The organism is Pseudomonas syringae group sp. 247E2, assembly GCF_032587795.1.
Lineage (GTDB): Bacteria > Pseudomonadota > Gammaproteobacteria > Pseudomonadales > Pseudomonadaceae > Aquipseudomonas > Aquipseudomonas amygdali.
Genome location: NZ_JAWHPK010000010.1, coordinates 1 through 56329, shown reverse-complemented (window position 1 = coordinate 56329; position 56329 = coordinate 1). Strand labels below are relative to the sequence as shown.

Here is a 56329-nt window from a genome sequence, read left to right as displayed (position 1 = left end):
TTGGTGTCCTTTGGGGCGAGCTTCCATCTGGCACTTGATGTCGTGCGGGCCAGGCTTGTCGCCGTTTTCGTCGCGGATGTGGACTTCCACGCGGGTCAGGTTTTCATCGTAGTGTTCGAGCGTGCTTTCAACGGTGGTACGAACCCACTCCTCCAGTCGGATACTGCTTTCGATGTGATTATCGCTATTGACCTGGATTTGCATAGTTAATCCTTATTAGGGCTTGCTCGTGCGAGGCTGGACTACGTGATTCCTTGCGGAATCGATTTCGTTTGCGCTCATTCACAGTGTTGGCGGCAATGGCCTGACAATTCAACCCCAATGTGTAAGAAATATTTCGCAGCAAAAAATGGCCGCCCTGATTCAAGGCTGAGAATCAGGAGCGGACGCAGAGCGTCCAGAACGGCATCCCCACGCGGAGCGTGAGGAACGAGAGGTGTCCGGGAGAACACTTCTCTCACGCTCTGGCGTCCGGGAACTAGAATGCGACTGACGTCTGTACGTACACCGTGCGCGGTTCGCCGACATATTTGCCACGGTTGTTGTCGTCGAACGAGCGGGTGTAGTACTGGCGGTTGAAGATGTTCTTCATCCCGACCGCCACGTTGAGGTCCGACAATTGCGGGCCGAAGTCGTAGTTGGCGCGGGTGCTGAACAGCATGTAACCAGGGATCTTGCCAGTGCTGCCGTCGGCGCTTTCGGCCGCTGTGTTGGCGTTGTCGGCGAACTGGTCGCTCTGGAAAGAGCTATCAAAATTCAGCTTCCACGGCCCTTCGGTGTAGCTGACGCCCATCGTTCCCTTGTGCTTTGACGAGAACGGCACGCGGTTGCCTTTGTTCGGGCCGTCTTCACGGATTGTCGCGTCAACGAAAGCGTAGCTCGCGTAGACATCGTAACCGGCCAATACCGGGCTCAGGCCTTCCAGCGCATAGTTGACGCTGGTCTCGATCCCCTGATGACGCGTCTCGCCACGTGCGATCACGGTGTCGTTGGTCTGATTGCTGTCGTACTGGTTATCGAAGTTGATCAGGAATGCACCGATCTCGGCTCGCAGGTTGCCGTTGTCATAGCGCGTGCCGAGCTCCCAGGTGCGGGCTTTTTCCGGTTTGACTTCATCGCCGGTAACGCGGTTAGGCATCTGGCTGTACTGCACGCTGCCGAACGAGCCTTCGGTGTTGGCGTACAGGTTCCAGGTGTCGGTGAGGTGGTAAAGCACATTCAGCGCTGGCAGTGCGGTGCTGTAGTCGCCTTGATAGCGGGCGTTGGTCAGATTGTTGTTCTGCGCGGTGTCGATCATCTCGTAGCGAACGCCGGGCGTGATGGTCCATTTGCCGATGTCGATACGGTCATCGATGTAGAACGCATGCGCTTCAGTCGCGCCGCGGGTGTCACGGTCGTTGCGGCTGGCGGTAGTCGGCAGGTTACCGGTCACCGGTTCGCGATAGCGCAGTTCGTGACCCGCTTCGTTGACGTAGCGGTAACCGACGCCCACTTCATGCCAGGTCTCGCCCAGTGCAAAGCCTTGCGAGAAGCGCGTTTCCAGACCGCGTACCCAATATTCGCGGGGCGACAGGGAAACGAAGCTGCCCTGATCCAGATAGCCGCTGCGCAGGGTTTTGGTGAAGAACGTGTTGGCGGTGAAGACGCGCGCATCCTCTTCATAGCGGTAGCCGAAGTTGAACATGGTGCGACGGCCCCAGAACTTGTCCTTCAGACGCGTCGACTGGTACGGATCGGCATCGTAATCCCTGACGTTCAGGCCGCCGGGCATCTGCGCTTCGCCATCGTAATACTGCGCCATGGCATTGAGGCTGTTGGCTTCGTCGATCTGGTATTTGCCCTTGAGGATCAAGTCGTCGATCTGGGTATCGCTGTGCTCGCGCCAGTCACCGCCGCGTACGCCGGAATACAGAATCGCGCCGCCCAGACCATTGTCCGCCGTGCCGCCTGCCAGCAGGTTGCCGGTGGTCTTGAAGCCATCGTGGCTGGACGACGGGCTGGTTTCGGTCTGTATGCCGCCTTTGAGGGTCGGTGCGTCAGGGATGGCACGGGTCACGAAATTGACGATACCGCCCACGTTCTGCGGGCCGTAACGCACAGCACCGCCGCCACGCACCACGTCGACCGCGTCCATGTTGCCCATGCTGATCGGCGCGAAGGACAGCTGCGGTTGACCATAAGGTGCGAACGGCACCGGGATGCCGTCCATCAATACGGTGGAGCGTGACGCCAGACGCGGGTTGAGGCCACGAATGCCGAAGTTAAGCGCCATGTCGTGGCTGCCGGTGCCGTTGTTGTCCGGGGCATTGACGCCCGGGATGCGATTGAGCACTTCACGCGCCGAGGTTGCGCCGACACGCTCGAATTCTTCACGACGGATCACATCACGTGCGCCGGGGTGTTCGAAAACGTTGGTCTGCTGCGCGGCACCCAGCCAGTCGCCGACCACGGTGGACACACCCAGCTCGATCGGCGCGCCAGCGGCGTTGGCCTGCTGCAGGGTGAAGCCGTTATTGCCGTCAGCCAGGGCCTGCAGCCCGGTGCCTTCGAGCAACGCATTGAGGCCCTGTTCGGGCGTGTACTGACCTTCCAGGCCTCGGCTCTTCAGGCCGCTGGTGATTTGCGAACCATAGGAAATCAACACACCGGACTCTCGACCGAACTGGCTCAGCGCAGCTTCAAGCTCGCTTGGCGCAATGTGATACGCCTTGGGTGCCACCTCGGCAGCCTGCGCCATCGACAGACTGCCGACCGAAAGGCTGGCACCGAAAATGACATGGCGCAACGTACGCACCAGCGGTGAAAGTTGAGTAGGGCGGGCTGACATGCAGGAGTCCTTTGACCGGAAGGTTGAGAGATGCTTTCCCTGTCTGTCACGCGAGCAACAGAAAACGGCTCACGGGTTTTGAAATTATTTTTTCCGGGTTTGATTATCGTACCCGCGCCTCGCGTGGTGATGCGTTTGGCGACCCCCCGGATCAGTGACAGGGCGAAGGAACCCGACGAAGTCGGGCCGGAAACAGGAGCGAGGGGCTTTGGTTACTTTGGCCCCTTCAAAGTAACTCGCCGAAGGGCGAAAAGGTGACTTGAGTCGAGCCGAAATCTCACTGAATCGCAGAGTTGTGTGACGCGGAGCGTCACGAACTGCGTTACCACGCGGAGCGTGGGAACGATAGCCAGCGTGGTTTCAGCCTCGTATTTCGGTATCTCCATAAACACTGGAACGCAGGAGCGAGCGGTCAGCATTTGAGGAGACATCAAACCCGCGCCTGCACGTTCACCCAATACCGGGTGAAGCGTTGTACATGCACCGGGAGGGCGAGTTCCAGCATGTCGAGGATGCGCTCGCTGTCGGCCAGCGGATAGCTGCCGGAGATCAACAGGTTGGCCACTTTCGCGTCGCAGTTCAAACGACCGCGTCGATAGCGACCCAGCTCGGCAAGGAAGTCGGAGAGCTTCATGCGCGACGCCACCAGCATCCCGTCCGCCCACGCGCCACTGCCCGCATCTATCGGTTTCACGCTGTCCCAGGCGTCACGACTGAAGGTCGCTTGCTGGCTGGCCCGCAGCATCAAACCCGGACCGCTCCTGCCGAGCGGGGCTATTTCAAGGGCTCCGGCAAACACCGCCAATTGCGTGCGCCCGTCCAGCTGGCGCAGGTTGAAACGGCTGGCCCCCGTCGACGCCCTGACCGCGCCTTCGGTGCTCAGCAGGCTCAGCGGGCGGCTGTCCGCCGAGGCGCTGATAAGGATTTCGCCCTGTAATAGCTTGATCAGGCGCTGCTGTGCATCGAAACGCACATCGACCGCGCTGGCCGTATTCAACTGCACCTGACTGCCATCGCTCAATGCAACCTTGCGCTGCTCGCCAACGCCACTGTTGTAGTCAGCCAGCAAGGGTTGCAGGGCGATCTGCTCGCGCAGGCTCCAACCCGCTGCCGAGCCTGCGCCCAGCAACAACAGCAGTTTCAGAGCGTGCCGACGGCTGGCGGATTTCGGCGCATTGAGTGCCGCATGCGCCAGCGGCGAAGACAGCCCGCTAAGGCGCTGATTGACCCGCTGCATATGCGCCCAGGCCCGTTGATGTTCAGCGTTGCCATTGAGCCAGAGTTGCCAGGCCTGCTGACGACGCGCATCCAGCGTGCCTTCCTGCATTTCCAGCAGCCAGCCGACCGCTTGCTGCGCCACGCCAGGCGAGATGTCGGATTTGTTCAAGGACTCATTGTTCGGGTTCATAAGGCGAAATAGCAGCGCAGTGCGGCCTTGTTCAGATGGCGTTTGACCGTTGCGATGGAGATGCCCAGTTCGGCGGCAATTTGGCCGTGGCTCAACCCGTCGACCTGCGACATCAGGAATGCTCGCTTGACCAGCACCGGCAGGCCGTCCAGCAGTTGATCGAGTTCCACCAGGGTTTCGAGAATGATCGCCCGCTCTTCTTCCGAAGGTGCCACGCATTCCGGCAGCTCAGCCAGCGCCTGATAGTAGGCGTGCTCCAGGTCCTGACGCCGGTAGTGATTGCACAATACACGTTTGGCAATCGTCGTCAGAAAAGCGCGAGGCTCGATGATCTGCGGCGTATCGCGCGCGCCCAATACCTTGATGAAGGTGTCTTGGGCCAGATCCGCTGCGCTGTGCGGACAGCCGAGCCTGCGTCGCAACCAGGTCGTCAGCCAGGTGTTGTGTGCCCTGTACAGGCTTTCGACAGTGTGATTGAGAGCGGAGTGGGCGATGGGCATCACAGGGAACAATCCACGGGGACTCGTTGATGGCGTGGATTCTGGCAGACTCTTTTGCGTATGAGAATATTTATCATTAATATTGCGGTTCATTTGTCTTGCTCAGGGACGAATGGCGCAAACAGCTGGCATTCATCGCGGCCTCTTCCCGAGGGCTCGTGATCCGGCTTCCCAGGTTTCATGAATCAATGAAGACCCTTTGATGGATGTCACCACCGCAAGCGGTTCGCTGCCGGAAAAACGCATGGCGAAAGCCAGAAGCAAGGGCCTGACGGTTGCTTATCGGCTTGCCGTTACCTCGCGGGCGCTGGCGGCCGTGTTTGCCGGTTATCTGCTCGCGTCAGTGGTCAGTATTTGCGTTTCGCAGTGGCTGCCCATCCCCCGCGCCGAAGCAGTGGTGACAGGCATGATGCTGTCCTTTCTGGTTTATCTGGTCGCGGTGCTCTGGTGTTTTGCCTGCCGCACAGCATTGCAGGCCTGGGTCGGAGTGCTGGCGCCGTGCGCATTGCTGGCGGCTGCCTGCGCCTGCGGTCGGTGGCTATTGTGAAAGAGGGTTTTCGTCAGTCGATGGCCTGGTTGCACACCTGGGTCGGTTTACTGTTCGGCTGGCTGTTGTTCGCTATTTTTCTGACCGGCACGCTTTCCTACTTCAAAGATGAAATTACCCAGTGGATGCAGCCGGAAATTCCGGTGCGCGCTCTGGATGCCGGTGCCAGCGTGCAGCGGGCTCAGGATTATCTGCAAAGCCACGCCGCCGGGGCTACGCGCTGGTTCATCAGTCTGCCGGACGAGCGCACGCCGGGCCTGACGGTTGGCTGGCTGCCCGAAGGCAAGGAGGGCCAACGCAACAACTTCGTGCGCAAGCTGCTCGACCCGCAAACCGGCAGCGAGGTGCAGGCACGAGACACGCGCGGCGGTGATTTCTTCTACCGTTTTCACTATCAACTGCAGATGCCTTATCCCTGGGGGCGCTGGCTGGCGACGAGCGCCGCGATGGTGATGTTCGTTGCGTTGATCACCGGCATCATCATTCACAAAAAAGTCTTCAAGGAATTCTTCACGTTTCGTCCACGCAAGGGCCAGCGTTCCTGGCTGGATGGGCATAACGCGCTTGGCGTGCTGGTGTTGCCGTTCCATCTGATGATCACTTACAGCAGTCTGGTGATCTTCATGTCGATGGTGATGCCCGCGAGCATCCTCAGCCAGTACGACACGGTTCAGGCATTCTACCGCGAAGCCTATCCGACCCCGGAAATGCTCAAGCGAGAAGGCAAACCTGCGCCGCTGGTGGCACTTGCGCCGTTGGTCAATGCGGCGAACGCGAAGTGGGACAGCGGGCAGGTGGGTCGGGTGATCGTCAATAATCCGGGCGACAGCACCGCCACGGTTCTGCTGACGCGTGATGACAAGGGCAGCATCGTGCCGGATCGGGGCGGCGCGCTGACGTTCAGCGGGGCGAGCGGCGCGTTGCTGAACGAAGTACCCGAGCGGCCCGTCGCGCTGCTGATTTCCAGCGGGATGTACGGTTTGCATGTAGGCCATTTCGCCGAGCCGCTGCTGCGCTGGCTGTACTTCATTTTCGGGATGGCCGGAACCGCAATGATCGGCACCGGGCTGGTGATGTGGCTGGGCAAGCGTCAGCTCAAGCACGCCAAAAACGGCGTGCTGCCACTGGAGTTGCGTCTGGTGGAAGTGCTGAACATCGCCAGCATGTCCGGGTTGATGATTGCCGTGGCCAGCTTCTTCTGGGCCAATCGTCTGCTGCCTTCGGGTTTCATCGGGCGTGCCGATTGGGAAGTCAGCGTGTTCTTCACATGCTGGGCGTTGTCAGTGCTGCACGCCCTGGTGCGCAAAGGGCGCAGCGCATGGCGCGAACAACTGGGGCTGGGCGCGGTGCTGTTTGCCGGGCTGCCGCTGCTCGATCTGCTGACCAGCGGCTGCTATCTGCTGGGTTCGCTGATGTCGGGAAGCTGGGTAATGACGGCCTTTGACCTGACGGCGCTGGTCACGGGGCTGTTCCTTGGCTGGGCAGCGCTGAAATTCAAAGCGCTACCCGCCGCAGAAACAGCCCGCGTTGCCTTGCAAGCCATACCTCGGGAGAGCCACTGATGCTGTTGGCTGCCTTGTTGTGCTACGTAGGTTTTACCTGCCTGTGCCTGTCCATGGCGCGCCATTACAGTGAACTGCTCAAAGGCCCGTTGACCGAACGGCGGCGTCGGGCGCTCAAGCTGGTCGGCTGGGGCGCGCTGCTGTTGTCGTCATGGGCGGCGGTTCAGGCCGATGGCTGGATGATGGGCACCGTGCACTGGTTCGCCGCATTGATGAGCAGCGCGGTGTTGCTGGTTGCGCTGCTGCCGTTCCGGCCGCGTTGGGTGCTGGCGCTGGCAGGCTGTGGCGTGCTGCTCAGCCCGTTGGCAGCCGTGAGTCAATTATTGGCTTAACGCCAGCCGGTATTCGCCCGGCGTGGCCCCTACGGCCTGACGAAACCTGTTGCTGAAATGGCTGGCGCTGGCAAAGCCGCAGGCCAGCGCTATCTCGCCTAATGGCTTGCCGGTGCTGCGCAACAACTGGCGAGCCTGTTCGATACGTCGCGCCAATAAGTACTGGTGTGGCGGCAAGCCGAAGCTTTCGCGAAACATTCGCGCGAAGTGATATTCCGACAGCGCGCACAGGCCTGCCAGTTGGCCGAGGCTCAACGGGTCGGCGAGGTGCATTTCGATGAAGTCCACCAGATGCCGCCGCAGGTGCGGCGCCAGGCCGCCTTTCAGACGTAAACCTTCGCGCAGCCCTACCTGACTGAGCAACGCATGGCTGACCATCTCGTGCGCCAGGCTGCTGGTCAGCAGACGCTCGCCGGGCTCTGCCCAGTTCAGGCGAATCAACTGCCGGAAGCGTGCGGCTTGTGCGGGGTCTTCCAGAAAGGTGTTTTCCCGCAGTTGCATCTCGCGCGGCTCGCGATCCAGTAGTGTCACGCAGCCCAGCGCAAACTGTTCCGGGCTGAAATACAGATGCGCCAGACGGATCTCGCCGTTCACCACCCAGGCGGACTCATGACCGGCAGGCAAGATGCACAGCTTGCCCGGCGCACCTTTCTGGTCGGGTCTGCCGCGCCGAAAAGTCCCGGTACCGTCCTCGATATAGCACGACAGCGTATGGTGGGTCGGTGCGTGATATTCCTGCGAGTCATGCCGATTGTTCCACAACGCCGCCACCAACCCGTCGCCCAGCGGCGCGCTCTGCTCCAGATTGGCATTGGGTGAGCTGTTCAGGGCCTGAAAGACCTGGATGGATTCAATGGCTGGCATGACGATTCCTCTAGGATTTGTATCCTACTCGCTGGCGACGCCGCTGCCAGTAGCGCCTGACGCAAATGCGCAAGATTGTGCAAGCGCTGGCAGACCGGCACGCAGCAGACTGATGGCTCATCAAGGAGCCTGCACCATGAACATTTCGCTTTATCTGCTGACTGTGCTGATCTGGGGGACGACCTGGATCGCCCTGAAACTTCAACTCGGCGATGTCGCGATTCCGGTGTCGATCGTTTATCGTTTCGCGCTGGCAGCCTTGGTGCTGTTCGCATTCCTGCTGCTGACAAAGCGCTTGCAACCGGTCAACCGTCGTGGTCAGTTGATTTGTCTTGCGCAAGGCGTGTGCCTGTTCTGCGTCAACTTCATGTGTTTCTACACGGCCAGCCAATGGATACCCAGCGGCTTGATCGCGGTGGTGTTCTCGACTTCGACGCTGTGGAATGCGCTGAATGCGCGGGTATTCTTTCGCCAGAAAATCGCCGGTAATGTTATGGCCGGTGGCGCGATGGGCCTGTTCGGGCTGGCGTGTCTGTTCTGGCCCGAGCTGTCCGGGCACAGCGCCAGCCGCGAGACCCTGATCGGTCTGGGCCTGGCCCTGCTGGGCACACTGTGCTTCTCGGCGGGCAACATGCTGTCGAGCCTGCAACAGAAAGCCGGCCTGCGTCCGCTGACCACCAATGCGTGGGGAATGTTCTACGGGGCGACCATACTTGGCCTCTACTGCCTGCTCAGCGGCACGCCGTTCACCTTCGAATGGAACACGCGTTACGTAGGCTCACTGCTGTTTCTGGTTATTCCCGGCTCGGTGATTGCGTTTACCGCCTACCTGACCCTGGTCGGGCGCATGGGGCCGGAACGCGCAGCTTATTGCACTGTGCTGTTTCCGATTGTGGCGCTGAACATCTCGACGTGGGTCGAAGGCTACCAGTGGACCGCGGCTGCCTTGCTGGGGCTTGTGCTGGTGATGGCGGGGAACGTGCTGGTATTCAGGAAGACCAGACCGGTTGCCGTCCTGGTCGGCGGCAAACTGGCCTGAGTCGATGTTCATACTCGGTTATAGAGCAGAAACGCCTTAGCCCTTCCACACCTGCGGATTGACCAGGTCCTGCGGCCGCTCGCCCAGCAACGCGTTGCGCAAGTTGTGGTAGGCGCGGTCGGCCATCGCCTGACGGGTTTCAGTAGTGGCTGAGCCGATGTGCGGCAGGGTGACGGCGTTCTTGAGCTGGAACAGCGGCGATTCTTTCAGCGGCTCTTTTTCATAGACGTCCAGACCGGCACCGCGAATGGTGCCGTTCTGCAGGGCTTCGATCAGCGCAGGCTCGTCGACAATCGGGCCACGGGCGATGTTGATCAGGATGGCGCCGGGCTTCATCAGGCTCAACTCGCGACGGCCGATCAAATGTTTGGTCTTTTCGCTCAGCGGCACTACCAGGCAGACGAAATCCGCTTCGGCCAGCAGTTGGTCCAGGCTGCGAAACTGTGCGCCCAGTTCCTGTTCAAGTTCGGTCTTGCGGCTATTGCCGCTGTACAGGATCGGCATGTTGAAGCCCAGACGGCCACGGCGTGCGATGGCTGCGCCGATATTGCCCATGCCGACGATGCCCAGCGTCTTGCCGTGCACGTCGGTGCCGAAGTGCGGAGGCTCGATACTGCGTGTCCACTGTCCGGCCTTGGTGTAGGCGTCCAGTTCGGCGACGCGCCGGGCGCTGCTCATGATCAGCGAGAAGCCCAGGTCGGCGGTGCTCTCGGTCAGTACATCCGGCGTATTGGTGAGCAGAATGCCGCGCTCGCTCAGGTAGTCGACATCGTAGTTGTCGTAGCCCACCGAGATGCTGGAAACCACTTCCAGTTTCGCGGCGTTTTGCAGCTGTTCGCGCCCCAGCTTGCGGCCGGAGCCGATCAGCCCGTGGGATTCAGGCAAGGCCTCATCAAACTGGGCGTTGATGTCGCCCAGCTTGGGGTTGGGCACGATCACGTTGAAGTCTTGCGCCAGGCGCTCGGCCATTTCTGGAGTAACACGGCTGAAGGCGAGTACGGTTTTTTTCATTGGGCAGTCACTCTTGAGCGGTTGAATGAGTAGCACGCTAACATTCCTCTCCGCTCTTTGGCAGCCGCTTTTTACAGTTGTACGATGTCAGAACGAGGACTTGAGTGCCTGCACATGCAGATCCGCTTCATCGGCCGCGAGAATTTCCGGCAGGGAACCTCGCAGGTATTCGACCCAGGTTCTGATCTTGGCATCCAGATACTGGCGTGACGGATAGATGGCGTACAGGTTCAGCTCCTGCGAGCGGTAATCGGACAATACGCGCACCAGTGTGCCGTTGCGCAGCCCCTCGATCGCCGAGTAGATCGGCAGAATGCCAATCCCCATGCCGCTGGAAATCGCGGTTTTCATGGCATCCGCAGAATTGACCAGCAGCGGCGAGCTGTTGATGGTGACCATCTCCTGACCTTCCGGGCCATCGAACAGCCATTTGTCCAGCGGGAACACCGGGCTGACCAGGCGCAGGCACGCATGATTCAGCAGGTCGGCAGGCTTGTGGGCCATGCCGAAGGTTTTGACGTACTCGGGCGATGCACACACGATGCTATAGGTAATGCCCAGCCGCTGAGACACAAAGCCCGAGTCTGCCAGTTCGCTGGCCAGCACGATCGACACGTCATAGCCTTCTTCCAGCAAGTCCGGCACGCGGTGGGTCATGGTCAGGTCGAACGCAACGTCAGGGTGGTTGCGGCGATAACGGGCGATGGCGTCGATCACGTAATGCTGGCCGACGCCGGGCATTGAATGCACCTTTAGTTGCCCGGCCGGGCGGGCATGCGCGTCGCTGGCTTCGGCTTCAGCCTCTTCAACCGAGGCCAGAATCTGCTCGCAGCGCAACAAGTAGCGCTTGCCTGCTTCGGTGAGGGCAATGCGTCGAGTGGTGCGATTGAGCAGGCGCGTCTGTAAATGTGCTTCAAGGTTGGAGACCGCGCGCGAGACGTTGGCGGTGGTGGTATCCAGCACGGCGGCGGCAGCAGTGAAGCTGCCCGCTTGCGCCACGCAACTGAAGGCACGCATGTTTTGCAGGGTGTCCATGGGTACTTCTCTGAGTAGATGGCAAATTGTGACATGAAGTAACGGATGCATGTATCCAGACCAAAGGATTATCGCCGTTTCAGTAACAAAGATTCACAAATCTCCCCGCTTATCGCCGCGTCAAGCGCCGCCTAGAATCGCCGCCATTCAAGGTGTATTACCTCCGTTCGGGAACTCGCAGCTGTGCCGCGTCGCATCATCAGAGGGCTCTGGCCCGTCGGTATCCTGGCTTTTACGCTGGTCCTCAACGGCTGTATCGGAACACATGGAATCAAACCGCAGGGCAGTCTTCTGCACGCGGACAGCCTGGCCACCGATCAGGCGATTCAGAGCGCTGCCCTCGACGCCCATTGGCCCGCAGCGCAATGGTGGCGTGCCTATGGCGATGCGCAACTCAATCACTGGGTCGATATTGCTACGCTTGGCAGCCCGGGTCTGGCGCTGGCCGCTGCCCGTGTGCGCCAGGCAAGAGCGATGGCGCAGATCGCCGAGTCATCCGAGTCGGTGCAGGTGCAAGGCAGTGCCAGCCTGATGCGCCACGACTGGCCCGAGGATCAGTTTTATGGTCCCGGAGCGCTGGCCGATACTCGCACCTGGGACAACAATGCGTCGCTGGGTCTGAGCTACGCGCTGGACCTCTGGGGACGTGAACGCAATGCCAGCGAGCAGGCCCTTGATCTGGCGCACATGAGCGCTGCCGAGCAGCGTCAGGCGCAGCTCGAATTGCAGGAAAACGTGGTTCGCGCCTACATCCAGCTGGCCCTTGAATACGCCCGACTGGATATCGCCGAGGCAGCGCTGGCCCAGCAGCAACAGATACTCGATCTGGCGCAGCGTCGCCTCAAGGGCGGGATCGGCACGCATTTCGAGATCAGTCAGGCCGAAACGCCATTGCCCGAGGCCCACCGGCAGATTGATGCGCTGCAAGAGGCCATCGCCCTGAGCCGCAATCAGCTGGCTGCTCTGGCAGGTAAAGGGCCGGGTGAGGGCGCGGCGTTGCAACGGCCGACGCTTTCGTTGCACACCGAGCTGAAATTGCCGTCGGCATTGCCCGCCGAACTGTTGGGACGGCGGCCTGATGTGGTGGCCGCGCGCTGGCAGGTTGCGGCGCAGGCGCGCGGTATCGATGTCGCGCAGGCGGGCTTTTATCCCAATGTCGATCTGGTCGGCAGCCTGAGCTACATGGCCACGGGCGGCGGCATGCTGGAGTTTCTGACCGGCAGCAAGTTGGGTTACAAGGTCGGACCGGCCATCAGCCTGCCGATCTTCGACGGTGGACGCTTGCGGGCGGAACTGGGGCAGGTGTCGGCCGCTTATGACCAGGCCGTGGCGCATTACAACCAGACGCTGGTGATGGCGTTGAAAAGTATTTCCGACCAGCTTATTCGTCGCGCCTCGATGGACAAGCAACAGGCATTTGCCGCCGAGTCGGTAGCGTCGGCACAAAAGACCTATGACATCGCATTGATTGCCTGGCAGCGCGGGCTGACCGATTACCTGAACGTGCTCAACGCCCGGACCCAGTTGTTTCGCCAGCAGCAGATTCAGCAACAGGTCGAGGCTGCGCGCCTGAATGCCTATGCCGGATTGGTGGTGGCGCTAGGTGGGGAGAGCGGCAGTTGCCATTCCTTACGCACCACGGCCGATCTTGAGTGTGCGAAATGATTGCTGCTTTTGAGCACATGGCGGCGTTGCCGTGGCGTCGTGAATTTCGCAGTTGGGCGCGCAGTGACGGGGTGACCTGGGTTTACCTTTTCAAAGTATTGATCGCTGCTTTTCTGACCTACTGGCTGGCTTTGCGCTTGGAGTTGCCGCAGCCGCATACGGCGATTATCACCGTGTTCATCGTCATGCAGCCGCAGAGCGGGCAGGTGTTCGCCAAAAGTTTTTACCGCCTGCTGGGCACGCTGGCCGGGTCGGCCATGATGGTGCTGTTGATGGCCCTGTTTGCGCAGAACCCGCTGCCGTTTCTCGGCAGCCTGGCGCTCTGGGTCGGGATTTGCTCCGCAGGTGCGGCGCGTTATCGAAACTTTCGCGCTTACGGCTTTGTGCTGGCGGGGTATACGGCTGCGATGGTAGGGCTGCCCGCCCTGGCGCACCCCGAAGGTTCATTCATGTCGGCGGTGTGGCGGGTACTGGAAATCACTCTGGGTATCCTCTGTTCCACTGCGGTGAGTGCGGCGATCCTGCCGCAGAGCTCCAGTGCCGCCATGCGCAATGCGCTGTACCAGCGCTTCGGCATATTCGCTCGCTTCATGGCCGAGGGTTTGCGCGGGGACATTTCACGCACGGCATTTGAAACCGGAAACGTGCGCTTCGTCGCCGAGGCCATCGGACTGGAAGGACTGCGCAGCGTCACGGTATTCGAAGACCCGCACATGCGCCGACGCAATGGGCGGCTCAATCGCCTGAACAGCGAGTTCATGGCCGTTACGACGCGCTTCAATGCACTGCATCAGTTGCTTGAACGACTGCGTCTGGAATGCGCCGATACCGTGTTAGAGCACATTGGCCCCGGCCTTGAAACCCTCGCAGAATTACTTGATGGCTTCGCCGACCGCGCATTGACCAACGATGATGCCGCGGTTCTGGTCACGCGCCTTGAGGCCTGCAGGGCGCAGTTGCCTGAGCGGGTCAGAAGCCTGCGCGCCGAGCTGGAGAAAACCCTGCCGAGCGACGCCGAACGACTCGATTTTCATACGGCGTTCGAGCTGCTGTACCGGCTGGTCAGCGAGCTGCATGATTACGCGTTGACCCACGCATCGCTGGCCGATCACACCCATGCGCGTGAACAGTGGAAAGCGTCATTCGTGCCGCGTACCCACTGGATGACAGCCCTTGCGTCTGGAGCCCGCGCGACCTGCGTGGTCGGCCTGATGAGTGCCTATTGGGTGCTGACGGCCTGGCCCAGCGGCGCGAGCATGGTTCTGGCTTCAGCGGCGACTGTTGCGCTTTCATCGACCACCCACAACCCCAGGCGCATGTCTCTGCAGATGGCCGGCGGTACGTTGCTCGGCGCGCTGCTGGGGTTTGTCGAAACCTTTTTTCTGTTCCCGCACATCGACGGCTTCCCGCTGCTGTGCCTGCTATTGGCCCCTGTGTTTGTGCTCGGCGCCTTTCTGGGCTCACGTCCGCAGTGGACGGGATACGGCCTGGGGCTGCTGATTTTTTTCAGCCTGGGCTCGGTGCCGGACAACCTGACGGTCTACAACCCTTACACCTTCATCAACGATTACCTCGCGATGGTCATTGGCATGCTCATCTGTGCCGCAGCGGGGGCGATCATCCTGCCACCCAACAGCCGCTGGATGTGGCAGCGTCTGGAGCAGGCCTTGCGCAATCAGGTGGTGTTTGCGATTGGCGCACCGCTCAAGCGTCTGGGTTCAAGCTTCGAAAGCCAGACCCGCGACCTGATGCATCAGGCGTACGGTCTGGCGATCAGCAAACCTCAGGTGCAGCGCGAGCTGTTGCGCTGGATGTTCGTGGTGCTGGAAATCGGCCACGCTATTATCGAGCTGCGCCGCGAACAGGCAATTCTGCCGATTCATCCTGCCTACGCCGAATACCAACCCTGGCGCATCGCGTTGCGCGTCATGGGGCGCGCCTTGGTACGCCTGTTCATCCAGCCCGATGCGGTCAATCTGCAGCGCTGCCTGTCGGCGGTCGATCAGGCGATCAAGCGGGTACAGGACGCTGATGAGCCGTTCGCCTCGCATTTCGACACGTCGGTGCTGCGCCGGGTGAAAAGTTACCTGCACTTTATCCGCACCTCTCTGCTGGACCCGCAATCGCCGCTTGCTGTCTATGGCGTCGAGCGAACCGCTTCAGGAGTCGCCCATGCCGCGTGAAATAGCCTTCCACGGTCTGTATATGCCGACCCTCACGCTGATCTTTCTGCTGGCCGTGGTTCTGGCATGGGCGCTGGATCGTCTGCTGGCCGGTTTTGACCTGTATCGGCATTTCTGGCACCCGGCGTTACTGCGTCTGGGCCTGTTTATCTGCATCTTCGGCGCTCTGGCGCTGCCCCTTTATCGTTGACGCCTGAGTCGAGAAATATCCGCATGAAAAAGTTCTATAGCCTGCTTGCCACGTTGTTGGTGTTGGCAATCGCGCTCTGGGTTGGTCGTACGCTGTGGGTCGACTACATGGATACGCCGTGGACCCGTGATGGTCGGGTACGCGCCGATATCATCAATGTGGCCGCCGATGTGTCCGGCACCGTGGTCGATGTGCCGGTGCACGACAATCAACGGGTAAAACGCGGCGATTTGTTGATGCAGATCGACCCGGAGCACTACCGGATCGCAGTCAAACAGGCGCAGGCGTTGCTGGCCTCACGCAAGGCGACGTTGGAGATGCGCAAGCTCAACGCGAAGCGCCGTGCCGACATGGATGAACTGGTCATCTCGGCAGAGAACCGTGACGACGCGAGCAATGTTGCCACCTCGGCGCTGGCCGATTACCAATTGGCGCAAGCGCAGCTGGAGGCGGCCGAACTGAACCTGTCCCGCACACGCGTGCTGGCAGCGGTGGACGGTTATGTCACCAACCTGAACGTGCATCGCGGCGACTATGCGCGTATCGGCGAAGCGAAGATGGCGGTGGTCGATATGAACTCATTCTGGGTTTACGGTTTTTTCGAGGAAACCAAGTTGCCGCACCTTAACGTGGGCGATCCTGCCGATATGCAGTTGATGAGTGGCGAAGTGCTAAAAGGCCATGTCGAAAGCATCGCACGCGGTATCTACGACCGCGACAACCCGCAAAGTCGCGAATTGATCGCTGACGTGAACCCGACCTTCAACTGGGTGCGTCTGGCCCAGCGCGTGCCGGTGCGTATTCATCTGGATTCCGTACCGGAAAGCGTATTGCTGGCGGCGGGGATGACCTGCACGGTGATTGTCAGGCCGCTAGACGGCTGATGATCGAGGACGCAGAGCGTCCAGAACGGCATGCGACGCGGAGCGTCGCACGATAATTGCGATGATCGCTCCCTACGCTCCAGCGTGGGAATGCAGTTCGTGACGCTCTGCGTCACAAGTCGGTATTCAATCCAAAGCGTTTTCTCAGGCCCATATCCAGTAGCCCTTTGGGCAGCAACCACGCCATCAGCGGCAGCAGGCGTGAGCCGTTGCCCAGGCGCAGCAGGCGTGGCGGATGGGTTTGTTGCACGGCTTTGAGCAAGTCGCGGGCGAATTCTGTTGCGGGTGTAGGGTTGTCCAGTGAAGCCTTTGCACGCGCGCGAATGCCTTCGCGGATAGGCCACCAGGGTGATTGTTCACTGATCAACTGTTCGGCTTCATGACTGGCATTTTTTGCGAAGCTTGACGCAATGGCACCGGGCTGGACTTCCATTACCTGTACGCCAAATGGTGCCAGCTCCAGACGTAGCGCATCGCTGAGGGCATGTACCGCGGCTTTGGAAGCACAGTAAGCACCTGCAAACGGGGTGACCAATACACCTGAAACGCTACCGATATTGACTACCAGGCCTTTGTTGCGACGCAGCGCCGCAAACAGCGCGCGGGTAACGCCGATGACGGAAAACACATTGGTTTCAAACTGCCGCTGCAAGGCCTCCACGCCGCCATCGAGCAGCGGCCCCATCGCGCCATAGCCAGCGTTATTGATCAACACATCCAGACCGCTGTGCTCCAGCCCGGCGGCCAGTTGCTCCAGCGCCAGTCCGTCGTTGACATCCAGCTGCACGGCAATAAAGCCCGCGGCACTGAGTGCAGCGACATCCTCGGCCTTGCGCGCCGTCGCCCAGACTTCATAGCCAGTGGCCTTGAATGCATCGGCCAGTGCACGACCGATTCCGCTGGAGCAGCCTGTAATCAGAGCGATAGGCATGGGTGAAGTCCTTGTGGTCAATCCGAGAAGCTGCCTTGCAGATGTTCTGCGCGAAATTCCAGGGTTTGCGGGCGATAGCCATTGCGCAATGCGGGCAGTGGCACGCAATCCTGCCACGTACCTTTGGCCTGAAGTTCGCCGGGGCCGCGGTAGCGTGCAGAGGTGTAGGTGTTATCCGCCAGATTCACCGAGTCGCCGGGCGCATAGGCCGCGATCCGCCAGCGCAGCTCCTGCAATGCAACCTGGTTGGTATTGGTGATGCTGACCTGCAACGGACGATCTGCCGGGCAGTTTTGCGGATCGTAACTCAGGCGGATATCCAGACGCTCAAGCTGACGCGTTTCCTGGCTGTCCTGCCAGATCACCACAGCCGCCACGACCCCAAGCCCGACCGCCGCAGCCAACGAGACGGGCAAGGCCTTCGCCGGGTAGCGGAGCAGAAGGATGAGCCAGGTCAGGATCAACAGGATGCCGATAAACATGCAGGTCTCCAGCAAAGGTAATGCTGGACATCCTACAGAACCTGGGAGGGGGACGTCGCGCAAATGAAAAGCCCCCGACAACTCTCTGCGTATAAATCTGCGCAAAGAGTTGTCGAGGGCTGTGTTACCTGTAGCGTGCAGCTAAAACCCTATCAACGAGCGATAGTTTGCGTCTTCACACCCGCTTCCAGCGCGTTCGAACGACCATAGATATCTTCGAAACGCTCGATATCGTCTTCGCCCAGGTAGCTGCCAGATTGCACTTCGATGATTTCCAACGGGATCTTGCCTGGGTTGCGCAGGCGATGCACCGAGGCGATCGGGATGTAGGTGGACTGGTTCTCGGTGAGCAGGAACACGTTCTCGTCACAGGTCACCTGCGCAGTACCGGATACCACGATCCAGTGTTCGGCGCGGTGGTGGTGCATCTGCAGCGACAGGCAGGCACCCGGCTTGACGGAGATGCGCTTGACCTGGAAGCGACCGCCCATGTCCACCGAATCGTAGGAGCCCCACGGACGGTACACTTCGAGGTGGTTCTGGGTCTCGGTGCGGCCCTGTTCGTTGAGGGTGGCGACCATCTGCTTGACGCCCTGGACCTTGTCCTTGTGGGCAATCATCATCGCGTCCTTGGTTTCGACGACCACGATGTTGTCCAGACCGATCACGGATACCAGTTTGCCGTTGCCGTGGATCATGCAGTTGCGGCTGTCCTGAATAACCACGTCGCCCTTGGTGACGTTGCCATTGGCGTCCTTGGCGTTGACTTCCCACAGCGATGACCAGCAGCCGACATCGCTCCAGCCAGCCGACAGCGGCACAACGCAGGCGCGCTGGGTTTTTTCCATGACCGCGTAGTCGATGGAGTTGTCCGGGCAGCAAGCGAAGGTGGAAGCGTCGATTTCCAGCGCATCGCCGTCCTGCACGCTGCGCTCAAGGGTCAGCAGGCAGGTGTCGTAGATGTCCGGATCGTGCTTTTTCAGCTCTTCCAGGAAGCGGCTGGCGCGGAACAGGAACATGCCGCTGTTCCAGTAGTAACCACCGGCTTCGACGAATTCCCTGGCGCGTTTTTCGTCAGGTTTTTCGACGAATTGCGATACGCGGCTGACGCCTTCGGGCAGCAGGGCATCGGCGGTGGACTTGATGTAGCCATAGCCGGTTTCAGGCTTGTTGGCCGGTACGCCGAACAGCACCATTTCGCCGCGTTCTGCGGCTACGGTTGCCAGTGCCAGTGCGCGTTGCAGGGCTTTCTGGTCTTCGATGACGTGGTCGGCTGGCAGCACCAGCATCAGGCCGTCGTTGCCTTCGTTGACCAGCTTCATGGCGGTCAGGGCAACGGCTGGCGCCGTGTTGCGGCCGAACGGTTCCATGAGGATCGCCTGGGTTTCCAGGTTAAGTGCAGCCAGCTGCTCGTTGACGATGAAACGGTGGTCCTTGTTGCAGACCACGATAGGCTCCTGCATGCCTTCGAACACCAGACGCTCCAGGGTTTGCTGGAACAGGGTGTGCTCGCCGGTCAGTGCCAGGAACTGTTTAGGGAATTGTTTACGCGAAAGCGGCCAGAGTCGTGAACCACTACCGCCTGACAAGATAACTGGAATCATTTTGTTTCTCCAAAAGCATTCAATTAGGGCCGTACGAGGTGTCTGTCGTTTCTGTCTTGTTCTTGTTCCGCGCGGGTCGGTTCAGCGCTGATGCCCTGAACCGACCGGCATAATCCGTTTAGCGGGTTGCGACCGGTGGCTTGACCCACACTGGTGAGAGGCTGCTGCCACTGCCGGTGATGTAGAGCACAGCGGCTTCGCCACGCTCCAGTGCCACAGGTTTCAAATCGGTGACTTTCTTGTCGCCGTCGTACAGCGCCAGGCTGACTTTGACCGGGTTTATCTCACGCTCGCCGGTGCCTTTGGCCGCTACGGCGTTGACCACTTCGGTCTTGCCGTCAGCAGTTTTCAGAGTCAGGGACTTGTCGCTGAGGTTCTGAACGCGAACCAGGGATTTCTGCTTGTTCTTGAACGGCGGCTCTTCAACCAGCTGCGGTTTGCCGCTGGCGTTGTTGACGATGGTGTAGTAGTGATCACCCGCCAGTTTCACCGGCAGGCTCTGGCTGCCCAGCTTGGCGGTGTAGTCGCCCTGTGGCATGAAGCTGAACGCAGTGCTGCCCAGTGGCGCTACTTCGTTGAGGTTGGTGTTGCCAACGGTGGCGCTGATTTCGGCGTTGCTGGCGTTGTAGACACGCACGAAGGTCGAGCCTTTTGGTGCGGTCGGGCCGTACAGGGCGGAGTCACCGGCGAAAGCTTGCAGGGACATCAGGCCCAGACCTGCAGCCATTGCGCAGGTTTTGAAAATGCGTTTTGCGGCCGAACGGTTGGCAGTAGTGTTAAAAGTCATGAGTCAGTCCTCTCAGTTTTGCGCCCGGTTGGGCGACTCGGATTGTTTGGCGTTGAGCGCCACGTTTTCTTGGGTGTCACGCGATTTCTTCAGCTCGGCGATCCACTTCGGATCGAACTCGCCAAGATCGTTGTGTGCCGGCAGGTAGCGCTCCGGGAATTCCCAGATCACCACTTGCGGCGGGGTGTTCTTGAAAGCATCGGTCTGCAGGTACTTGAGCATCGGCAGGATCGGGCCATGGCCGTCTTCGGCGTAGTTGACGACATCGCTGCGCAGCGCTTCTTTCAAGGCACCGACGAAGTTCCAGTTAGGGTTGGCGCTGTAGCTGGTGCCCACCAGACCCACCGGGATGTCGCTGTCTGCGAACAGTGCGTCACCGCCTGCCGCTTCGCCTGCTACCGGATCGGTACTGCGTTTCTGCAACTCGTCCGGCTTGGGCAGCATGTTGCTGAACAGCGGATCGAGCGGCAGGAATGTAGTCAGGTCACCTTTGTAGGCTTCGGTTCCCTTGGCTTGTGTGACGAACTGCTCAGGTTCACCTTCCAGTGGCGTTTTCTGGGCAATCGCGGCGCTCAGTTGCTGCGCGGCGACTTCGGCACCCATTGGCGTCCAGTGGGTGTCGGTGCGCAGGAAAACCTGGCCCTGTTGCTTGGCAGCTTGCAGCGGTGCCAGCAGGTCCGGGGCAAAGATCCCGGCCTTGGCGACCTGAGCGTGGAACTGCTGATACAGGTCGGTGTGCAGGCTGGCAGGCTTGCTGTCACCGATGTGTTCCGGGTACAGACGGGTCTTCGCCGGAACGATCGCTAGGACCAGTTTGGTGCCCTGTTTTTCCAGCGCGTCACGCACACCCTGAATGATCGCCAGGTTGTCGGCTTCGTTCTGCTCGCCGTTGGCAACCGCGTCGAACTCTTCGTCGGTGTACAACCACTGGTCCTTGCCGAGCACAACACCCGGACGACCTTCGTTGAACAGTTTGAAGTCCAGCGCTGCCCAGAGGTTGGTGCCCAGGCGCTTGATCGGGAACTCATCGTCGTAATGAGTTTCCGCCGCCTTGGTCCACTTGCCGTTGAGCACGGTGGTCTCGGCCGAGGTCGAGAACGTGCTGAAACTGCGCAGCGACCAGATGCCCAGGACCAGCAGAATGGCCAGGAAGATGGCGATATAGAGGATTCGTAATGAACGGGTCATGTCAGGCTCCTCAGAACTGGAAGTAAAGGAACGGCGAGAAGCTTTGCGCCGAGAGTTTGAGAATCGAAGCCACGAACAGCAGCAGGATCAGTGCACGCATGGCATAACGTGGCCAGTCGGCAACCCAGTACGCGGGCTGCACCTGGGCTTCGCTGCCCACGGTGTAGCCTGGCAGGTGCAGACTGCCGGGAGCATCGCCGGGAACGGCCTTGATGGTGCCCGGTTGTGCGGTCGCAGGACCGTCAGCCTTGGCGCTCTTGCCGGTGTCTTTTTCGCGGTTCTGGTAGAAGTCGCGCAGACCGAAGAACGCCAGCGTCAGATAAGCCACCACCAGTGTTGCAACTTGCAGACCGGTCAGGCTGGCACGGTTGAGTTCCGACAGCTGCCACTCGCCGAAGCTGAACATGGCGCTGTACATACGACCGGCGACATGCAGGTTTTCGGCGCGGAAGATGACCCAGCCTATGACCACCAGCAAGAAGGTCAGTGCCCAGCGAATCGGGTTGAAGCTGTAAGGCTTGGTGTTGATGCCGACCGCTTTCTCGATGGCCAGCCACATGCCGTGCCAGGCACCCCAGATGATGTAGGTGACGTTGGCACCGTGCCACAGACCGCCCAGCAACATGGTCAGGAACAGGTTGCGATAAGTCGCGAACTTGCCGCCACGGTTGCCGCCCAGGGTGATGTACAGGTAGTCACGCAGCCAGGTGGACAGGCTGATGTGCCAGCGACGCCAGAACTCGGTGATCGACTGGCTGATGTAGGGCTGTTTGAAGTTTTCCATGAAGCGGAAACCCATCATCAGACCCAGACCGATGGCCATGTCGCTGTAACCGGAGAAGTCGAAGTACAGCTGCGCGGTGTAGGCCAGGGCGCCCAGCCAGGCATCGCCGGTGGTCGGGTTTTGCAGGGCGAAGCAGTGGTCGGCGACCACCGCCAGGGTGTCGGCGATGAACACTTTCTTGATGAAGCCCTGCATGAATCGCGTGGCACCTTCAGAGAACTTGTCCAGCGTGTGAGTGCGGTTGTTGAACTGGTCGGCCAGGTCGCGGAAACGCAGCACGGGGCCGGCGATCAAGTGCGGGAAGATCGCGACGAATGCAGCGAAGTCGATCAGGTTGCGCGTGGCCGGGGTGTCGCCGCGGTAAACGTCGATGATGTAGCTGATGGACTCGAAGACATAGAACGAGATACCGATCGGCAACAGCACGTGGGTCAGGATGAACGGTTCAAGACCCATCGAGGTCATGGCTGCGTTGATGCTGTCCACACCGAAGTTGGCGTATTTGAAGTAGCCCAGAATACACAGGTCCACGATTACGCCGAGCAGCAGCCAGCGCTGTGCCGGTTTGGTCCGCACACCTGCTGCGCCTACCTTGAGACCGATCCAGTAGTTCCAGACGGTCACGCCGATGAACAACGCCAGAAAGTCCACACGCCACCAGGCGTAGAAGATATAGCTGGCAATCAGCAACAGCAGATTGCGATAGCGTTGCCCGCTCAGGTAGTACAAGCCGAGGAAGATCGGCATGAACAGGAACAGGAACACGTTGGATGAGAAAACCATCCTTATCTCTCCGTTTGTCCAACATTCAAGGGCTCAAAGCCCCCCCAAACCCCCCGTTGAAATTGGGGGGTAAAACACGTCGCGTTACGGCTTGTCGGTGAAGCAGCTCAGGCGAGGTCCGGTCTCATGGATGCATCGCCTGGGCGTGGGGCTTCGCGGACAAGTCCGCTCTTACAAATAACAACAGTGAATCAGGAGCCGTCGTTGTCGCCCTTGTCGCCTTTCTCGTGCGTCGGGTCGTAAACCTTGGTCAGGTCACCGCCCAGGCGGAAAGTCTTGAACGGCTGCTTTTCGTGTTTCTCTTCCAGCACATCCGGGCTGCAGGTGTAGAGCGAGCAGTACGGTTCGAGCCAGGCGAATTTCGGATCTTTCTTCAAGTCCGTCATGTCCTGTTTCTCGCCGTTGTGTTCAGCGAAAATCGAAGGGTCTTTGACGCCGGCCAGCACACGGTCACCCAGACGCTTCAAGGCACCATTGTTTTCCGGACGCAGATCGACACCGTTGGCCTGGGCGAAACTGGCGATCATCGCGAGCGGCGGCAGGGCGTAGTTGTGATACGACAGCGCGCGTTGACGACGCTTCATCTCGTTAGGCAGGAAACCGTCCTTGTCCACCTGATTGGCGGCGACCTTGTATTCCTTCACAGCCCAGTCGAACAGGTCCTGTCGATTGGTGGCGACGGCGGTTGCCATCACTGACCAGGCGGCCCAGTACGAGTGGTTGTTGATTTTTTCCAGCGGCAGGTTGCTCCAGTCGCTGACCACCTGGTCGGCCAGCTTGCTGAACCATGCTTCGATGATCTTCGCGTCCTGCTGACGATTGGCCAGCGGATGCGACTCGGAGAACTTCAGACGCAGGTAGGCAGAGGACATGCTGCCCAGTGCCCATTTGCGCATGGACTTGCCGGTGTGGTTGAACTCGCGAGATTCCAGCGCATCGGCCTTGGCCCAGGTAGTCATCATGTTCAGCGCGCAATCGAGCTGTTCCGGACGACCGTCGCGCATGTACTGCATCACGACTTTGCTGACGCCGCGCTCAAGGTCGGTGATGTCCTTGGTCGCATCGCGAAAGGCTTCTTCCGACACGGCGTTGAGGGTCGCACGTGCCTTGTCCGAACCTTCGTACTTGCTGCGGAAAACCAGCTTGTCGGTGTACGGCTTTGGAATGGCTTCACAGCTGAAATTGTGATCGCCCGTCTTCATTTTTTCGATCGGGGCGTCATAGCCCTTGGGTGGAACCAGTGCGGCGGACGCACCCGTAGCCCAGGCTATCGATGACAGAATTGCCATCGACAGCAGGGTAGGGCGTATCAGTTTAGGAGTCTGCATAAGTCACCTCATAGTCCGGCTTGAGCGGTGTGTGTCGCAGCGCTCGGGAACACGTTGCGTTTGCATACTTTGGCTTCGACTTTCTGTGGTGCCGTGCCTGCTTCCGGTCCCTGGATCTCCAGCGCCAGCAATTGCTGGTTAGCCCAGTCCTCGTCTTCGCGCAGTTCGAACGCGAAGCGTCCGTCAGTATCGGACGTTTCCGGTTTTTCGATTTTCAGATCTTCGTGACGCCCGTTCATGTACCAGAGCCTGGCTTGAAGGACTTTCACCGAAGTATCGTCAAACTTGATATCGATCTGATTGCTGCCGTTGCGGATATCCTTGATGCCATTCTTGCCATTGACCAACACTTCGTTGGTGCCCGGCTTGAGGGTGGTGCTGGCGCTCATTACCGCAGGCTTGCCTTCGCAGCCGTTGTCCAGCAGCGCCATCATCTGGCGATAGATGGTTTCCTGATCCAGGCGATACAGCGGCGAGAATTCCCAGATGAGAATTTTCGGCGGACGCTTCTGGAAGTCTTCACTGCCCAAGTACTGCAGCATCGAACCTTCCAGACCACCACCAGGGAACGCTACGTTCAACACGTCGGCACCCATGTATTCCTGCAGGAAGCCAGCGAAGTTGTAGTTCTTGCCGCTGTGACTGGTGCCGACCAGCGTGATCTCCGGGTTGCCGGAATCGCCGAACAGGTCACCGTCGCCCGCCTCACCCTTGGGTTCGGTGGTGAACTGATCCATGTACTGGATCGCATAGCTGGTGCCGCACAATTGACCCGCCATATTGTGCAAAGTGCCCGTTTTGCCCATGCGTCCGGAAATATGGCTTTCGAACTCACGCTTGGGGATGTCGCTGTAACCCGGAACCTTCTTCACGGTTTCAGCGACAATCTTCGCCGTGCGTTGTGCGCCGTAAGGCGTCCAGTGCTGGTCACCGCGGAAGTAGAAGTCATGCGCCTGCTGCTCGTTGGTCAACGGCGACAGGTCCGGGACCCAGTAACCCATCTTGCTGAAGCGGCCGAGCATGGCCTGATAGTTTTTCAGCGCCTTGTCGTAGTCGAACTTGTCGCGCTCGGCTGGAAACAGCTTGTTGCGATCTACCAGGCCACGGGTCGGTTGATAGACCACGACCAGTTCGACACCCTTGCTCTTGAACGCATCGTGCAGTTCTTTCATGCGGCGGTAGCCGGCAGGCGTGGTGTCGAATTCGGTGCGCAGGTCTTCCTGAGTCCGGAACAGCCAGTCGCCCTGAGCCTGGACCAGTGTGGTGAAGTTCTGCTGATAACGCGTGGTGTAGTTTTTCGCGTCATGCGCGGCCGGGCACAGAGAGCAGCAAGGCTCGGCCTTGAACGTCGGCGCTTGCGAGTCGTCTGCCCGAGCGACACCAGCGGCGGCCATCAAGGCGGCGGTGAGGCTGGACAGGCTCAACAGCTTGATCAGATGTGCATGCATAACAATACCCTTCCTCATTCCCGCAGCTCGGTCTGGCTTTCGACGGGGTCGATCAATACGGCTTTCTTCTGGCGTACCAGCAGGTCGAGGATTTCGTCCTGGCGCTCACCGAGGACGCCGTTGAGGCTGATGCCGACTTCTTTGGTAGGCATCAGCATCGAGACGCGATACAGCTCGACACTCAGTGGCGAGTCAATGGACAGCGGGCCGGAACCATTGCTGGACAGTTCGCCGCCAACCATGATCAGCGAGACCTGAGCGTCGAACGGGTCGAGCTCGATGTCGCGGTCGGTATCACTCAAGTCCTTGATGTGGCCGTAGACGCCCATCAGGCCGTTGCCTATGGCGACGTTTTCGTACAGCTTGATGTTCACGCTGTTACGCACGCGGATACCGTGGCGACGGTTGGCGATCACGCGATTGCCCCACAGCAGGTTATTGCCGCTTTCGTACAGGGTGATGCCGTCAGTGTGGTTCTGATAGATCTCGTTGTAGGCGACGATATTGCCCACACTGTTACGGTCCAGAACCACGCCAGACAGTTTGTTGTCGTGGCTCTTGTTGCGGAAGATGAAGCTGTTGTCCACTTCCCGGGAAATAATGATCCCGTGCTTCTTCTTGGTCCCGTAAACGTCGTTTTCGGCGATGATCAGCCCGTGCGAACGGTCGTGCGGGTCAATGCCGTAAATGATGTTGTCGCGGTAAGTATTGCCCTTGACCACGAAGTCGCGGGTTTCATAGCAGTAGAAGCCGTACCACATGTCCGAGAACTCTGAATCGATGATCCAGCCGGTTGGCTCGGCACGCTTGAGAATCTTCGCGGTGTTGGGCGTGTACTGGGAAATACTGATGCCGTAGGACTTGCTCTGGTCGTAACCCATGCTCGCCATTTTGGTATTGGCGATCCAGGTTTCCGAGCCACCCCAGGTCAACAGAAACGGACGAAACTCGTCAGGCTTGCGATAGGTCGCCAGGCTGTTGCGGGTTTCACTCCAGGCGTTGACCTGAGTGTGGGTGATCAGCATCTTGCCTTCGCTGACGATGAACGAACCTTTTTCCTGAGACAGACGCAATTCCTTGGTCTTGCTGTCGATCTCGAAGATCCCGGTCTCCTTGATCAGAATCGGCAGGCGCGCCACATAGACACCCGGCGACACTTCATTGAGGAACTGCTTGGGGACCTTTTTGGCCAGGTCCTGCAGGTTCACGTAGCCGTCGGAAATCATGATGGCCTGCGGGATGCCGCGCTGACGGTTGACCCATTCGGCCATCTTGTTGTCACCGCCGATGAATTCCTTCAGGCCGGTTTCTTCCATCATCCGCGAGACAGTGACCTTGCCCGGCTTGTTGCGCACGATCTTTTTCAAGGCGGCTTCTGCGGTATAGCCCTTGAGGTCGGGCAACACCGGCTTGGACATTTCCAAGGGCTCGGTCGGCGGGCTGGTGATGGTGTAGGTCTTGGCCTGGTGCAACTCCTTGACCACCGCCTTCTGTGCATCTGTTACGACAGGGGCGTTAGCCAGCGCCACACCGCTGGCCATCAGCAGAGCGCTGGTCAGCAGTGCGCTTTCGAGCAGGGCATGCGGCCAGCTTCGGCTACGCCCATTGCTTGTATGACTGTTCATCTCTGGCACTCCTTTGGCGGTTCGCATCAAAAGCGCCAGATGACGTCGACAACAGCGCGGTGCATGTATTCATCCACGCCGTTGTGATACGCATCGCCGGGCTTGAAGACACCTGCGCGCAAGCGCACCAGTGCCGAAGGTTCGTCGAACGACTGGCTGAGCGAGGCGGGCAGCAGGCCTTGTTTGAAGTACTTGGTCACGACCAGGTCCATTTCCTGACCCAGGTCCTTGCGCCCGTCTTCCAGCGGCAGCGAACTGAACGTGTTGCTGTTGCCGTTTTCACGCACTGCATTGATACCCGAGCCGCCAATACCGGTGTTACCGTCCACTCGACGGAACTTGTGGTAGATCAGCGACGCATCGTATTCCTCGTTCATCTGCCAGGAGGCGAACAGCGAGCCGCTTTCCACGTTGGCCATTTCGCCCTGGAACGCTTCGCCGAAACGATGGATGCGCGAACGCGTGCCGGTCCAGTTCGATCGGTTGCTCTCCAGACCGTTCTGGACGTAATCCTTGCTGGCGCGCGAGTAAGCCGCACCGACTTGCCATTGCGGGTCAAGACGCAGACGCAGACCCAGGTCAGTGGCCCAGCCATTCATGTCGCGGTCGTTTTTCTCGCCGGCGATGAACTGGTCGTTGCCTGCGGAAGTCACGCCGATTTCGTCGCGTGTACCGTTCAGCCAGGTCAGGCTGCCCCAGTAATTGAGCGGGGTGGTGTTGCGATAGTTGTAGGCATCGCTGTCGGCTTGCAGACCCAGCCAGGTCAGGTTGCCGTTGGACGTCTTGTCCAGATCATCCAGTTGCTCGCCCTGAGACTTGAGCTTGCCGTCGTCATGACTGTAATGAGCGCGCACGCCTGCCCAATGGCCGGGGGTCCATTGGTAGCTGGCGGAACCGAACAGGTGCTTGCGGTCTTCGTCGTCGGGTGCCAGTTCGGTCAGGTCGGTGCGGTATTCGCTGAAGCGCTGGGCGGCACCCAGTTCGGCACGCAGCAAGGTGGTATCGAAGTTCCAGTTGATGGCCTCGATATTGGTGTCATGCCACTGACCATCGTCGTTGCGCAGACGCTGACGACCCACTTTGAGGATTTCGCCGGGGTAGGGCGTGAAGCCACTGTAGCCGATCCAGAATTCACGCAGCGCAGCATAGGACTTGTCGACTTCGCGTTCGCTGGCAGTGCCACGGGAGGTTTGCGTGCCGCTGCCGTCGCTGTTGCTCTGCTCCAGCGGGTCGGTCTGAATGGTGTCGGTGGCGGTGACCACCTGGCCCATGGCATAACCGCTCCAGTTGCCGCGCTCACCATAGACCCAAGGGCGCAGGTCCAGGCCCACACCGTTGACGTCGCCGCCCGAACGGGTGCCCAGATCGCGATCATCCTCGGCCTGTGCCGTGGCTTTCACTTCGATACCGAAATTCTGTTCTTCGGTCAGCGCTGCCAGCGTCGGGCAGGCCCACAACAGGGTGAAGCCAAGGCCCATGCCAGCAGCCATCAGGGGATTCAACTTCATAATGCTTCCTCACCGTCTTTTTCTTCTTGCAGGGCCTGCATCGCCATCGCGTTCTGAGTAGCGGTAGCGCCCCGGACTTTTTGCTCGCGTGCCAACAGGTCTTTGGCGGTGGCGAGCTTTTCAGGCGGCAGTTGTGTATTGAGGGCCTCGGCAAGCTCGGTCGCTTGCGGGGTCTGACTGGCCAGCGCCAGTTGCGCGAACACCCAGGCGTTGACCGGGTCGGGCATCGTGCCCTTGCCCTGCGAGAACAGTTGCGCGAGGGCGAAATCTGCGCTGTTCTGGCCACCACGGGCTGCGGTCAGCAACTCGTCCACGGCTTTTTGCGAGTACACCTGACCGAGGTAGCCACGGCGGTAGATCTGACCCAGGTAGTAATGGGCGGAAATCTCTGTTGCTGTGGCTTTCTTCAGGTGCTCCTCGGCCTTGAAGGCATCGGGCGTGACCCATTTGCCTTCGTAGTACAGGCGTCCAAGCAGCAGCTCGGCGCGAGGCTGATCGGCCGCGCGGCCGTTGTTCAGGTATTCCATCATCTTGTTGACGTCGCCCAGTTCGGGGAAGTCGTAAAGCAGTTTGGCCAGCGTTACCCACGAGACCGGGTAGCCAGGCGCAACGCTTTCCAGCAATTGCTGAGCGGTCTTTTCGTCTGGCGTACCGATGGTGGAGTCACCCAGTACGCGCGCGACGCTGTCCACTCGTTGAGCATTGACGCGGCCAGCGGCGTAGTCGCTCTTGAGCTTTTCGATCAAGGCCGTGCGCTGCTCGGCCTGGCCGCGTGTCTGGTAGACAGTAGCCAGCTCGACGTAGCAGATATCCGTGGCTGACAGTGCCTGTTTGCAGATGCTCTCGACCTCATCGAGGTGTTGAGCATAAGTACCTTGCGTGCGATACAGCAGTACCTGAGCCAGACCTGCCTCCGGATAACCGGCAGCGCGCCACTCACTGATCTTTTGCTGAGCATTCACTTCAGGGAAGGTGTGCGGGTATTGCAGATACAGCATCGCCAGCGGGATCAGGGTGCCGGATTCGCCATTGGCGAACGCCTTTTTCAGCAGGCCTTCGGCTTCGCGATGTTCGGCTTCGGTAGCGTCGGGCTTGGCAGCCAGCAGACGGCCCAGGCGCGACTGCGCCCGAGGGGAGGTCTGCGCGGCAGCGCGGTAGGTAGCCTCGGCCTGCTTGAGCTGAGCCGGGTCGCGAGTCGCGACCTGAATATCAGCAAGGCCGACTTGCGCGTCGCTGTAGCCCAGGTCCGCCAGCTGCCGATAGTTCTGCTCCGCCAATGCAGTGTCGCCGTTTTTCAGGGCTTCATTGGCAAGGCGTTGATCAGGCAGGCCGGCACAGCCGCTCAGGCCGAGCGCGACGGCGAGGCTCAGTAGCGTGGGGGTCGACAGGCGTCGTAGTGGGCTGTTCATGGTTACAGACCCGCAGCCATTGCTTTATCGATCAGCCAGTTCACGGACGGGCCGCGATCGCTGACCACTTCGACAGGGCGACCGGCAAGCGAGCTGCTCAGGCTTTCGTCAGGCTTGATCTGCACGCGGATGTCAGTGGACAGGTCGGCGTCGCTGAGGTTGGTGCTGCTGACGATCTGACCGGTGCGCAGTTTGTCTTCGCCAGCGATCTGGAAGCTGACACGTGTGCCTGGCTTGACGTCGTTGAACTGGCGATAGGTGAAGCGAGCTTCAACAGTGGCCGGCGCGTTGCGTGGCACCAGTTGGAAGATCACCTGACCCTTGGACGCGAACTGACCGTCGGCAACCAGTTGGCGAGCCACGACGCAATCGCACGGGCTAGTCATTGTGCCGCTCATCTGCTTGCCATACAGCTCTTCGATCTTGGCGGGCTGCAGGTCTTCACCGGTCAGGCTGCCTTTGAGCATTTCCAGCATGCTGGTGTTGAAGGTTGCCAGTGGCGCGCCTTTGGCGGCTTCGCCATTCTGGGCGACCAGGCTTTGTACGGTACCTTCACGTGGCATGGTCACGTCCATGCTTGGAATGGTGACCAGACCGGCCGATGCATGGCTGACGAAGTACAGGCCGTAGATTGTCTTGAAGATGAAGCCGAAAGCGGCCAGACCGACAATGAACACGCCCAGGCTGAAGGTCACGGCGCGCAGGCGACCCATGGCGCTCATGCCGCTGTCCTTGCCCTTGACCTTGCGTGCCTTGGTGAAGTTGTCGCGCTGCAGCGTGGCCAGCACTTCGCCCAGGGTGACGACTTCGCCGGACAGGTGCGAGGTGATCAGGTGGCGCAGGGTAGCGATGTCCTGAGGTTCCAGATTCTGGAACTGGCAACCGATGCGGTTGCTGGCGTTGTCGATCGAGCGCACCTGCAGATCGACGTCCATGGCCAGACCAAGGTTGTCGATGATGAATTGCAGGCGTCCCTTGACGATCTGCCCTTCGCTGAATTTCTGCCCGGACGGAGCAACGAAGCTCAGGCCACCGGCCGACAGGTCTTCGATACGTACCAGTGGCGCGTTGGGCTGATCATTCAACAGGCGCAGCTTGGCAGGGATCTTGATCCGCGCGTGTTGGCGCTGGGCTTCGGATTCATGTACGACGTTCGCATTCACGGCTGTATTCATGGCTAATTTTCCTACTTAAGCGATTAATCCGTTGGCCCGGTCAAACCATCGTCAACAGCACAGCGACGAAGATGGTGCCAGCCGAGAAAGTCATGGTTCGGGACGACCACGTGTTGAACCAGCCTTGAAAGCTGGCCATGTCGCGGCTCAGTTTGGTGTCCTGGCGTGTCCAGGACTGGCGGTCCAGCCGGAAGAAGACATAGATCTTCATCAGCGCGCCGACGATCTGGTTGTAATAGAGAATGATCGGGTAGGCAGGCCCGATTCTGTGTCCCGAGAGGGACAGCAGCAGGGTGAGGATCAGACGGGTCATGCCGATCCACAGCAGATACATCAACAGGAACGCGCCGCCATACTTGAAGCTGGCGATCAGGGCGACGGTCAGACCGAGGATGGAGGTCCACATCGACACCCGCTGGTCGAACAGTACGATGCTGGTGAAAATCCCCAGGCGACGTACGCCCAGACCCAGTGCACGCGAGTTCTGACGAAGGTTGTTGCCGTACCAGCGATACATCAGCTTGCGGCTGGCCTTCAAGAAGCTCTTTTCGGGCGGGTGTTCCACGGTGTTGATCGCTGCGTCCGGCACGTAGAACGTGTCGTACCCCAGGCGCATCAAGCTGAACCAGCTGGACTTGTCGTCGCCGGTCAGGAAGCGGAAGGTGCCCAGACGCCAGTGATTGAGCGAGTCGCTTTCCACGTCGGCAATGAACTCGGGGTCGGTTACCACGGTTGCGCGGAACACCGACATGCGACCGGTCATGGTCAATACGCGTTTGGACAGGGCCATCGAGCACATGTTGATGTGACGCTGAGCGAAACGCAGCTTGTGCCACTCGCTCATGATGTAGCCGCCACGTACTTCGCAGAACTCGTTGGTGGTCAGGCCGCCGACATTGTCGAACAGCTGGAACCACGGCACGGTCTTGGCGACCACACCTTCGTTGAGCACGGTGTCGCCGTCGATCACTGCAACCACGGCACGGCTGTCAGGCAAGTGACGCGAGATGGCGCGGAAGCCATAGGCCAGACCATCGCGCTTGCCGGTGCCCGGAATGCGTACGAAGTCCAGCTTGACGCGCTCCGGCGGGTTGAACTTCGCCCACATGCTCTTGACCAGCAGCTCATCGGACATTTCCACCAGCGAGCAGACGATAGTCGTCGGCAGGCCGCAGTCGATGGCTTCGCGGATAACCGAGTTGTAGACCTGTGCGGTGGTCAGCGCGTCGATGCGGAAACTGGTGACCATCAGAAACACATGGGACGGGTCTGCTGCACTGCCCAGCTTGCGAACCTTGCGGCGCAAGTGCGGGTAGACGATGTACAGGAAAATCATCCCGCGTACGAAGTGCGTGATTCCCATCGAGTAGCGCCAGATACCAACGGCGCCAATCAGGAATATAAAGTTCTTCGACTGTGAGTCGAAGATACTGGTAGGCAATGCCGCGGCAAGGCCCATGAGTAAACTTAAATAGAACAGCCAACCTGCGGCCTGTAACAGGCCGTGCTTGAGCCTCTGCATAATCGTATCCCTAAGTCAGTTGCGAGCCTCAAGCCCCAGGCTGCAAGCACATTGCTTGAGCCTGTGGCCTGGAGCCTGGCGCTTGTGGCTTGCGGCTGATTTACCAGCAGATACCTTCGGCGCGACCGTCTTCGCTGGTGGCGTTGGTCATGAAACCCACCAGATCGATGACGCGCTTGCCTTCGGGAGTCTTGTTGGCGAGGGCGCGGAAACGCTCATCGCGGTTGCCAAGGATGATCACGTCAGAGTCGTTGATGACCTGATCGAAGTCCGAATTCAGCAGCGACGATACGTGCGGAATCTTGGATTCGATGTAGTCCTTGTTGGCACCGTGAACGCGTGCATATTCGACGTTGCTGTCGAAGATGCTCAGGTCGAAGCCCTTACCGATCAGCATTTCAGCCAGTTCTACCAGCGGGCTTTCGCGCAGGTCGTCAGTACCTGCCTTGAAGCTCAGGCCCAACAGTGCAACCTTGCGGGTGTCATAGCTGGCAACCATGTCGAAAGCGTTCTGCACTTGCGAGGTGTTGCTGCGCATCAGCGAGTTGAGCAACGGCGCTTCGACATCCAGGCTGCTGGCGCGGTAGGTCAGGGCGCGAACGTCTTTTGGCAGGCAGGAGCCGCCGAATGCGAAGCCTGGGCGCATGTAGTACTGGGACAGGTTCAGCGCCTTGTCCTGGCAGACCACGTCCATCACTTCACGACCATCGACGCCGACGGCCTTGGCAATGTTGCCGATTTCGTTGGCGAAAGTAACCTTGGTGGCGTGCCACACGTTGCAGGTGTACTTGATCATTTCGGCAACGGCGATGTCCTTGCGGATGATCGGTGCGTCGAGTTCTTCGTACAGCGATTGCAGTACGTCGCCCGAGGCTTTATCGAACTCGCCGATCACGGTCATTGGCGGCAGATCGTAGTCCTTGATTGCGGTACTTTCACGCAGGAACTCAGGGTTTACGGCGACACCGAAATCAACACCGGCTTTTTTGCCGGAGCAGTCTTCCAGAATCGGGATGACCACGTTGGCAACCGTGCCTGGCAACACAGTACTGCGAACAACGATGGTGTGGCGGGTGGCTTTGTCACGCAGGACATAGCCGATTTCGCGGCACACCGACTCGATGTAATCGAGTTCCAGATCGCCGTTCTTCTTGCTCGGCGTACCGACACAGATCATCGACAGGTCAGTGGCGCGAATGGCTTCGGCGAAGTCGGTAGTGCCGCGCAGTTTTCCGGTACTGATACCTTTCTGCAGCAGTTCTTCCAGACCCGGTTCAACGATAGGTGATTTGCCGTTGTTGATCAGATCGATCTTGGTGCTGGAAATATCCACACCAACTACATCGTGACCGCGGGCAGACAGGCAACCGGCACAGACTGCACCGACATAACCCAAACCAAATATGCTGATACGCATCGTATTCTCCTCGATTTTTCACGCCATAAATTGGCTGGATATTAATTTTGGCCAGCAGATGTCACGCGCCATCCTTTACGGCTAACAACGCCGTGGAACTAACGCAGGCATATTTAATGAGTGAGTGCCCAAATAGGTGAGGCGAACTCAAATGACACTAAGTACAAGCGGCAAGTGACCTGTCCGGTGGGCAGGGCCCTGCTCTCCTTGGATGCAGTAAACCACTCCTGTTTGACGATCGACGGCGGACCTCGTTCGGAAAGCCTCTGACTAGAGCCTTGGCTGACCTTGTCGAATCCTGCGCATCACACCTGTTGGGCGCTTCGCCTGTCTACAACATCAACTAGTGATGTGAGTTTAGTTCTGGTACCTGACGCCAGCGTTACATGAACCTGGCTTCCCTGTCGGTAACTTCCCATTTTTCCAGTCGACCTGTAAGTGATCTCTTACACGTCAGCCCAGAATTGTTACGGGATGTAGGAGCGTAGGAATTCGCATTTAGTTCCGGGCCACTCGTCCTGATTTGCGGATTTTGCTGTATCCAGTTTGTGACAGGGGCAGTATCGCGGTGATGGCGTTTTTCTTAAAAGCCTTATTGCGCGGGGATTTCAGCGGGGTAGATATGAAAGTGCTACTACTGCAAAAAGCCAAAAAGCCACTACGTAAAAAAGTGGATTTTTTTTAATGAAAAAATCAGGCGAGATTGCGTCGTCGAAAAGTTGACGTTTATCTGGCGTCACGATGTTGGCATTTGCTGTTGGATCGTAGGACAGGTCGTGTAACAGCGATGCGTTACACGACGGTTACAGTGTCTAGTCTTCTACGACGTTGCGCAAAAACACCAACTTGTCGGGCGTCGATTGCTCACGGTTATAACGATAGCCCTGAACATCGAACGCCTGTAACGCTTCGGGGCTGTTGATACGTTCCTCAATGACGAAACGGCTCATCATGCCGCGCGCTTTCTTGGCATAGAAGCTGATGATCTTGTACTGACCGTTCTTGAAGTCCTTGAACTCGGTGTCAATGATCCGGGCGTTGAGCGCTGAACGTTTGACCGCAGAGAAGTACTCGGTAGACGCAAGATTGAGCAGCAGGTCGTCGCCCTGGGCTGCCAGCGCTTCATTCAACCATTCGCTGATCTGCGTGCCCCAGAACGCGTAGAGATCCTTGCCGCGAGCGTTTGCCAGTCGCGTACCCATTTCCAGGCGATAGGGCTGCATCAGGTCCAGCGGGCGCAGCAGCCCATAAAGGCCGGACAGCATGCGCAGGTGATCCTGTGCATAGTCGAGCTGCGCGTCGCTTAGTGTTTCGGCTTGCAGGCCGGTATACACATCGCCCTTGAAGGCCAGCAGCGCCTGCTTGGCATTGTCGAGCGTGAAGGCCGGGTTCCAGCTTCCGAAGCGTGCCGCGTTCAGCCCGGCAAGCTTGTCGGACAGGTGCATCAGTTCGCTGATCTGCGCTGGCGTCAGTTCACGCAGTTGGGTGATCAACTCCTGAGAGTGATCCAGATACTGCGGCTGAGTGAAGCGTCCGGTAGTGGGCGGGGTCTCGAAATCGAGGGTTTTTGCCGGGGAAATCACCATCAGCATGAAGTCGTCTCCTTTGATCGTCCGGGGATTCTATGGGCTGATGGCCCACGACTCCAGCTATGGTGGCGATAGAGTCAGGCCGTGTGTGCCACGTCAGCATGCCATGCGGCTTTGTATGCGCTCCGACATAAGAAGCCAGGCTCATATCAGCTATAGTGGCGCGCTGGTCATGATGTTAATGGTTGATCGAGAGGGCATCGGGTTTGCGTATTGTTTTAGCAGTGTGTGCAGGTCTGTTCTGGCTCCAGGCGCAGGCGGCAGTGCCGGTCACTGCCACCATAGACCGCAGTGTGTGGCCCGAGCGCCTTGAAACGCCGGGGTTGTTCGACGTCGCGTCGCGCGCGGAAATCCTCGCCTTTGCCCACGAACTGTACCTCAGCGAGAAGCTGGACGAGGAGGGGCTCAAGCAGCGCCTCGGCCTGCGCTTCGTCAACGTGCCTTCGTTGAACGTGGTCCGCCATCGTCTGTGGCTGCGCTTGCTGGAAAACTATCAGAATGCTCAAAAGAGCTGCGAGCAGGATGCCAACTTCTGCGTGCTGGTCGAGGACATGGACCAGTTACGTCAGCGCGCTGAAGAGTTTCAGGTGTCGAACGACTCGTTCTACGCCAACTGGGCCAGACCCGGCGCCGTGTTCCATCAGCGTTATTTGAACGAGCTGCTATTCATGGCTGCCTTGTTCCCGCAGACCAGCAGCGAGATCGAGCGCTACAACTCTGATGAGATGAGTGGCGACGAGATGCCGGACCGCACCTTCATGCTCAATTTCGAAAGCGGCCCGAGCCCGGTCGATGGCGGAACCGACTGGTTGGCCGACTTCATGCGTCAGCAGAAGATGACCGCCACCTTCTTTGTGCTGGGCAAAAGTCTTCAGGAACGCCTCGACAGCACATCGACCACAAGCTTGCAGGCGCTGTATCGCCAGCAGTGCGTGGGCATTCAAGGGTGGGAGTATCGTTCGCATAGCCAGTGGCTGGACTGGCAGGATTCAGTGCAACGCAGTGCGGCACTGGTTCAGCGTGTGCTGCCGGATAATTTCGTGCCGCTGTTTCGCCCGCCTTACGGCCATCGGCGGGCCGACAGCGGCGACTTCTTCCGCGCCGAGCATTTACGCGTGTCATTGTGGAACATCGATGCCGAGGACAATACCGGGCGGCTTTCGGCAGAGCAGGTGGGCGACCGCGTATTAACCCTCATGCTGCTCTGGCGCAAGGGCACGGTGGTCTTCCACGACGTGGCCAACAAGGCGCAGTCTGCACTGCCATTGCTGCTGGCCAATACCGCGCAAAGCGAATTGATCTGGGACGATTGCCGGAATATCTCTGAAAGCCCCATAGAACAAGGGTCGCAGAGCAGTGAAGAGACTGCGCCCGAGGGGGAATGAAGGCAGATTCGGCGTGGGCGGACTTCCGACTTTAAACGTGCTGTGTACGTCCGCCAAGCTCTATTCGTCAGGCTGTGAAATAAACTTCAAAAAACTGTCAAAGAGCTTTTTTCTGTCATCCCTTTTGCTGTATTACGAATACAGACCGCCGAAACCTGCAACACAGGTGGCGTCTTCCAAGACCCACCTTGAGCGACATTTCTCCCCTGCCTGAAGGGAAGAATCCGGCGGCCTTTTCGTGGCGCAGTACTGTCGTGGTTCTGCGTCGCCCGGCTTCTACAAAGGTGAGCGAGTATGGATGACCACGGACGCACCCCTTCCACTAACCAGCCAATCCTTTACGTGCTCGATACCAACGTATTGATCCATGATCCAAACGCACTGCTGAATTTCGAAGAACACCACGTCGCCATCCCCATGACGGTTCTGGAGGAACTGGACAAACTCAAGGCCGGTAAACATTCGGTTGCTGCCGAGTGCCGCCAGGCCATCCGCCTGATCGACAAGACCCTCGGCGAGGCTAACCCTGAAGAAGTTGAAAAGGGCGTGCCTATTGACCGCGGGACCGGTGTTTTCAAAGGTTTTCTGTCGATTTTGATGAGCAAGCGCGAGGAACCCAACAGCCTGCTGCCCGAGCACCTCAACGACAACATCATCATCAACCAATTGATCGACCTGCATGCGCGCAACAAGGACTTGAGCGTTGTGCTGGTGACCAAAGACATTAACATGCGCCTCAAGGCGCGCGCCTGCGGCATTGCGGCCGAAGATTACAGCACCGACCAACTGGTCGACGACGTTTCGCTGTTGTCGCGTGGCTACCACGACATGACCGGTTCGTTCTGGGACCGTGTCAACAAGGTCGACACCCGTCAGGAGCGTGGCCGTACCTGGCACCGCGTGCAGCTCAATGAAATGCTGCCTGCGGTTCATATCAACGAGTTTATTGTCGATGAACAGGGCTTCGTAGGCTGGATCAAGGGCGTCAAGAACGACGAACTGCTGATTCTGGATATGCATCAGGAGCCACTGCTGCATCAGGAGGCCTGGGGCCTGAAACCGCGTGATATCTATCAGGGGCTGGCGTTGTTCGCACTGCTCGACCCGGATATTCACCTGGTCAACCTGTCCGGTGCCGCTGGTTCGGGTAAAACCATTCTGGCGTTGGCGGCTGCCATCGAGCAGACCATGGTCACCAAGCGTTATCGGCGCATCATCGCTACCCGTAGCGTTCAGGGCCTGGATCAGGAGATTGGCTTCCTGCCCGGCACCGAGGCGGAAAAGATGGAGCCTTGGCTTGGCGCGATCACCGACAACCTTGAAGCCCTGCACATGGATGATGAAAACACTCATGGCAGTGTCGACTACATCCTCAGCAAGGTGCCGTTGCAGTTCAAGTCCCTCAACTACATTCGAGGTCGCAGCTTCCAGCAAAGCCTGATTCTGATCGATGAATGCCAGAACCTGACCCCACACCAGATGAAAACCATCATCACCCGTGCCGGCGCCGGTTCCAAAGTGGTCTGCCTGGGCAACCTGGCGCAGATCGACACCCCTTACCTATCAGCCACCAGTTCCGGGCTGACCTACCTGACGGAGCGCTTCAAGGACTTCCCTAACGGCGTGCATATCACCTTGCAAGGCGTGCCACGCTCGATACTGGCCGAATACGCGGAGAGTCATTTGTAAACAGATGCAAGCGGGGAGCCCATGTGTGAGTGGGTTCCTTGCTTGCAGCTCACGGCTTGTAGCGTGTAACTGCCACTCCCTCTACACTTCTTGCTTCTGCCAAGGAGTAACGTTGTGCTCACTCATCTCGATTCCCAGGGTCGCGCCAATATGGTCGATGTTACGGATAAAGCCGTGACGTCCCGTGAGGCGGTGGCCGAAGCAGTGGTGCGTATGCTGCCCGCCACGCTGCAAATGATTGTCAGCGGCGGTCATCCCAAAGGGGATGTATTTGCTGTCGCGCGTATCGCCGGTATTCAGGCGGCAAAGAAAACCAGTGATCTGATCCCGCTCTGCCATCCATTGATGCTCACCAGCATCAAGGTTCACCTCGCCGCTGACGGCGATGATGCGGTGCGTATTACCGCGAGCTGCAAGCTGGCCGGGCAGACCGGTGTGGAAATGGAAGCCCTGACTGCCGCCAGCGTTGCGGCGCTGACTATTTACGATATGTGCAAGGCGGTTGATCGCGGCATGGTCATCGAGTCGGTTCGGCTGCTGGAAAAGCTCGGCGGCAAGAGCGGTCACTTCATTGCCGATCAGGCACAGGTCTCGTCATGAAGGTACAGGTTCAGTATTTTGCCCGTTACCGTGAAGTCCTTGGCCTGGACAGCGAGTCTGTCGAAGGCACGTTCGACACGCTGGACGCACTGCGCCAAACGCTGTTGCAGCGTGGCGAGGCCTGGCAGGTCCTTGCCGAGCAGAACCTGATGTGTGCCCGCAACCAGGAGCTTTGCAAGCCGACCGAGCCGCTGTCTGATGGCGATGAAGTCGCGTTCTTTCCGCCCGTGACCGGAGGCTGAACATGACCATTCGTGTTCAGGCTGCGGCGTTCGACCCCGGCACTGAAGTCAACGCGCTGCATGCTGCCAACCTCGGCATCGGCGCGGTGGTCAGTTTTGTCGGCTATGTGCGGGATTTCAACGAAGGGCGTGAAGTGTCCGGCATGTTTCTGGAGCACTATCCGGGCATGACCGAAAAGGCACTGGCAAAAATCGTTACCGAGGCCGAACAGCGCTGGCCGTTGCTGCGCGTTGATGTGCTGCATCGGGTGGGAGCGCTGGAGCCCGGCGAGCCGATAGTCTTCGTGGGCGTTGCCAGCGCTCACCGGCAGGCAGCGTTCGAAGCCTGCGATTTCGTCATGGACTACCTCAAGACCCGCGCGCCGTTCTGGAAGAAGGAAAAGACTTCCGAGGGACCGCAGTGGGTTGAAGGCCGCGATAGCGATCAGGCAGCAGCCCGGCGCTGGTAGTCGTTGGTCGTTGCGCTCATCTTTTTCCCTGAAAGTCTGACCTTCCGCTTTTTATATCGTCTATTTGCATCTTTCTTGGTACAGAAAGATGGCTTCGGGCTATCATGCGCGGCCGCGAAAAGGCGGCCTGTTGGCTTTGCCCAATCCTATTCAATAACTGTCCGAACGTGATCGCGTTTTGCGAGCCACGTTGCGGGCAGTTTTTCGTAAACGCTCGGAGCAGAATGTGAAGAAACTTCAGCAGGTTTTGGTTTCAGGGATGACGACAGCGGCTTTAGTGCTGGTTGCTGGTTGTGCAACGGAAAGCTCGCGGGCGCTGCCTGTGACAAAGGTTGAAAGTGCTGGAGTTGCCTATGCCGGTGTGCGCTATCCGGTTGCGGTCGGCAAGTTCGATAACCGCTCCAGCTATATGCGCGGGATCTTTTCCGATGGCGTCGATCGTCTTGGTGGTCAAGCCAAGACCATCCTGATCACCCACATGCAGCAAACCAACCGGTTCAATGTGCTGGATCGCGACAACATGGAGGAGATCAAGCAGGAAGCCGCTATTAAATCTACCGCCCAGCGTCTGAAGGGTGCTGACTACGTGGTGACCGGCGACGTGACCGAGTTCGGTCGCAAGGAAGTCGGCGATCAGCAACTGTTCGGCCTGCTGGGCCGCGGCAAATCCCAGATTGCCTACGCGAAAGTCGCGTTGAACATCGTCAATATCAGCACTTCGGAAGTGGTGTACTCGACTCAGGGCGCGGGCGAGTTCGAGCTTTCCAACCGTGAAGTCGTCGGCTTTGGCGGCACCGCCAGTTATGACTCGACACTCAACGGCAAGGTTCTCGACCTGGCCATGCGCGAAGCCGTCAACAACATGGTGCGTGCGCTCGACAGCGGTGCCTGGAAACCGACTGCCAACTGATATTTCAAAAGGGAATTTGTTGTGTTCATGAATCGTTTTAATGTTTCGTTGCGCAATGTCGCAATGCTTTTAGTCGCCGGCGCGTGCCTGACGGGCTGCGTCCAACAGCCGAAAACCTTGTACCAGTGGGGCAGTTACCAGCCTGAGGTGTACGAGTATTTCAAAGGCGAGTCCAAGGAAGCCCAGGTCGCCAAGCTCGAAGAAGACCTGCAGAAAATCCGCTCTACCAACGCAACGCCGCCACCGGGCTACCATGCTCAGTTGGGCATGCTATACGGCAGTATTGGCAAGGATGACCAGATGGTTCAGGAGTTGCGCACGGAAAAGGCACTGTTTCCCGAGTCGGCCACTTATATGGACTTCCTGCTCAAGAACGCCCACGCAGGAGTCGTCAAATGAACCTCGCTCATCTGAAAGTTGCTGTAAGCCTGTTTGCCGTTGCCCTGCTGTCGGGTTGCGTTACCCCGCCGACGGTGGATTACTCGGCCTTCAAGGAAAGCAAACCGCGTTCGATTCTGGTACTGCCGCCGGTCAACGAATCGCCTGACGTCAAGGCGACGTACAGCACCTTCTCGCAGGTGACCTACCCGCTGGCCGAGTCGGGCTACTACGTGTTGCCTGTGGCGCTGGTTGACGAGACGTTTCGCAATAACGGCCTGACCAATGCCAACGATATTCAGGCAACATCGCCTGCCAAGCTGCGTGAGATCTTCGGAGCCGACGCCGCGATGTACATCACGGTCAAGCAATACGGCACCAGTTACGTGGTCATCAGTAGCCAGACCGTCGTGACGGTCACGGCAAAGCTGGTTGATCTGCGCACCGGTACTGCGCTGTGGACGGGTACCGCGTCGGCGTCCAGTGAAGAGGGCGGCAACAACAGCGGTGGCGGTCTGGTGGGTATGCTGATTACAGCGGCGGTCAAGCAGATAATCAACAGTTCGACCGATGCCGGTCATCCCATCGCCGGGATAGCCAGCAACCGACTGCTCACTGCTGGTCGGCCGGCGGGCCTGCTTTATGGTCCACGTTCGCCGAAGTACGGTACTGACTGACCCTCACGCTGCTGATTTCCGGCAGGCACAAAAAAAGCGCAGCCCCCTAAAGGCTGCGCTTTTTTGTTGGTCACATGTATCAGGTCGTTTGCCGAACTACTGCTCTGAGCAGGTGAGTCGGCGGTGTTTCACAACTGATCTTGCGACCCAGCTTCTCTTCGATGGCGGGCAACTGGTAGGAGTCGTCTTCGCCGGCGAAGCTGATGGATACGCCATCGGCACCTGCGCGACCGGTACGGCCGATGCGGTGCACGTAGTCGTCCGGCACCTCTGGCAGGGTGAAGTTGATCACGTGGCTGATGCCGTCAATGTGGATACCACGACCGGCCACATCGGTGGCGACCAGTACGCGGATCTTGCCTTCGCGGAAGCCTTCAAGGGTCTTGATGCGCTTGTGCTGCGGCACATCGCCCGACAGTTGCGCGGCATTGACGCCATCGCGTACCAAGCGCTCTTCGATGCGTCGCACCTCGTCCTTGCGGTTGGCAAAGACCATCACTCGTTCCCAGCCGTTGTCGGTGACCAGGTTATAGAGCAGCTTGTACTTGTCGGCACCGGCAACGGCATAGATATGCTGCTCGACGTTGTCACTGGCGACGTTCAACGATTCGATTTCGACGATGGAAGGGTCTGTCGTCCATTGTTTGGCGAGGTTCATCACGTCTTCGGTGAAGGTCGCGGAGAACAGCAGCGTCTGGCGTTCACCCTTGTGCGGTGTTTGGCGAATGATCTGACGCACCTGCGGGATGAAACCCATGTCGAGCATGCGGTCGGCTTCGTCCAGGACCATCACTTCGACCATGTCCAGATGCACTTCGCCGCGCTGGTTGAAGTCCAGCAGGCGGCCAGGCGTGGCCACCAGAATATCGCAGTGCCGTGCTTCAAGTTGTTTGAGCTGCTTGTCGAAATCCATGCCACCGACGAACGTCATGACGTTCAGGTTGGTGTATTTGGTCAGGTCGGCAGCGTCCTTGGCGATCTGCACCACCAGTTCGCGAGTGGGCGCAATGATCAGCGCACGGGGCTCACCCATGTAACGTTCGGCTGGCGGTGGCGTCTGGGTCAGTTGCTCGATGATCGAGATCAGGAACGCAGCGGTCTTGCCGGTACCGGTCTGGGCGCGACCGATTGCGTCCTTGCCTTTGAGCGTGAAGCCCAGTACGCCCGCCTGAATCGGTGTGCAGTACGGGAAACCAAGGTCCTGAATCGCGTGCATCAGTTCAGGCGCAAGGTTGAAATCGTGGAAGCGGGTCTTGCCTTCCTGCGGTTCGACGACGAAATCTTCGAGTTTCCATGCTGGCGCAGGCGGTTTTACCACGCGCTCACGACGCGGGCGCTCGGCCCTTGGCTTGTCGGTGCGCGGTGCTCTGGCTTTGGAGGGCTCGTTGACGGTGTCCGAAAGCTGAGTCTGGGCATGATCCGGTGTGTCGCCTGCGGCAGCGGGGGAGGCGGGAATAAAGGCTGTCGGACCAGGCGCGCGCTGCTCAGCCTCACTTTTACCGAACATCTTTTTAAGTGCTTTGAGCACGGTCATCTCATCAATTGGTTAAGGAATGTACGCCGAGCAGTGTAAAGCAAGAACCGTGCTCGGCGTAGTGCCATCCGTGGCGGGCTACAAAAGCGGTCAGTTGCAGGCGGGCCCAGGGCGCTTTAGCGCAGCTTGTCAGCCAGCCAGACGCCGATGTCATGGATTTCCTGCGGTAACACTTGGTGCCCCATTGGGTACTCTTGCCATTGAGCGGTTACACCCTGAGCCTTGAGGTGCTCGTACACCGTCCGGCCCATGGGGTTGTGCACCACTTCGTCGTGCTGGCCATGCAGGCAGTAGGCAGGGATGCGCTGTTGGCTGGCAGACAGCGTCATCTCATTGCTGAATGTCGGGGCATAAGTGGAAAGCGCGAGGACGCCGCCCAGCGGACCCTGCCAGCGTCTATAGCCCGCGTGTAACACCACCGCGCCGCCTTGGGAAAAGCCTGCCAGAAATATCCGTGACGGGTCGATGCCGCTGTCGCGTTGTTGCTCGATAAGGTCCAGCACCTTTTGTGCCGAGGCTTCCATCTGATCGTGATCAATGGCGCGGGCCTCGGAACTCATGGCCTTGATGTCGTACCAGCTTGGCATTTCATAGCCGCCGTTGACCGTTACGGCGCGTGTCGGTGCCTGAGGCAGGACGAAACGTGTAGTCGTCAGCGACTCCTGCAGCATCTCGGCGACCGGAAGAAAATCATAGCGGTCGGCGCCCAACCCGTGCAGCCAGATAACGCAGGCATCCGCGGTGCCTGAAGGTTGGATGATCAAAGGTTCGCTCATGTCTGCTCCATTTGTGTGCGCTGGCTCATTTAGAGCGCATTAATAGGGTGCGCTGTTAGATTAAAAATGAAAGAAGATGTCGCAAGGTTACAAGTTTTTGTCTTGACCTGTCGCTAATTCGACATAGCCAGCATGCTGGTACGGGCTTTGCTACAGCAGGACTGGAGTCGAGGCGCTCACATCGTTCGGTAACACTATAAGGCTATTACTTATAGCGATCGAAAAGCAGCTCGGGAGTCCATGCGTCAGGATTCGCGGCACGATTCAACCTGTACCGCTCCGGTCCAGGAAAATCATGGGGTTTCAGTCCACGGGGCCGATTCTGAATGATGAAGACGAATGACGGGATGATCCTGCAGACGATTCGTGATTCAGGCCCAGCGTTGCATGACCCAAAAATAAGCCAGCACGGGTCATTAGCGCCTCACAAAGGTGCGACGCGACTGAGACACCTACACAACAAAGAGCAAACTGGAGGTTTTTGAATGAAGATGTTGAAATCCACCCTGGCTGTCGTCACCGCCCTGGCCGCATTTGGTGTAACCGGGGCTGCCAACGCCGGTGCCACCCTTGACGCTATTCAGAAGAAAGGTTTTGTTCAGTGCGGCGTCAGCGATGGCCTGCCAGGGTTCTCCGTTCCGGACTCCACCGGCAAGATCACCGGTATTGACGCTGATGTCTGCCGCGCAGTAGCCGCCGCAGTATTCGGCGACGCCACCAAGGTCAAGTTCAGCCAGTTGAACGCCAAGGAGCGTTTCACTGCACTGCAATCCGGCGAGATCGACATCCTTTCGCGTAACACCACCTGGACCAGCTCCCGTGATGCGGGCATGGGCCTGGTGTTCACCGGCGTGACTTACTACGACGGTATCGGCTTCCTGGTAAACAACAAGCTGGGCGTCAAAAGCGCCAAGGAACTGGACGGTGCAACCATCTGCATCCAGGCCGGTACCACTACCGAGCTGAACGTCTCCGACTACTTCCGTTCGAACGGCCTGAAATACACCCCGATCACCTTCGACACCTCCGACGAAAGCGCCAAGTCGCTGGAAGGCGGTCGTTGCGACGTACTGACTTCCGACCAGTCGCAACTCTACGCACAGCGCAGCAAGCTGGCCAAGCCGGACGATTACATCGTTCTGCCTGAAGTGATTTCCAAGGAGCCGCTGGGCCCTGTCGTGCGTAAAGGCGACGAAGACTGGTTCTCGATCGTTCGCTGGACCCTGTTCGCCATGCTCAACGCCGAGGAAGCCAAAATCACTTCCAAGAACGTTGAAGCTGAAGCCAAGTCGACCAAGAACCCTGACGTAGCCCGTATGCTGGGTGCCGACGGCACTTACGGCAAGGACCTCAAGCTGCCGAAAGACTGGGTCGTGCAGATCGTCAAGCAGGTCGGTAACTACGGCGAAGTGTTCGAACGCAACCTGGGCGAAGGCACCCCGCTGAAAATCAAGCGCGGCCAGAACGCTCTGTGGAATGCTGGCGGCATTCAGTACGCTCCACCTATTCGTTGATTGACCCGGCGCCCGGCAGGCTTCCCAGCCTGTCGGGCGTTGTTCTGTTGGATTTTTCCTGGGGCATTTCATGGAAAAGCAAATCGTCGCACCCAAGCAAAAGCTCTCTCTGAGCGATCCGAAAGTGCGCGCGTGGTTATTTCAGATCATCACTGTCGTGGCGGTGATCGCGTTGGGCTGGTTCATCTTCGACAATACCCAGACCAACCTGCAACACCGTGGTATTACCTCGGGTTTCGGTTTTCTTGAGAACAGTGCCGGTTTCGGTATTGCTCAACACCTGATCGACTACAGCGAAGCGGACAGTTATGCCCGCGTATTCGTCATCGGCCTGCTGAATACCTTGCTGGTGTCGGTTATCGGTATTGTCCTGGCGACCTTGCTGGGCTTTGTCATTGGCGTCGCTCGCCTGTCTCCGAACTGGATGATCAGCAAGCTGGCAACCGTTTATGTCGAAGTCTTCCGCAACATTCCGCCACTGCTGCAGATCCTCTTCTGGTACACCGCCGTATTCCTTACGCTGCCTGGTCCGCGTCAGGCGCATGGTTATCTGGACATGTTCTTCGTCAGCAGCCGCGGGCTGAATATGCCCAGAGCGTTGCCAGCCGAAGGTGCATGGGCGTTTCTGATCAGCATCGTGGTTGCCGTTATAGCGATCGTGATGATGGTGCGCTGGGCCAACAAGCGCTTCGAAGCCACTGGCCAGCCGTTTCACAAGTTCTGGGTCGGTCTGGCGTTGTTGCTGGTGATCCCGGGCCTGAGCATGCTGGTCTTCGGCAGCCCGGTGCATTGGGAACTGCCGCAACTGAAGGGTTTCAACTTCACCGGTGGCTGGGTGCTGATCCCGGAACTGATCTCCCTGACCCTGGCACTGACCATCTACACGGCGGCGTTCATCGCTGAAATCGTGCGTTCCGGCATCAAGTCGGTCAGTCACGGTCAGACCGAAGCTGCCCGCTCGCTGGGGCTGCGCCCCGGGCCAACGCTGCGCAAGGTCATCATTCCGCAGGCGCTGCGAGTGATCATTCCACCGTTGACCAGCCAGTTCCTGAACCTGGCGAAGAACTCGTCGCTGGCAGCAGCCATCGGTTATCCGGAAATGGTTTCCCTGTTCGCCGGTACGGTGCTCAACCAGACCGGGCAGGCTATTGAAGTCATTGCCATCACCATGAGTGTGTACCTGGCGATCAGTATCAGCATTTCTCTGCTGATGAACTGGTACAACAAGCGCATTGCGCTGATCGAGCGGTGAGGAAACGCGCATGACGACTCATACTTTCAAACCTGATATGCCACCACCGGGCAAAGTGTTCGGCCCGATGGCGTGGATGCGGCAGAACCTGTTCTCCAGCTGGATCAACACCCTGCTGACCCTGTTCTCGCTCTACCTGATCTATCTGGTCGTTCCGCCGATCATCAGTTGGGCGCTGCTGGACGCCAACTGGGTCGGCACGACCAAGGAAGACTGCACCAAGGCGGGCGCCTGCTGGGTGTTCATCGAGCAGCGCTTCGGCCAGTTCATGTACGGCTACTTCCCCAATGAACTGCGCTGGCGGGTCGACCTGACCGCCATCCTGGCGATTGTCGGTGCTGCGCCGCTGTTCATCTCGAAGTTTCAGCGCAAGGCTGTCTACGGTATCGCCTTTCTGGTGATTTACCCGATTGTTGCCTTCTACCTGCTGCACGGCGGTGCTTTTGGTCTGACCAACGTACCGACCAGCCAGTGGGGCGGCCTGATGCTGACCCTGGTGATTGCCACCGTGGGTATCGTCGGTGCCTTGCCGCTGGGTATTTTGCTGGCGCTCGGCCGTCGCTCCAACATGCCGGCTGTGCGTGTGGTGTGCGTAACGTTTATCGAGTTCTGGCGCGGCGTGCCGCTGATCACCGTGCTGTTCATGTCGTCGGTGATGCTGCCGCTGTTCATGCCCGAAGGGATGAACTTCGACAAACTGCTGCGGGCGTTGATCGGCGTGATTCTGTTCCAGTCGGCGTACATCGCCGAAGTGGTACGCGGCGGCATGCAGGCCATCCCCAAGGGCCAGTATGAAGCCGCCTCGGCCATGGGCCTGGGTTACTGGCGCAGCATGGGTCTGGTGATTTTGCCGCAGGCGTTGAAGATGGTCATTCCCGGCATCGTCAACACCTTCATTGCCTTGTTCAAAGACACCAGTCTGGTGATCATTATCGGCCTGTTCGACCTGCTCAACAGCGTCAAGCAAGCTACCGCCGACCCGGCATGGCTGGGTATGGCCACTGAAGGCTATGTCTTCGCGGCCTTGGTGTTCTGGATCTTCTGTTTCGGTATGTCCCGCTATTCCATGCATTTGGAACGTAAGCTGGACACAGGCCACAAGCGTTAGGAGTTTTGTGATGAGTGAAGTTATCAATAAGCCTCTGGGCGCTGAAGGCATGATCCGCATGGAGGGCGTCCACAAGTGGTACGGCCAGTTCCATGTACTCAAGGACATCAACCTGAACGTGCGTCAGGGCGAACGTATCGTGCTGTGCGGCCCATCGGGTTCGGGCAAATCGACCACCATTCGTTGCCTCAACCGTCTGGAAGAGCACCAGCAGGGCCGTATCATCGTCGACGGCACCGAACTGACTTCCGACTTGAAGCAGATCGAGACCATCCGCCGTGAAGTCGGCATGGTGTTTCAGCATTTCAACCTGTTCCCGCACCTGACCATCCTGCAGAACTGCACGCTGGCACCGATGTGGGTACGCAACATGCCGAAAAAGAAAGCCGAAGAAATCGCCATGCATTATCTGGAGCGTGTGCGTATTCCGGAGCAGGCCCACAAGTTCCCGGGTCAGCTTTCCGGTGGTCAGCAGCAGCGTGTGGCGATTGCCCGTGCCTTGTGCATGAAGCCGAAAATCATGCTGTTCGATGAACCGACTTCGGCACTCGACCCGGAAATGGTCAAGGAAGTGCTCGACACCATGGTTGGCCTGGCTGAAGAAGGCATGACCATGTTGTGCGTGACTCACGAGATGGGCTTTGCCCGTACCGTGGCGAACCGGGTTATCTTCATGGACAAAGGCGAAATCGTCGAACAGGCCGCGCCGAACGACTTCTTCGACAACCCGCAAAGCGATCGTACCAAGCTGTTCCTCAGTCAGATCATTCACTGAGTCAGTAGCTGCCAAACGGAAAACCGGGCCATGTGCCCGGTTTTTTTTGCCTGCATTTGCCATGCATCTTGTATGCAATTCTGGCTGAACCTTGTATTCGCGATGATTCTCCAACAGGATACCGCCCCCCTGAAAAGGGTCGACATACCTGATTACCGAGAAACCGATGACTGCCAAGGCTCAATCCAGCCCCCAACCGATTACCGATCAAGCCGATTCTGTTCTAAAGCGCCCCTGGCTGTTGCTGCTGGGTCTGGTGCTGGTCGCCCTCAACCTGCACCCCGCGTTATCCAGCGTTGCGCCGTTGCTTAACGAGGTGTCCGCAAGCCTTGGGATGTCGGCTGCCGAAGCTGGTCTGCTGACCACCTTGCCGGTGTTGTGTCTGGGCCTGTTCGCGCCATTGGCACCGATTCTTGCCCGGCGTTTTGGCAGTGAACGGGTGGTTTTGGTGGTGCTCCTGACACTGGCGTCGGGTCTGGCAGTACGCAGCCTGTTCGGCGAAGTCGGCCTGTTTACCGGCAGCCTGCTGGCGGGCGCGAGCATCGGGATCATCGGCGTATTGTTGCCCGGTATCGTCAAGCGCGATTTCCCGCACAAGGCCGGGGCCATGACCGGTGTCTACACCATGGCGCTGTGCCTGGGCGCCGCGATTGCAGCCGGTTCGACGGTGCCGCTGAGCCAGTACGTCGGCGACAGCTGGCAAATAGGTCTGGGTTTCTGGCTGGTCCCGGCGTTGATTGCGGCGCTGTTCTGGTTTCCACAAGCACGTGAAATGCATGGCTCACATCGCGATGTCTATCGAGTTCGCGGTCTGTTGCGTGACCCGCTGGCGTGGCAGGTCACGCTGTATATGGGCCTGCAATCGTCGCTGTCGTACATTGTCTTCGGCTGGCTGCCCTCGATTCTCATCGGTCGCGGCTTGACGCCGACCCAGGCCGGTCTGCTGCTGTCCGGCTCGATCATCGCACAAGTCATCAGCGCCCTGGCGGTGCCCTATCTGGCCACACGCGGCAAGGATCAGCGTCTGGCGATCATGCTGGTCATGTCGCTCACACTGACCGGGCTGTTCGGCTGCCTGTACGCTCCGCTCGGCGGGCTGTGGGGCTGGGCCGTCCTGCTGGGGATCGGGCAGGGCGGCACGTTCAGCCTGGCGCTGGCCTTGATCGTCCTGCGCTCGCGCGACTCACATGTCGCCGCCAATCTGTCGAGTATGGCGCAAGGCTTTGGCTACACCATCGCCTCGACCGGCCCGTTTGCCGTGGGCGTGGTGCATGACATGACCGGCAGCTGGAGCGCGATTGGCTGGATCTTCGCGGTACTCGGGCTGGGCGCCATCATCGCGGGCATGGGTGCCGGTCGGGCGCTGCAGGTGCAGGTCAGTAGCGAGAAGGTTTGATTTTCGATGATTGTTGATCGTTCGGAACGGGCTTGAGCTGCTTCAGGTCTGAGCCAGATTGGCCAGGGCCCATTGTTCGGCACTGGTGACGCTCAGCCCTGATTTCGCGTTGTAGGTACGGGCGACGTCCCATGCCACGCCTCGGCCCATGGCAAAGACTGCCCGGTATTTGCGCAGATTGTCATCCGGCATTTCCGTCAGATCGGCCTGCAACTGCGCAACACTCCATACGTGCCGCTCGATGTCGCGCCCCGTGACACGCTCCACAAGATCGGCCAGCCCGGCGTACGTCAATGTGTCGCCAGCGGTGTACACCACCTGATTCACTATGCGCGGCTTGTGCATCACGATGGCAGCAGTCAGCCTGCCAATGTCCTCTGCGGTGGTGACTGTCACGGCCGTATCGAGGCTGCCCAGCGCATTGATCCGACCGCCTTGCAGATCGACGACACCGAACGCGGGTTCGAACAGGAAGCTTGTAAACATACCGGTCGAAACGATTACCCACTCGGTTTGCTGCTGGGCGCGCAGCTTTTCTCGTACATCGAGTTGCTCATCGAACAGATCCTGAGGGCTGCCCCGGCCGATAAGGTCGTAGTCAACGCCGAACTGCCAGGGCAGGTAGCGTTTTATGCCGGCCTTGAGCGCCGCATCGGTCAGTTTGCGTTGAGTGCCACGGCCAGCGGCAAAACCCGCACAACTGATTACCGTGTCGTAGCGCTTCATGACAGTGGCTAGTTCGTCCACGGTGGCGTCGGCCAGATCGGCGGTTTCGATGGCAATGTTCAGCGCGCGGATTTCTTCGATTTCCAAACGCTTGGCGGGCGCTTGAGTGCTCAAGCTGCTCTGGCGTAGCAGCACGGCAATGCTCAAATCATATGCTCCGGCTTTCTCGACCAGCCCTCGCAGCACGGCGAGCCCAAGCTCTCCTGCGCCTATTACCAGAATGCGTTGTTTGACGTTTGCGTTATCGGCTTGCATGGTGACCCCTTTGGACAGTCTTTCAATTCAGGCGGGAGAGATGCTGGCATGCCTGTCGACATACAAAAAGTAGGCACATCGGTGATACCGGGCGGGCTGGACGCGCAGGAAGTGGTCAGACGCTCCGAAGCGGCCTGTGCTGCGCTCAGCGATGATGAGGATGGTCTCAAGCGCGATATTCTCGGCCATGCCGGAAACCGCTGGTCATTGGGCGTGGTACATGCCCTCGGCGTCAGCAGCCCTTTGCGCCATGCCCAATTGCGCCGAAAGCTGCACGGCGTCACTCAGCGCATGCTCACTCATACCTTGCGCCAGCTTGAACAGGACGGGTTGATCACCCGCCATGACTACTGCGAGAAGCCGCTCAGGGTGGAATATTCGTTGACCGACCTGGGCATGGGGCTGCTGGTACAAATGATTCCGCTGTGGACTTGGGTGATTGAAAATTCAGAGGCGTTCAGTGCAGCGCGAAATCGTTATCCGGACAGGTAAAAGTGATGGCTGATGCGCCATCAACCCTCGCCATTTTCAGCGGCGCCGCTTATCGTGCACGGATAATTCGCCAAGGGATGTGCACGCATGAACTACGAGGAACAAAGTCAGGCCAACAGCGCACTGATCACCCGCTTTTATGAGGCGTTTGCGCAGCTGGATGCCGAGGCGATGAGTGCCTGTTATACCGATGACGTGCTGTTCAGTGACCCGGCATTTGGTGAATTGCGCGGGCCTCAGGTAGGCGACATGTGGCGCATGCTGACTTCCCGGGCGAAAAATTTCTCGGTGGTCTTCGATCAGGTGCGTGCCGATGATCGGGCGGGCACTGCGCATTGGGTGGCGACCTATCTGTTCAGTCAGACCGGGCGCACGGTGGTCAACGATATTGAGGCCCGATTCGTGTTCCGCGATGGCAAGATTTGCGAGCATCACGATCATTTCGACATCTGGCGCTGGTCGCGTCAGGCCTTGGGTTTGAAGGGCCTGTTGCTTGGCTGGACGCCTTTGGTAGGCAATGCCGTCAGGGCTCAGGCGCTCAAGGGTCTGAAGACCTTTTCAGAGAATCGCCGTGCCTGAGGTTGCCAGCACCGCGAGTGCGCCGACTTCCGAACAGGCAGTCGGCAAACCCTGGTTTGTCTATCTGGTGCGCGCTGCCAACGGCTCGCTGTACTGTGGCATCAGTGATGATCCGCAGCGCAGATTCGCTATGCACCAGAGCGGCAAGGGCGCGCGCTTTTTCTCTTCCAGCCCGGCAATGGCACTGGTCTACGTCGAACAGTGGCCCAGCAAGGGTGAGGCGTTGCGTCAGGAGCGGCTTATCAAGAAACTCAGAAAAAGCGCCAAAGAGGCACTGGCAGCCAGTTACGCCTGATCCCCGATCCATGAGCGTGATGTCGTGCCATCAGCTTGAGTCTGTGGGCGGGCAGGGTGCTGCGGGTTAAGCTGTGTGCTTCCCGAGTGCGCAGAGGCTGACCATGTCCGAGTTGATTCTTCACCATTACCCCACGTCCCTGTTTGCCGAAAAAGCCCGCCTGATGCTGGGTTTCAAAGGCCTCACATGGCGCTCGGTGACGATCCCGTCGATCATGCCCAAGCCCGACCTGACCGCGCTGACAGGCGGTTATCGCAGGACGCCGGTGTTGCAGGCTGGCGCAGATATCTACTGTGACACGGCACTGATGGCGCGCCGCCTTGAGCAGGAAAAGGCTTCGCCAGCGTTTTATCCGCAAGGTCAGGAGTTTTCGGTTGCCGGTCTGGCCGCCTGGGCTGATTCGGTGCTGTTCCTGCATGCCGTGAGCCTGGTGTTTCAGCCTGAATCGATGGCTGTAAGGTTTGCCAAGGTGCCGCCAGACGCTGCCAAGGCTTTCATTGCCGACCGATCCACGCTGTTCAACGGTGGCACGGCTTCACGCCCGCCTGTCGAGCAGGTCAAGCATCAATGGCCCACGCTGATGTCACGCCTGGAGTTGCAGCTGTCGCGCGGTGGTGATTTTCTGTTTGGCGTACCTTCGATTGCCGATTTTTCGGTTGCTCATACGCTGTGGTTTCTCAAGCAAACGCCAGTGACTGCGCACTTTGTCGATGATTATCCGGGTGTCAGTGCCTGGCTTGATCGCGTTCTGGGGTTTGGGCACGGCACGTTCAGCGACCTGAGTTCGACTGATGCCATTGAAATCGCCAGAAATGCAACGCCTGCGCCACTGCCCGACGAAGTCTTTGTTGATCCGAATGGCTTCAAGGCGGGCGACAAGGTCGCTGTCTCGGCAGTCGACTATGGCGTCGAGGCGGTTGAGGGTGAATTGATCTTTACCGGGCGCGAAGAGTTGATCCTGCGCCGCGAAGATGAACGCGCTGGCGTCGTGCATGTGCACTTCCCGAGAATAGGATTTCGGGTCGAGAAGCGCTGAAGTTTACGAAGCTCTGCGTCGCATGCCGTTCTGGACGCTCTGCGTCCTCTCTTGAGTGTGCAGTGCGGCAAAGATTTGTGACGCGGAGCGTCACGCAAGGCATTCCCACGCTGGAGCGTGAGGAACGATAATCTCGACTATCGTGCGGCGCCACGCCGACATGCCGTAATCTCGACTATCGTGCGACGCCGCGTCGGCAGGCCGTAATCTCGATTATCGTGCGACGCTCTGCGTCGCACGCCGTTCTGGACGCTCTGCGTCCTCTCTTGAGTGTGCAGTGTGGCAAAGGTCTGTGACGCGGAGCTTTGGCACGGTATTCCAGGCTATTTCAATGCTGCCAATATCTGATCCGGGTCGAATCCCCGGATCAAGGTGCCGTTGACGTCGATCAGCGGTATGCCTCTGCCACCCAGTGCTTCGTAGGCCTTGCGGCCTTCTTCGGACTTCTCGATGTCGAACTCCTTATACGCAATCCCTTTGCTGTCGAGAAAGCGCCGCGTCTGTTTGCAGTAGCCACACCAGTCAGTGGCGTACATCACCACTTTCGCCTGGCTGTAGCTCTGCACAACGCTCGCTGGCGGCGGGTTGACGAAGTTCTCGATCTTGCCCCAGTTCTGATAAGCCACCACAACCAGCATGATCAGCGCGAACTTCTTGAGGGTGCGTATCAGCATGTCGGTTACCGTCGCTTTAACTGATCGGTCAGTTGGGTCGGCAGCCCCTTGATGATCAGGGTGCCTGCAGTTTCGTCGTACTCGATCTTGTCACCCAGCAGGTGAGCCTCGAAGCTGATCGACAGTCCTTCGGCGCGTCCCGTGAAACGTCGGAACTGGTTGAGGGTGCGCTTATCGGCCGGGATCTCGGGCGACAAGCCATAGTCCTTGTTGCGGATGTGATCGTAAAACGCCCGTGGCCGCTCTTCGTCGATCAGTTCGGACAGTTCTTCCAGGCCCATCGGCTCGCCCATCTTGCTCTGGCTGCTGGCGTAATCGACCAGGGTCTTGGTCTTCTCGCGGGCTGACTCCTCCGGCAGGTCTTCACTTTCAACAAAGTCACTGAAGGCCTTGAGCAGGGTGCGGGTTTCGCCGGGGCCATCAACGCCTTCCTGGCAACCGATGAAGTCGCGGAAGTACTCGGAAACCTTCTTGCCGTTCTTGCCCTTGATGAACGAAATGTATTGCTTGGACTGTTTGTTGTTCTGCCATTCCGACAGGTTGATCCGCGCAGCAAGGTGCAACTGGCCCAGGTCCAGGTGGCGCGAAGGGGTGACGTCCAGCTCGGCATTCACGGCCACGCCTTCGCTGTGGTGCAGCAGGGCGATGGCCAGGTAGTCGGTCATGCCTTGCTGATAATGGGCAAACAGCACGTGGCCACCCACTGACAGATTGGATTCTTCCATGAGCTTTTGCAGGTGCTCGACCGCTGTGCGCGAGAACGCGGTGAAGTCGTTGCCACCGTCCAGATACTCTTTCAGCCAGCCGCTGAACGGGTGTGCGCCGGATTCTGGATGGAACAGGCCCCATGCCTTGCCTTGTTTGGCGTTGTAGCTCTCGTTGAGGTCGGCCAGCATGTTCTCGATGGCCTGGGACTCAGCGAGTTCGGAGTCGCGTGCATGGAGAACAGCGGGCGTACCGTCGGGTTTTTTATCGATCAGGTGGACGATGCAATGACGGATCGGCATGGGCTTCTCGGCTGAAAAAGGTGAAGAGCGTGCAGCTCGTTGCAAGACGGCAAGTGTAACGCACGCGTGCGCCACTTGGCCCCGGGCAGGCTGGTTTTCGCCAGCAGGGCGTGTTTGCTGGATGTTTTTTGTGCAATTGGCATTAAAACCTGACCAAAAGGATAGGTAGAGGCGGATATTTGTCCGGCTCTGTGCTAGTTTTGCGCGGTCTTGCGCACTTAGCGCGTCAAGCATGCAGTTAGCGCACACGTAGGTCGAACCATTGCCCGGTTTCAGTATCTACACTTTCGCGATTAATCGTGGCTGCTAGCGGGTGGCCAGGTTCATTGCCTGGCCACGGGCCGACGTTGCACTCTGCAATCCAAATGAATTTGATAGGGAAGGAACACCACCATGGCTCTTACTAAAGACCAATTGATCGCCGATATCGCTGAAGCTATCGACGCGCCAAAAACTACCGCGCGTAATGCTCTTGAGCAATTGGGCCAAATTGTTGCCGACCAATTGGAAAACGGCGTGGAAATCACTTTGCCAGGTATCGGCAAACTGAAAGTTGCAGAGCGTCCGGCTCGCACTGGCCGCAACCCTTCGACTGGCGCTGCCATCGAAATCGCTGCCAAGAAAGTTATCAAGTTCGTTCCAGCCAAAGTGCTGACCGACTCGATCAACAAGTAAGCAACCGCTTGCTGTGAAAAAGCCGTGCACCGGTTAACCGGGCACGGCTTTTTTGTGGGCGTCTGATCACAGATCTGTGCTGCACGGCACACTCAAGAGAGGACGCAGAGCGTCCAGAACGGCATGCCGACGCAGAGCGTCGCACGATAGTCGAGTTTACGGCCTGCCGGCGGAGCGTCGCACGATAGTCGAGTTTACGGCCTGCCGACGCGGCGTCGCACGATAGTTGAGATTATCGTTCCTCACGCTCCAGCGTGGGAATGCCTTGCGTGACGCTC

Annotated in this window: 53 protein-coding genes (1 of these 53 cut by a window edge); 26 read left to right on the top strand and 27 right to left on the bottom strand. The window is 58.9% G+C overall.

All coding sequences use genetic code 11. The features are described 5' to 3' along the window. The 4 genes from RYC18_RS12080 to RYC18_RS12065 form a co-directional block, all read right to left on the bottom strand. On the bottom strand, positions 1-204 hold the 5' end (the start) of the coding sequence (locus tag RYC18_RS12080; protein WP_002552231.1) for an HPF/RaiA family ribosome-associated protein. Its footprint begins 225 nt before the window's first position; only the first 204 of its 429 coding nucleotides appear in the window; the start codon lies at positions 202-204; the stop codon falls past the left edge of the window. 274 nt (positions 205-478) lie between these two features. After that, positions 479-2827, bottom strand: a complete 2349-nt coding sequence (fecA, locus tag RYC18_RS12075) for a TonB-dependent Fe(3+) dicitrate receptor FecA (RefSeq protein WP_122258158.1) — start codon at positions 2825-2827, stop codon at positions 479-481. 430 nt (positions 2828-3257) lie between these two features. Next, positions 3258-4235 (bottom strand): FecR domain-containing protein, encoded by a 978-nt coding sequence (locus RYC18_RS12070; RefSeq protein WP_005746037.1) that lies wholly within the window; start codon positions 4233-4235, stop codon positions 3258-3260. Beyond that, entirely contained in the window at positions 4232-4735 is a 504-nt protein-coding gene (locus tag RYC18_RS12065; protein WP_005746036.1) for a sigma-70 family RNA polymerase sigma factor, read from the bottom strand. Before RYC18_RS12065 ends, RYC18_RS12070 begins: the two co-directional genes overlap by 4 nt. 202 nt (positions 4736-4937) lie before the next feature. Between RYC18_RS12065 and RYC18_RS12060 the strand changes: the two genes are divergently transcribed. Genes RYC18_RS12060 through RYC18_RS12050 form a run of 3 tightly spaced genes read left to right on the top strand, consistent with a single transcriptional unit; the run spans position 4938 to position 7176 of the window. Beyond that, positions 4938-5282 (top strand): DUF3649 domain-containing protein, encoded by a 345-nt coding sequence (locus tag RYC18_RS12060; protein ID WP_005746035.1) that lies wholly within the window; start codon positions 4938-4940, stop codon positions 5280-5282. Between the two features lie 20 nt (positions 5283-5302). Then, complete coding sequence (locus tag RYC18_RS12055; protein ID WP_005778064.1) at positions 5303-6844, top strand: PepSY-associated TM helix domain-containing protein; 1542 nt, start codon at positions 5303-5305, stop codon at positions 6842-6844. Continuing rightward, entirely contained in the window at positions 6844-7176 is a 333-nt protein-coding gene (locus tag RYC18_RS12050; protein ID WP_005746032.1) for a DUF3325 domain-containing protein, read from the top strand. Before RYC18_RS12055 ends, RYC18_RS12050 begins: the two co-directional genes overlap by 1 nt. Here the strand turns inward: RYC18_RS12050 and RYC18_RS12045 are convergent. Next, entirely contained in the window at positions 7165-8040 is an 876-nt protein-coding gene (locus RYC18_RS12045; protein ID WP_005746031.1) for an AraC family transcriptional regulator, read from the bottom strand. The genes RYC18_RS12050 and RYC18_RS12045 overlap by 12 nt on opposite strands. A gap of 136 nt (positions 8041-8176) precedes the next feature. Between RYC18_RS12045 and RYC18_RS12040 the strand changes: the two genes are divergently transcribed. Then, complete coding sequence (locus RYC18_RS12040) at positions 8177-9079, top strand: DMT family transporter (protein ID WP_005778067.1); 903 nt, start codon at positions 8177-8179, stop codon at positions 9077-9079. A gap of 36 nt (positions 9080-9115) precedes the next feature. Here RYC18_RS12040 and RYC18_RS12035 read toward each other — a convergent pair whose 3' ends face one another. Next, a complete protein-coding gene (locus tag RYC18_RS12035; RefSeq protein WP_005733186.1) occupies positions 9116-10090 on the bottom strand; it encodes a 2-hydroxyacid dehydrogenase in 975 nt (324 codons plus the stop codon). An 87-nt stretch (positions 10091-10177) separates the two neighbouring features. Then, entirely contained in the window at positions 10178-11125 is a 948-nt protein-coding gene (locus RYC18_RS12030) for a LysR family transcriptional regulator (protein ID WP_002552240.1), read from the bottom strand. Positions 11126-11308: 183 nt separating this feature from the next. Here RYC18_RS12030 and RYC18_RS12025 point away from each other — a divergent pair, with 183 nt between their 5' ends. Genes RYC18_RS12025 through RYC18_RS12010 form a run of 4 tightly spaced genes read left to right on the top strand, consistent with a single transcriptional unit; the run spans position 11309 to position 16047 of the window. Continuing rightward, entirely contained in the window at positions 11309-12790 is a 1482-nt protein-coding gene (locus RYC18_RS12025) for an efflux transporter outer membrane subunit (RefSeq protein ID WP_316886162.1), read from the top strand. Continuing rightward, positions 12787-14973, top strand: a complete 2187-nt coding sequence (locus RYC18_RS12020; RefSeq protein ID WP_316886161.1) for an FUSC family protein — start codon at positions 12787-12789, stop codon at positions 14971-14973. The genes RYC18_RS12025 and RYC18_RS12020 overlap by 4 nt, the downstream gene beginning before the upstream one ends. Further along, the gene (locus RYC18_RS12015) at positions 14963-15163 is read left to right on the top strand and encodes a DUF1656 domain-containing protein (protein ID WP_005752937.1); all 201 of its coding nucleotides are present in this window, start codon (positions 14963-14965) and stop codon (positions 15161-15163) included. Before RYC18_RS12020 ends, RYC18_RS12015 begins: the two co-directional genes overlap by 11 nt. 23 nt (positions 15164-15186) lie before the next feature. After that, positions 15187-16047: an HlyD family secretion protein gene (locus RYC18_RS12010; protein WP_316886160.1), complete on the top strand. Its 861-nt coding sequence runs from the start codon at positions 15187-15189 to the stop codon at positions 16045-16047. A 112-nt stretch (positions 16048-16159) separates the two neighbouring features. Here RYC18_RS12010 and RYC18_RS12005 read toward each other — a convergent pair whose 3' ends face one another. The 15 genes from RYC18_RS12005 to yaaA all read right to left on the bottom strand — a co-directional run bounded on the left by RYC18_RS12005 (position 16160) and on the right by yaaA (position 35630). Continuing rightward, entirely contained in the window at positions 16160-16978 is an 819-nt protein-coding gene (locus RYC18_RS12005; protein ID WP_002552245.1) for an SDR family oxidoreductase, read from the bottom strand. A gap of 17 nt (positions 16979-16995) precedes the next feature. After that, entirely contained in the window at positions 16996-17460 is a 465-nt protein-coding gene (locus RYC18_RS12000; RefSeq protein ID WP_016980911.1) for a hypothetical protein, read from the bottom strand. Positions 17461-17612: 152 nt separating this feature from the next. Then, positions 17613-19064, bottom strand: coding sequence for a mannose-1-phosphate guanylyltransferase/mannose-6-phosphate isomerase (locus RYC18_RS11995; RefSeq protein WP_004663964.1), 1452 nt, complete (start codon positions 19062-19064; stop codon positions 17613-17615). Positions 19065-19182: 118 nt separating this feature from the next. Continuing rightward, on the bottom strand, positions 19183-19851 hold the full coding sequence (locus RYC18_RS11990; RefSeq protein ID WP_004658322.1) for an alginate O-acetyltransferase AlgF: 669 nt from the start codon (positions 19849-19851) through the stop codon (positions 19183-19185). Positions 19852-19863: 12 nt separating this feature from the next. Then, the gene (locus RYC18_RS11985) at positions 19864-21039 is read right to left on the bottom strand and encodes an alginate O-acetyltransferase (protein ID WP_005732683.1); all 1176 of its coding nucleotides are present in this window, start codon (positions 21037-21039) and stop codon (positions 19864-19866) included. 10 nt (positions 21040-21049) lie between these two features. Next, positions 21050-22606, bottom strand: coding sequence for an MBOAT family O-acyltransferase (locus RYC18_RS11980; RefSeq protein WP_005746022.1), 1557 nt, complete (start codon positions 22604-22606; stop codon positions 21050-21052). A gap of 191 nt (positions 22607-22797) precedes the next feature. Further along, positions 22798-23934 (bottom strand): mannuronate-specific alginate lyase, encoded by a 1137-nt coding sequence (locus RYC18_RS11975; RefSeq protein WP_005746021.1) that lies wholly within the window; start codon positions 23932-23934, stop codon positions 22798-22800. A gap of 8 nt (positions 23935-23942) precedes the next feature. After that, positions 23943-25382, bottom strand: a complete 1440-nt coding sequence (locus tag RYC18_RS11970) for an alginate O-acetyltransferase AlgX-related protein (protein WP_004663967.1) — start codon at positions 25380-25382, stop codon at positions 23943-23945. Positions 25383-25396: 14 nt separating this feature from the next. Next, complete coding sequence (gene algG / locus RYC18_RS11965; protein ID WP_005778087.1) at positions 25397-27007, bottom strand: mannuronan 5-epimerase AlgG; 1611 nt, start codon at positions 27005-27007, stop codon at positions 25397-25399. Positions 27008-27033: 26 nt separating this feature from the next. Beyond that, positions 27034-28515, bottom strand: a complete 1482-nt coding sequence (locus RYC18_RS11960) for an alginate export family protein (RefSeq protein ID WP_004658317.1) — start codon at positions 28513-28515, stop codon at positions 27034-27036. After that, positions 28512-29924 (bottom strand): alginate biosynthesis TPR repeat lipoprotein AlgK, encoded by a 1413-nt coding sequence (algK, locus tag RYC18_RS11955; RefSeq protein ID WP_004663968.1) that lies wholly within the window; start codon positions 29922-29924, stop codon positions 28512-28514. The genes RYC18_RS11960 and algK overlap by 4 nt, the downstream gene beginning before the upstream one ends. A 2-nt stretch (positions 29925-29926) precedes the next feature. Beyond that, on the bottom strand, positions 29927-31099 hold the full coding sequence (locus RYC18_RS11950; RefSeq protein ID WP_002552254.1) for an alginate biosynthesis protein Alg44: 1173 nt from the start codon (positions 31097-31099) through the stop codon (positions 29927-29929). 40 nt (positions 31100-31139) lie between these two features. Beyond that, on the bottom strand, positions 31140-32621 hold the full coding sequence (alg8, locus tag RYC18_RS11945; RefSeq protein ID WP_002552255.1) for a mannuronan synthase: 1482 nt from the start codon (positions 32619-32621) through the stop codon (positions 31140-31142). Positions 32622-32721: 100 nt separating this feature from the next. Continuing rightward, complete coding sequence (locus RYC18_RS11940; RefSeq protein WP_002552256.1) at positions 32722-34038, bottom strand: nucleotide sugar dehydrogenase; 1317 nt, start codon at positions 34036-34038, stop codon at positions 32722-32724. 812 nt (positions 34039-34850) lie between these two features. Beyond that, positions 34851-35630 carry a peroxide stress protein YaaA gene (yaaA, locus tag RYC18_RS11935; protein ID WP_005746016.1) on the bottom strand — a complete coding sequence of 260 codons (780 nt, stop codon included), beginning with the start codon at positions 35628-35630 and terminating at the stop codon, positions 34851-34853. A gap of 203 nt (positions 35631-35833) precedes the next feature. On the opposite strand from yaaA, the gene RYC18_RS11930 reads away from it, so the two are divergent. From RYC18_RS11930 to RYC18_RS11895, 8 genes are all read left to right on the top strand, one after another. Next, positions 35834-37012: a polysaccharide deacetylase family protein gene (locus RYC18_RS11930; protein ID WP_044299698.1), complete on the top strand. Its 1179-nt coding sequence runs from the start codon at positions 35834-35836 to the stop codon at positions 37010-37012. Positions 37013-37306: 294 nt separating this feature from the next. Further along, positions 37307-38701: a PhoH family protein gene (locus RYC18_RS11925; RefSeq protein WP_002552259.1), complete on the top strand. Its 1395-nt coding sequence runs from the start codon at positions 37307-37309 to the stop codon at positions 38699-38701. A 114-nt stretch (positions 38702-38815) separates the two neighbouring features. Continuing rightward, positions 38816-39301: a cyclic pyranopterin monophosphate synthase MoaC gene (gene moaC / locus RYC18_RS11920; protein WP_005746014.1), complete on the top strand. Its 486-nt coding sequence runs from the start codon at positions 38816-38818 to the stop codon at positions 39299-39301. Beyond that, complete coding sequence (gene moaD, locus RYC18_RS11915) at positions 39298-39543, top strand: molybdopterin converting factor subunit 1 (protein ID WP_004658311.1); 246 nt, start codon at positions 39298-39300, stop codon at positions 39541-39543. Before moaC ends, moaD begins: the two co-directional genes overlap by 4 nt. Before the next feature lie 2 nt (positions 39544-39545). Beyond that, a complete protein-coding gene (gene moaE, locus RYC18_RS11910) occupies positions 39546-39992 on the top strand; it encodes a molybdopterin synthase catalytic subunit MoaE (RefSeq protein ID WP_005746013.1) in 447 nt (148 codons plus the stop codon). 259 nt (positions 39993-40251) lie between these two features. Next, positions 40252-40902: a CsgG/HfaB family protein gene (locus RYC18_RS11905; RefSeq protein WP_005746012.1), complete on the top strand. Its 651-nt coding sequence runs from the start codon at positions 40252-40254 to the stop codon at positions 40900-40902. 27 nt (positions 40903-40929) lie between these two features. Continuing rightward, positions 40930-41301: a DUF4810 domain-containing protein gene (locus RYC18_RS11900; RefSeq protein WP_005778092.1), complete on the top strand. Its 372-nt coding sequence runs from the start codon at positions 40930-40932 to the stop codon at positions 41299-41301. Further along, the gene (locus tag RYC18_RS11895) at positions 41298-41957 is read left to right on the top strand and encodes a DUF799 domain-containing protein (RefSeq protein ID WP_005746009.1); all 660 of its coding nucleotides are present in this window, start codon (positions 41298-41300) and stop codon (positions 41955-41957) included. Before RYC18_RS11900 ends, RYC18_RS11895 begins: the two co-directional genes overlap by 4 nt. Before the next feature lie 79 nt (positions 41958-42036). On the opposite strand, the gene rhlB is transcribed toward RYC18_RS11895, so the two are convergent. Together rhlB and RYC18_RS11885 are read right to left on the bottom strand one after the other, a co-directional pair. After that, the gene (gene rhlB / locus RYC18_RS11890) at positions 42037-43491 is read right to left on the bottom strand and encodes an ATP-dependent RNA helicase RhlB (RefSeq protein ID WP_016980921.1); all 1455 of its coding nucleotides are present in this window, start codon (positions 43489-43491) and stop codon (positions 42037-42039) included. A 116-nt stretch (positions 43492-43607) separates the two neighbouring features. Beyond that, complete coding sequence (locus RYC18_RS11885) at positions 43608-44267, bottom strand: alpha/beta hydrolase (protein ID WP_004663973.1); 660 nt, start codon at positions 44265-44267, stop codon at positions 43608-43610. Positions 44268-44752: 485 nt separating this feature from the next. Here RYC18_RS11885 and RYC18_RS11880 point away from each other — a divergent pair, with 485 nt between their 5' ends. The 5 genes from RYC18_RS11880 to RYC18_RS11860 all read left to right on the top strand — a co-directional run bounded on the left by RYC18_RS11880 (position 44753) and on the right by RYC18_RS11860 (position 50312). After that, positions 44753-45781: an amino acid ABC transporter substrate-binding protein gene (locus RYC18_RS11880; RefSeq protein WP_002552268.1), complete on the top strand. Its 1029-nt coding sequence runs from the start codon at positions 44753-44755 to the stop codon at positions 45779-45781. 70 nt (positions 45782-45851) lie between these two features. Then, a complete protein-coding gene (locus RYC18_RS11875) occupies positions 45852-47033 on the top strand; it encodes an amino acid ABC transporter permease (protein ID WP_002552269.1) in 1182 nt (393 codons plus the stop codon). Positions 47034-47043: 10 nt separating this feature from the next. After that, positions 47044-48141, top strand: a complete 1098-nt coding sequence (locus tag RYC18_RS11870) for an amino acid ABC transporter permease (protein WP_005752912.1) — start codon at positions 47044-47046, stop codon at positions 48139-48141. Positions 48142-48151: 10 nt separating this feature from the next. Continuing rightward, complete coding sequence (locus RYC18_RS11865; RefSeq protein ID WP_003365366.1) at positions 48152-48916, top strand: amino acid ABC transporter ATP-binding protein; 765 nt, start codon at positions 48152-48154, stop codon at positions 48914-48916. Positions 48917-49082: 166 nt separating this feature from the next. Then, positions 49083-50312, top strand: a complete 1230-nt coding sequence (locus RYC18_RS11860) for a CynX/NimT family MFS transporter (protein WP_316886159.1) — start codon at positions 49083-49085, stop codon at positions 50310-50312. 42 nt (positions 50313-50354) lie between these two features. Here RYC18_RS11860 and RYC18_RS11855 read toward each other — a convergent pair whose 3' ends face one another. Further along, on the bottom strand, positions 50355-51293 hold the full coding sequence (locus tag RYC18_RS11855; RefSeq protein ID WP_316886158.1) for an aromatic alcohol reductase: 939 nt from the start codon (positions 51291-51293) through the stop codon (positions 50355-50357). Positions 51294-51341: 48 nt separating this feature from the next. Here RYC18_RS11855 and RYC18_RS11850 point away from each other — a divergent pair, with 48 nt between their 5' ends. The 4 genes from RYC18_RS11850 to RYC18_RS11835 all read left to right on the top strand — a co-directional run bounded on the left by RYC18_RS11850 (position 51342) and on the right by RYC18_RS11835 (position 53695). After that, positions 51342-51785 (top strand): winged helix-turn-helix transcriptional regulator, encoded by a 444-nt coding sequence (locus RYC18_RS11850; RefSeq protein ID WP_005732705.1) that lies wholly within the window; start codon positions 51342-51344, stop codon positions 51783-51785. 87 nt (positions 51786-51872) lie between these two features. After that, positions 51873-52364, top strand: coding sequence for a nuclear transport factor 2 family protein (locus RYC18_RS11845; RefSeq protein ID WP_057405362.1), 492 nt, complete (start codon positions 51873-51875; stop codon positions 52362-52364). Next, the gene (locus tag RYC18_RS11840; RefSeq protein ID WP_002552275.1) at positions 52357-52659 is read left to right on the top strand and encodes a GIY-YIG nuclease family protein; all 303 of its coding nucleotides are present in this window, start codon (positions 52357-52359) and stop codon (positions 52657-52659) included. The genes RYC18_RS11845 and RYC18_RS11840 overlap by 8 nt, the downstream gene beginning before the upstream one ends. Positions 52660-52762: 103 nt before the next feature. Beyond that, complete coding sequence (locus RYC18_RS11835) at positions 52763-53695, top strand: glutathione S-transferase family protein (protein ID WP_316886157.1); 933 nt, start codon at positions 52763-52765, stop codon at positions 53693-53695. 323 nt (positions 53696-54018) lie between these two features. Here RYC18_RS11835 and RYC18_RS11830 read toward each other — a convergent pair whose 3' ends face one another. Together RYC18_RS11830 and yejK are read right to left on the bottom strand one after the other, a co-directional pair. After that, on the bottom strand, positions 54019-54369 hold the full coding sequence (locus RYC18_RS11830) for a glutaredoxin family protein (RefSeq protein WP_316886156.1): 351 nt from the start codon (positions 54367-54369) through the stop codon (positions 54019-54021). A 5-nt stretch (positions 54370-54374) separates the two neighbouring features. Beyond that, entirely contained in the window at positions 54375-55376 is a 1002-nt protein-coding gene (gene yejK, locus RYC18_RS11825) for a nucleoid-associated protein YejK (protein WP_002552278.1), read from the bottom strand. 393 nt (positions 55377-55769) lie between these two features. Here yejK and RYC18_RS11820 point away from each other — a divergent pair, with 393 nt between their 5' ends. Then, positions 55770-56051 carry an HU family DNA-binding protein gene (locus tag RYC18_RS11820; protein WP_002552279.1) on the top strand — a complete coding sequence of 94 codons (282 nt, stop codon included), beginning with the start codon at positions 55770-55772 and terminating at the stop codon, positions 56049-56051. The last annotated feature ends 278 nt before the right edge of the window (positions 56052-56329 follow it).

Bases quoted from the DNA above. Each gene is read 5' to 3' on its own strand.
- fecA (WP_122258158.1), bottom strand. From the start codon at position 2,827: ATGTCAGCCCGCCCTACTCAACTTTCACCGCTGGTGCGTACGTTGCGC.
- RYC18_RS12070 (WP_005746037.1), bottom strand. From the start codon at position 4,235: ATGAACCCGAACAATGAGTCCTTGAACAAATCCGACATCTCGCCTGGC.
- RYC18_RS12065 (WP_005746036.1), bottom strand. From the start codon at position 4,735: ATGCCCATCGCCCACTCCGCTCTCAATCACACTGTCGAAAGCCTGTAC.
- RYC18_RS12060 (WP_005746035.1), top strand. From the start codon at position 4,938: ATGGATGTCACCACCGCAAGCGGTTCGCTGCCGGAAAAACGCATGGCG.
- RYC18_RS12055 (WP_005778064.1), top strand. From the start codon at position 5,303: ATGGCCTGGTTGCACACCTGGGTCGGTTTACTGTTCGGCTGGCTGTTG.
- RYC18_RS12050 (WP_005746032.1), top strand. From the start codon at position 6,844: ATGCTGTTGGCTGCCTTGTTGTGCTACGTAGGTTTTACCTGCCTGTGC.
- RYC18_RS12045 (WP_005746031.1), bottom strand. From the start codon at position 8,040: ATGCCAGCCATTGAATCCATCCAGGTCTTTCAGGCCCTGAACAGCTCA.
- RYC18_RS12040 (WP_005778067.1), top strand. From the start codon at position 8,177: ATGAACATTTCGCTTTATCTGCTGACTGTGCTGATCTGGGGGACGACC.
- RYC18_RS12035 (WP_005733186.1), bottom strand. From the start codon at position 10,090: ATGAAAAAAACCGTACTCGCCTTCAGCCGTGTTACTCCAGAAATGGCC.
- RYC18_RS12030 (WP_002552240.1), bottom strand. From the start codon at position 11,125: ATGGACACCCTGCAAAACATGCGTGCCTTCAGTTGCGTGGCGCAAGCG.
- RYC18_RS12020 (WP_316886161.1), top strand. From the start codon at position 12,787: ATGATTGCTGCTTTTGAGCACATGGCGGCGTTGCCGTGGCGTCGTGAA.
- RYC18_RS12015 (WP_005752937.1), top strand. From the start codon at position 14,963: ATGCCGCGTGAAATAGCCTTCCACGGTCTGTATATGCCGACCCTCACG.
- RYC18_RS12010 (WP_316886160.1), top strand. From the start codon at position 15,187: ATGAAAAAGTTCTATAGCCTGCTTGCCACGTTGTTGGTGTTGGCAATC.
- RYC18_RS12005 (WP_002552245.1), bottom strand. From the start codon at position 16,978: ATGCCTATCGCTCTGATTACAGGCTGCTCCAGCGGAATCGGTCGTGCA.
- RYC18_RS12000 (WP_016980911.1), bottom strand. From the start codon at position 17,460: ATGTTTATCGGCATCCTGTTGATCCTGACCTGGCTCATCCTTCTGCTC.
- RYC18_RS11995 (WP_004663964.1), bottom strand. From the start codon at position 19,064: ATGATTCCAGTTATCTTGTCAGGCGGTAGTGGTTCACGACTCTGGCCG.
- RYC18_RS11990 (WP_004658322.1), bottom strand. From the start codon at position 19,851: ATGACTTTTAACACTACTGCCAACCGTTCGGCCGCAAAACGCATTTTC.
- RYC18_RS11985 (WP_005732683.1), bottom strand. From the start codon at position 21,039: ATGACCCGTTCATTACGAATCCTCTATATCGCCATCTTCCTGGCCATT.
- RYC18_RS11980 (WP_005746022.1), bottom strand. From the start codon at position 22,606: ATGGTTTTCTCATCCAACGTGTTCCTGTTCCTGTTCATGCCGATCTTC.
- RYC18_RS11975 (WP_005746021.1), bottom strand. From the start codon at position 23,934: ATGCAGACTCCTAAACTGATACGCCCTACCCTGCTGTCGATGGCAATT.
- RYC18_RS11970 (WP_004663967.1), bottom strand. From the start codon at position 25,382: ATGCATGCACATCTGATCAAGCTGTTGAGCCTGTCCAGCCTCACCGCC.
- algG (WP_005778087.1), bottom strand. From the start codon at position 27,007: ATGAACAGTCATACAAGCAATGGGCGTAGCCGAAGCTGGCCGCATGCC.
- RYC18_RS11960 (WP_004658317.1), bottom strand. From the start codon at position 28,515: ATGAAGTTGAATCCCCTGATGGCTGCTGGCATGGGCCTTGGCTTCACC.
- algK (WP_004663968.1), bottom strand. From the start codon at position 29,924: ATGAACAGCCCACTACGACGCCTGTCGACCCCCACGCTACTGAGCCTC.
- RYC18_RS11950 (WP_002552254.1), bottom strand. From the start codon at position 31,099: ATGAATACAGCCGTGAATGCGAACGTCGTACATGAATCCGAAGCCCAG.
- alg8 (WP_002552255.1), bottom strand. From the start codon at position 32,621: ATGCAGAGGCTCAAGCACGGCCTGTTACAGGCCGCAGGTTGGCTGTTC.
- RYC18_RS11940 (WP_002552256.1), bottom strand. From the start codon at position 34,038: ATGCGTATCAGCATATTTGGTTTGGGTTATGTCGGTGCAGTCTGTGCC.
- yaaA (WP_005746016.1), bottom strand. From the start codon at position 35,630: ATGCTGATGGTGATTTCCCCGGCAAAAACCCTCGATTTCGAGACCCCG.
- RYC18_RS11925 (WP_002552259.1), top strand. From the start codon at position 37,307: ATGGATGACCACGGACGCACCCCTTCCACTAACCAGCCAATCCTTTAC.
- moaD (WP_004658311.1), top strand. From the start codon at position 39,298: ATGAAGGTACAGGTTCAGTATTTTGCCCGTTACCGTGAAGTCCTTGGC.
- moaE (WP_005746013.1), top strand. From the start codon at position 39,546: ATGACCATTCGTGTTCAGGCTGCGGCGTTCGACCCCGGCACTGAAGTC.
- RYC18_RS11905 (WP_005746012.1), top strand. From the start codon at position 40,252: ATGACGACAGCGGCTTTAGTGCTGGTTGCTGGTTGTGCAACGGAAAGC.
- RYC18_RS11900 (WP_005778092.1), top strand. From the start codon at position 40,930: ATGAATCGTTTTAATGTTTCGTTGCGCAATGTCGCAATGCTTTTAGTC.
- RYC18_RS11895 (WP_005746009.1), top strand. From the start codon at position 41,298: ATGAACCTCGCTCATCTGAAAGTTGCTGTAAGCCTGTTTGCCGTTGCC.
- rhlB (WP_016980921.1), bottom strand. From the start codon at position 43,491: ATGACCGTGCTCAAAGCACTTAAAAAGATGTTCGGTAAAAGTGAGGCT.
- RYC18_RS11885 (WP_004663973.1), bottom strand. From the start codon at position 44,267: ATGAGCGAACCTTTGATCATCCAACCTTCAGGCACCGCGGATGCCTGC.
- RYC18_RS11880 (WP_002552268.1), top strand. From the start codon at position 44,753: ATGAAGATGTTGAAATCCACCCTGGCTGTCGTCACCGCCCTGGCCGCA.
- RYC18_RS11875 (WP_002552269.1), top strand. From the start codon at position 45,852: ATGGAAAAGCAAATCGTCGCACCCAAGCAAAAGCTCTCTCTGAGCGAT.
- RYC18_RS11870 (WP_005752912.1), top strand. From the start codon at position 47,044: ATGACGACTCATACTTTCAAACCTGATATGCCACCACCGGGCAAAGTG.
- RYC18_RS11865 (WP_003365366.1), top strand. From the start codon at position 48,152: ATGAGTGAAGTTATCAATAAGCCTCTGGGCGCTGAAGGCATGATCCGC.
- RYC18_RS11860 (WP_316886159.1), top strand. From the start codon at position 49,083: ATGACTGCCAAGGCTCAATCCAGCCCCCAACCGATTACCGATCAAGCC.
- RYC18_RS11855 (WP_316886158.1), bottom strand. From the start codon at position 51,293: ATGCAAGCCGATAACGCAAACGTCAAACAACGCATTCTGGTAATAGGC.
- RYC18_RS11850 (WP_005732705.1), top strand. From the start codon at position 51,342: ATGCCTGTCGACATACAAAAAGTAGGCACATCGGTGATACCGGGCGGG.
- RYC18_RS11845 (WP_057405362.1), top strand. From the start codon at position 51,873: ATGAACTACGAGGAACAAAGTCAGGCCAACAGCGCACTGATCACCCGC.
- RYC18_RS11835 (WP_316886157.1), top strand. From the start codon at position 52,763: ATGTCCGAGTTGATTCTTCACCATTACCCCACGTCCCTGTTTGCCGAA.
- RYC18_RS11830 (WP_316886156.1), bottom strand. From the start codon at position 54,369: ATGCTGATACGCACCCTCAAGAAGTTCGCGCTGATCATGCTGGTTGTG.
- yejK (WP_002552278.1), bottom strand. From the start codon at position 55,376: ATGCCGATCCGTCATTGCATCGTCCACCTGATCGATAAAAAACCCGAC.
- RYC18_RS11820 (WP_002552279.1), top strand. From the start codon at position 55,770: ATGGCTCTTACTAAAGACCAATTGATCGCCGATATCGCTGAAGCTATC.